This window comes from Pseudomonas uvaldensis, from assembly GCF_021271205.1.
Classification (GTDB): Bacteria; Pseudomonadota; Gammaproteobacteria; order Pseudomonadales; family Pseudomonadaceae; genus Aquipseudomonas; species Aquipseudomonas uvaldensis.
Genome location: NZ_JAIWKS010000012.1, coordinates 115,344 through 164,030, shown reverse-complemented (window position 1 = coordinate 164,030; position 48,687 = coordinate 115,344). Strand labels below are relative to the sequence as shown.

The 48,687-nt window shown below is 61.8% G+C and carries 42 protein-coding genes and 4 tRNA genes (1 of these 46 cut by a window edge); 22 read left to right on the top strand and 24 right to left on the bottom strand.

The window, feature by feature from the left end; translation table 11 throughout:
- Nucleotides 1-170: 170 nt before the first annotated feature.
- Nucleotides 171-572: a MerR family transcriptional regulator gene (locus tag LCU97_RS23340; protein WP_053154595.1), complete on the top strand. Its 402-nt coding sequence runs from the start codon at nt 171-173 to the stop codon at nt 570-572.
- Nucleotides 573-713: 141 nt separating this feature from the next.
- Nucleotides 714-1,613: a hydroxymethylglutaryl-CoA lyase gene (locus LCU97_RS23335; protein ID WP_053154598.1), complete on the top strand. Its 900-nt coding sequence runs from the start codon at nt 714-716 to the stop codon at nt 1,611-1,613.
- A gap of 560 nt (nt 1,614-2,173) precedes the next feature.
- On the opposite strand, the gene LCU97_RS23330 is transcribed toward LCU97_RS23335, so the two are convergent.
- The gene (locus tag LCU97_RS23330) at nt 2,174-3,871 is read right to left on the bottom strand and encodes an AMP-binding protein (protein WP_232777897.1); all 1,698 of its coding nucleotides are present in this window, start codon (nt 3,869-3,871) and stop codon (nt 2,174-2,176) included.
- Nucleotides 3,872-4,087: 216 nt separating this feature from the next.
- Here LCU97_RS23330 and LCU97_RS23325 point away from each other — a divergent pair, with 216 nt between their 5' ends.
- From LCU97_RS23325 to LCU97_RS23310, 4 genes are read left to right on the top strand one after another with little or no spacing between them, the layout of a single operon-like run.
- A complete protein-coding gene (locus LCU97_RS23325; protein WP_053154605.1) occupies nt 4,088-5,251 on the top strand; it encodes an isovaleryl-CoA dehydrogenase in 1,164 nt (387 codons plus the stop codon).
- Between the two features lie 11 nt (nt 5,252-5,262).
- Entirely contained in the window at nt 5,263-6,870 is a 1,608-nt protein-coding gene (locus tag LCU97_RS23320; protein ID WP_053154611.1) for a carboxyl transferase domain-containing protein, read from the top strand.
- A gap of 13 nt (nt 6,871-6,883) precedes the next feature.
- Complete coding sequence (locus LCU97_RS23315) at nt 6,884-7,714, top strand: gamma-carboxygeranoyl-CoA hydratase (protein ID WP_232777896.1); 831 nt, start codon at nt 6,884-6,886, stop codon at nt 7,712-7,714.
- The gene (locus LCU97_RS23310; protein ID WP_232777895.1) at nt 7,714-9,663 is read left to right on the top strand and encodes an acetyl/propionyl/methylcrotonyl-CoA carboxylase subunit alpha; all 1,950 of its coding nucleotides are present in this window, start codon (nt 7,714-7,716) and stop codon (nt 9,661-9,663) included. Before LCU97_RS23315 ends, LCU97_RS23310 begins: the two co-directional genes overlap by 1 nt.
- Nucleotides 9,664-9,692: 29 nt before the next feature.
- Here LCU97_RS23310 and LCU97_RS23305 read toward each other — a convergent pair whose 3' ends face one another.
- A complete protein-coding gene (locus tag LCU97_RS23305) occupies nt 9,693-10,340 on the bottom strand; it encodes a LexA family protein (protein WP_232777894.1) in 648 nt (215 codons plus the stop codon).
- A 128-nt stretch (nt 10,341-10,468) separates the two neighbouring features.
- On the opposite strand from LCU97_RS23305, the gene LCU97_RS23300 reads away from it, so the two are divergent.
- Nucleotides 10,469-10,813, top strand: a complete 345-nt coding sequence (locus LCU97_RS23300; protein ID WP_053154622.1) for a DUF6124 family protein — start codon at nt 10,469-10,471, stop codon at nt 10,811-10,813.
- 488 nt (nt 10,814-11,301) lie between these two features.
- Nucleotides 11,302-12,453 carry a M14 family metallopeptidase gene (locus LCU97_RS23295; protein ID WP_232777893.1) on the top strand — a complete coding sequence of 384 codons (1,152 nt, stop codon included), beginning with the start codon at nt 11,302-11,304 and terminating at the stop codon, nt 12,451-12,453.
- 85 nt (nt 12,454-12,538) lie between these two features.
- Here LCU97_RS23295 and LCU97_RS23290 read toward each other — a convergent pair whose 3' ends face one another.
- Together LCU97_RS23290 and LCU97_RS23285 are read right to left on the bottom strand one after the other, a co-directional pair.
- Nucleotides 12,539-13,081 carry a cytochrome b gene (locus tag LCU97_RS23290; protein WP_232777892.1) on the bottom strand — a complete coding sequence of 181 codons (543 nt, stop codon included), beginning with the start codon at nt 13,079-13,081 and terminating at the stop codon, nt 12,539-12,541.
- On the bottom strand, nt 13,078-14,160 hold the full coding sequence (locus LCU97_RS23285) for a catalase family peroxidase (RefSeq protein ID WP_053154637.1): 1,083 nt from the start codon (nt 14,158-14,160) through the stop codon (nt 13,078-13,080). The genes LCU97_RS23290 and LCU97_RS23285 overlap by 4 nt, the downstream gene beginning before the upstream one ends.
- Before the next feature lie 163 nt (nt 14,161-14,323).
- On the opposite strand from LCU97_RS23285, the gene LCU97_RS23280 reads away from it, so the two are divergent.
- Together LCU97_RS23280 and LCU97_RS23275 are read left to right on the top strand one after the other, a co-directional pair.
- Complete coding sequence (locus LCU97_RS23280; RefSeq protein WP_053154640.1) at nt 14,324-14,830, top strand: sigma-70 family RNA polymerase sigma factor; 507 nt, start codon at nt 14,324-14,326, stop codon at nt 14,828-14,830.
- Nucleotides 14,827-15,579 carry an anti-sigma factor family protein gene (locus LCU97_RS23275; protein WP_232777891.1) on the top strand — a complete coding sequence of 251 codons (753 nt, stop codon included), beginning with the start codon at nt 14,827-14,829 and terminating at the stop codon, nt 15,577-15,579. The genes LCU97_RS23280 and LCU97_RS23275 overlap by 4 nt, the downstream gene beginning before the upstream one ends.
- A gap of 41 nt (nt 15,580-15,620) precedes the next feature.
- Here the strand turns inward: LCU97_RS23275 and LCU97_RS23270 are convergent, their stop codons facing one another.
- Complete coding sequence (locus LCU97_RS23270) at nt 15,621-16,457, bottom strand: IclR family transcriptional regulator (protein WP_232777890.1); 837 nt, start codon at nt 16,455-16,457, stop codon at nt 15,621-15,623.
- Between the two features lie 245 nt (nt 16,458-16,702).
- On the opposite strand from LCU97_RS23270, the gene LCU97_RS23265 reads away from it, so the two are divergent.
- The 8 genes from LCU97_RS23265 to LCU97_RS23230 all read left to right on the top strand — a co-directional run bounded on the left by LCU97_RS23265 (nt 16,703) and on the right by LCU97_RS23230 (nt 24,635).
- Nucleotides 16,703-17,728 (top strand): ABC transporter ATP-binding protein, encoded by a 1,026-nt coding sequence (locus LCU97_RS23265; protein ID WP_053154647.1) that lies wholly within the window; start codon nt 16,703-16,705, stop codon nt 17,726-17,728.
- Nucleotides 17,725-18,594, top strand: a complete 870-nt coding sequence (locus LCU97_RS23260; RefSeq protein WP_053154650.1) for an ABC transporter permease — start codon at nt 17,725-17,727, stop codon at nt 18,592-18,594. The genes LCU97_RS23265 and LCU97_RS23260 overlap by 4 nt, the downstream gene beginning before the upstream one ends.
- Before the next feature lie 6 nt (nt 18,595-18,600).
- Nucleotides 18,601-19,395 carry an ABC transporter permease gene (locus tag LCU97_RS23255; protein ID WP_053154653.1) on the top strand — a complete coding sequence of 265 codons (795 nt, stop codon included), beginning with the start codon at nt 18,601-18,603 and terminating at the stop codon, nt 19,393-19,395.
- Nucleotides 19,396-19,402: 7 nt separating this feature from the next.
- Complete coding sequence (locus LCU97_RS23250) at nt 19,403-19,693, top strand: (2Fe-2S)-binding protein (protein ID WP_053154656.1); 291 nt, start codon at nt 19,403-19,405, stop codon at nt 19,691-19,693.
- Nucleotides 19,690-21,045 carry an FAD/NAD(P)-dependent oxidoreductase gene (locus tag LCU97_RS23245; protein WP_232777889.1) on the top strand — a complete coding sequence of 452 codons (1,356 nt, stop codon included), beginning with the start codon at nt 19,690-19,692 and terminating at the stop codon, nt 21,043-21,045. Before LCU97_RS23250 ends, LCU97_RS23245 begins: the two co-directional genes overlap by 4 nt.
- On the top strand, nt 21,042-22,157 hold the full coding sequence (locus tag LCU97_RS23240; protein WP_232777888.1) for an NAD(P)/FAD-dependent oxidoreductase: 1,116 nt from the start codon (nt 21,042-21,044) through the stop codon (nt 22,155-22,157). Before LCU97_RS23245 ends, LCU97_RS23240 begins: the two co-directional genes overlap by 4 nt.
- Nucleotides 22,158-22,175: 18 nt before the next feature.
- Nucleotides 22,176-23,222 (top strand): ABC transporter substrate-binding protein, encoded by a 1,047-nt coding sequence (locus LCU97_RS23235; protein ID WP_053154666.1) that lies wholly within the window; start codon nt 22,176-22,178, stop codon nt 23,220-23,222.
- A gap of 99 nt (nt 23,223-23,321) precedes the next feature.
- Entirely contained in the window at nt 23,322-24,635 is a 1,314-nt protein-coding gene (locus LCU97_RS23230) for a leucine-rich repeat-containing protein kinase family protein (protein WP_232777887.1), read from the top strand.
- A 39-nt stretch (nt 24,636-24,674) separates the two neighbouring features.
- On the opposite strand, the gene LCU97_RS23225 is transcribed toward LCU97_RS23230, so the two are convergent.
- Nucleotides 24,675-25,379 carry a YebC/PmpR family DNA-binding transcriptional regulator gene (locus tag LCU97_RS23225; protein ID WP_053154671.1) on the bottom strand — a complete coding sequence of 235 codons (705 nt, stop codon included), beginning with the start codon at nt 25,377-25,379 and terminating at the stop codon, nt 24,675-24,677.
- Between the two features lie 217 nt (nt 25,380-25,596).
- Between LCU97_RS23225 and LCU97_RS23220 the strand changes: the two genes are divergently transcribed.
- Nucleotides 25,597-27,003 (top strand): type VI secretion system Vgr family protein, encoded by a 1,407-nt coding sequence (locus tag LCU97_RS23220; RefSeq protein WP_232777886.1) that lies wholly within the window; start codon nt 25,597-25,599, stop codon nt 27,001-27,003.
- 149 nt (nt 27,004-27,152) lie between these two features.
- Nucleotides 27,153-27,701 carry a cytochrome b gene (locus tag LCU97_RS23215; RefSeq protein ID WP_232777885.1) on the top strand — a complete coding sequence of 183 codons (549 nt, stop codon included), beginning with the start codon at nt 27,153-27,155 and terminating at the stop codon, nt 27,699-27,701.
- Between the two features lie 7 nt (nt 27,702-27,708).
- Here the strand turns inward: LCU97_RS23215 and LCU97_RS23210 are convergent, their stop codons facing one another.
- The 3 genes from LCU97_RS23210 to LCU97_RS23200 form a co-directional block, all read right to left on the bottom strand.
- Nucleotides 27,709-28,617, bottom strand: coding sequence for a 1-aminocyclopropane-1-carboxylate deaminase/D-cysteine desulfhydrase (locus LCU97_RS23210; protein WP_232777884.1), 909 nt, complete (start codon nt 28,615-28,617; stop codon nt 27,709-27,711).
- Nucleotides 28,618-28,750: 133 nt separating this feature from the next.
- Complete coding sequence (locus LCU97_RS23205) at nt 28,751-30,790, bottom strand: oxidoreductase (RefSeq protein WP_232777883.1); 2,040 nt, start codon at nt 30,788-30,790, stop codon at nt 28,751-28,753.
- A gap of 329 nt (nt 30,791-31,119) precedes the next feature.
- Nucleotides 31,120-31,196: transfer RNA gene (locus LCU97_RS23200), tRNA-Val, on the bottom strand.
- 183 nt (nt 31,197-31,379) lie between these two features.
- Between LCU97_RS23200 and LCU97_RS23195 the strand changes: the two genes are divergently transcribed.
- On the top strand, nt 31,380-32,663 hold the full coding sequence (locus LCU97_RS23195) for an NAD(P)/FAD-dependent oxidoreductase (RefSeq protein WP_053154715.1): 1,284 nt from the start codon (nt 31,380-31,382) through the stop codon (nt 32,661-32,663).
- Nucleotides 32,664-32,906: 243 nt separating this feature from the next.
- On the opposite strand, the gene LCU97_RS23190 is transcribed toward LCU97_RS23195, so the two are convergent.
- Nucleotides 32,907-33,464 carry a LysE family translocator gene (locus LCU97_RS23190; protein ID WP_232777882.1) on the bottom strand — a complete coding sequence of 186 codons (558 nt, stop codon included), beginning with the start codon at nt 33,462-33,464 and terminating at the stop codon, nt 32,907-32,909.
- Between the two features lie 224 nt (nt 33,465-33,688).
- Here LCU97_RS23190 and LCU97_RS23185 point away from each other — a divergent pair, with 224 nt between their 5' ends.
- The gene (locus LCU97_RS23185) at nt 33,689-35,047 is read left to right on the top strand and encodes an aminotransferase-like domain-containing protein (protein WP_232777881.1); all 1,359 of its coding nucleotides are present in this window, start codon (nt 33,689-33,691) and stop codon (nt 35,045-35,047) included.
- A 256-nt stretch (nt 35,048-35,303) separates the two neighbouring features.
- Here LCU97_RS23185 and LCU97_RS23180 read toward each other — a convergent pair.
- The 14 genes from LCU97_RS23180 to LCU97_RS23115 all read right to left on the bottom strand — a co-directional run.
- Nucleotides 35,304-35,380, bottom strand: a tRNA-Asp gene (locus tag LCU97_RS23180).
- Between the two features lie 89 nt (nt 35,381-35,469).
- Nucleotides 35,470-35,546 (bottom strand) — tRNA-Asp (locus LCU97_RS23175).
- 58 nt (nt 35,547-35,604) lie between these two features.
- Nucleotides 35,605-35,680 (bottom strand) — tRNA-Val (locus LCU97_RS23170).
- Nucleotides 35,681-35,825: 145 nt separating this feature from the next.
- Nucleotides 35,826-36,581, bottom strand: a complete 756-nt coding sequence (locus LCU97_RS23165; RefSeq protein ID WP_053154722.1) for an SDR family oxidoreductase — start codon at nt 36,579-36,581, stop codon at nt 35,826-35,828.
- The gene (locus LCU97_RS23160; RefSeq protein WP_232777880.1) at nt 36,578-37,789 is read right to left on the bottom strand and encodes an O-succinylhomoserine sulfhydrylase; all 1,212 of its coding nucleotides are present in this window, start codon (nt 37,787-37,789) and stop codon (nt 36,578-36,580) included. The genes LCU97_RS23165 and LCU97_RS23160 overlap by 4 nt, the downstream gene beginning before the upstream one ends.
- Before the next feature lie 57 nt (nt 37,790-37,846).
- Nucleotides 37,847-39,352 (bottom strand): amidophosphoribosyltransferase, encoded by a 1,506-nt coding sequence (gene purF, locus LCU97_RS23155; RefSeq protein WP_232777879.1) that lies wholly within the window; start codon nt 39,350-39,352, stop codon nt 37,847-37,849.
- A 41-nt stretch (nt 39,353-39,393) separates the two neighbouring features.
- The gene (locus tag LCU97_RS23150; protein ID WP_053154729.1) at nt 39,394-39,954 is read right to left on the bottom strand and encodes a CvpA family protein; all 561 of its coding nucleotides are present in this window, start codon (nt 39,952-39,954) and stop codon (nt 39,394-39,396) included.
- A gap of 99 nt (nt 39,955-40,053) precedes the next feature.
- The gene (locus LCU97_RS23145) at nt 40,054-40,755 is read right to left on the bottom strand and encodes an SPOR domain-containing protein (protein ID WP_232777878.1); all 702 of its coding nucleotides are present in this window, start codon (nt 40,753-40,755) and stop codon (nt 40,054-40,056) included.
- A complete protein-coding gene (gene folC, locus LCU97_RS23140) occupies nt 40,739-42,046 on the bottom strand; it encodes a bifunctional tetrahydrofolate synthase/dihydrofolate synthase (RefSeq protein ID WP_232777877.1) in 1,308 nt (435 codons plus the stop codon). Before folC ends, LCU97_RS23145 begins: the two co-directional genes overlap by 17 nt.
- On the bottom strand, nt 42,043-42,963 hold the full coding sequence (gene accD, locus LCU97_RS23135; protein ID WP_053154736.1) for an acetyl-CoA carboxylase, carboxyltransferase subunit beta: 921 nt from the start codon (nt 42,961-42,963) through the stop codon (nt 42,043-42,045). Before accD ends, folC begins: the two co-directional genes overlap by 4 nt.
- A gap of 256 nt (nt 42,964-43,219) precedes the next feature.
- On the bottom strand, nt 43,220-43,852 hold the full coding sequence (locus LCU97_RS23130) for a phosphoribosylanthranilate isomerase (RefSeq protein WP_053154739.1): 633 nt from the start codon (nt 43,850-43,852) through the stop codon (nt 43,220-43,222).
- Between the two features lie 63 nt (nt 43,853-43,915).
- Nucleotides 43,916-44,740, bottom strand: a complete 825-nt coding sequence (truA, locus tag LCU97_RS23125) for a tRNA pseudouridine(38-40) synthase TruA (protein ID WP_232777899.1) — start codon at nt 44,738-44,740, stop codon at nt 43,916-43,918.
- 164 nt (nt 44,741-44,904) lie between these two features.
- Nucleotides 44,905-47,496: a FimV/HubP family polar landmark protein gene (locus LCU97_RS23120; RefSeq protein ID WP_232777876.1), complete on the bottom strand. Its 2,592-nt coding sequence runs from the start codon at nt 47,494-47,496 to the stop codon at nt 44,905-44,907.
- A gap of 211 nt (nt 47,497-47,707) precedes the next feature.
- A protein-coding gene (locus LCU97_RS23115; RefSeq protein ID WP_232777875.1) for an aspartate-semialdehyde dehydrogenase crosses the window boundary here: on the bottom strand, nt 47,708-48,687 show its 3' portion. It continues 31 nt past the right edge of the window; 980 of the gene's 1,011 nt are visible here — the last part of the coding sequence; its start codon lies beyond the right edge, outside the window; its stop codon occupies nt 47,708-47,710.

The window sequence follows — 48,687 nt, the reverse complement described above, 5'->3', positions numbered from 1 at the left end:
CTGCTCGCGATAGCGGTGGATCAGGTTGCTTTGATGTTGAAGGTGCCGCGTTATCGCGAGCAGGCTCGCTCCCACAGGTTTTGGGTCCCTGAGTTCCAGAGCGCTTTGCTTGACGTGAACGTCAACCTGCCATTAGCTTAGCCCCAGCCCCTTCCGTTTCGAGCGCTTCCATGAGCAGCCAGACCTACAGCATTTCCGACCTTGCCCGCGAATTGGACATCACCACCCGGGCCATTCGTTTCTATGAGGAACAAGGCTTGCTGAGCCCCGAACGACGTGGGCAGGAACGCATCTATTCGCCGCGGGACAAGGTCAGTCTGAAACTGATCCTGCGGGGCAAGCGTATTGGTTTTTCCCTGGCCGAATGCCGCGAACTGATCGAACTCTACGACCCTTCCAGCGGCAACCAGAAACAGCTGCACAGCATGCTGGCCAAGATCGCCGAGCGCCGGGAACAACTCGAACAGCAATTGCTCGACATCGAACAGATGAAGCTTGAACTCGACACCGCCGAAGAACGCTGCATCCAGGCGCTGGAGCAGACGCTCAAGGGTGAAAAAACCGTCCAGTAACGATACGGATCCATTGTGGGAGCGGGCTTGCTCGCGAACGCGGATTTATTTCGACTCATCTGTCGATTGACACACCGTTTTCGCGAGCAAGCCCGCTCCCACACTGGACCTGATGAGCCCCACCACTACAGGTCAATCTCCATGTCCCTCCCCTCCTTTGTACGCCTGATCGAAGTCGGCCCCCGCGACGGCCTGCAGAATGAAGCCCAACCCATCAGCGTCGCCGACAAAGTTCGCCTGGTGGATGCCTTGAGCGCCGCTGGCCTGGGTTACATCGAGGTCGGCAGCTTTGTCTCGCCCAAATGGGTGCCGCAAATGGCCGGCTCCGCCGACGTGTTTGCACAAATCCAGCGCAAGCCCGGCGTCACCTACGGCGCCCTGGCACCGAACCTGCGGGGGTTCGAGGATGCACTGGCGGCCGGCGTCACGGAGGTGGCGGTATTCGCCGCGGCGTCCGAAGCGTTTTCCCAGCGCAACATTAACTGCTCCATCAAGGAAAGCCTGAACCGCTTCGCACCGATCATGGAGGCTGCGAAGCAGAGCGGCGTCAGCGTGCGGGGTTATGTGTCCTGCGTACTGGGCTGCCCGTACGAAGGCGCGGTCAAGCCTGAGCAGGTCGCCTGGGTGGCCCGCGAGTTGTATGCGATGGGCTGCTATGAAGTGTCCCTGGGCGACACCATTGGCACAGGCACCGCAGGCGCCACCCGCCGGATGTTCGAGGTGGTCGGCGAACAAGTGCCGCGTAGCAAGCTCGCCGGGCATTTCCATGACACCTACGGTCAAGCCATGGCCAATGTGTACGCCAGCCTGCTGGAAGGCATCGCCGTGTTCGACAGCTCCATTGCCGGGCTCGGCGGCTGCCCCTACGCCAAGGGCGCCAGCGGTAACGTCGCCACCGAAGACGTACTGTATTTGCTCAACGGCTTGGGCATTGAAACCGGGGTTGACCTGGATGCATTGATTCACGCGGGCCGACAGATCTGTGACGTGCTGGGTCGCCCGACCGGTTCACGGGTGGCCAAGGCACGCAGCGCGTCGTGAGTGTTACCTGCCTCGTTTGTAACGACGGCGAAACGAGTAACACGGAAACAATTTGTCAGATCTGCCGTGCCTTCGACGGCGCCCAGAAAAATCAAACTATTGATTTTAAAGGACTTTTAAAAGTTGGCACGGCACCTGCTTTCTCTCTGGCATAACAAGAATAAAAAAGTAGCAAACCAATAAAAACAAGACGAAACGACTCTGACATAACAAAAACAACACGGCAGAGACGCAGCTAACAGATTTTTTTGGAGAAGATGTGCTTTTCAGGGTGCTTCCAGGAGCAACCCGCAACCGGGCAGAGAAGAATAAGACTACCGTCAGGTAGTACCCGAATCGGTTGGATCGCGAAGCGAAAAAGCAGATCAGCGCTCAAAAAAATACGTTTGCTCTTGATCCCGGATGGGGATCGCCCAAAACAGTGGTAAAGGGTCACGGCTGCCAAAAACAACAACAGGCCGCCCCTCAATAATAAAAAGAGCACGCGACGACAAAATTAAAGGGGAGCTTCGGCTCCCCTTTGTGCTGTCTGGTGTTTGGGTTTTTCCTTGTGGTCAGCCTCAGCCTTCCCTGTCGCAAATTTCTTCAATGCTGATTTCACGCATGCGGAATTTCTGGATCTTCCCAGTGACGGTCATCGGAAACGCCTCGACGAACTTGAAGTAACGCGGTGTTTTGAAGTGGGCAATGCGCTCCTTGCACCAGGCCTGCAGTTCCTGTTCGGTGGCACTGTGGCCGGGGTGGAACTTGATCCAGGCGACGATCTCTTCGCCATAACGCGAGCACGGGATGCCGATCACTTGTACGTCGGCCACCGCCGGATGGGTAAAGAAGAACTCTTCCAGTTCACGAGGATAAATATTCTCGCCACCGCGGATGATCATGTCCTTGTTGCGTCCGACGATGCAGACATAACCCTGTTCATCCATGGTCGCCAGGTCGCCGGTGTGCATCCAGCCATCTGGATCGATAGCCTCGGCAGTGCCCTTGGGATTGTTCCAGTAACCGAGCATCACGCTGTAGCCGCGGGTACACAGCTCGCCGATAGTCCCTCGAGGGACGACTTCGCCAGCCTCGTCGATAATCTTGCTTTCCAGGTGCGGCTGGGTACGGCCGACAGTGGTGACGCGCAATTCCAATTCGTCTGAAGGACCGGTCTGCAATGACACCGGGCTGGTTTCCGTCATGCCGTAGGCGATCTGCACTTCGGCCATGTGCATCTCGCTGATGACCCGCCGCATCACTTCGATCGGGCAAGTCGCGCCGGCCATGATTCCCGTGCGCAGGCTGGACAGATCCAGTTCGCGTCGCTCAGGGTGGTCCAGCATGGCAATGAACATGGTGGGCCCACCATAAAGCGCAGTGGCTTTTTCCTCGGCCACGGTGGTCAGGGTCAGCAACGGATCGAAAGCGTCGTTGGGATAGATCATGGTGCTGCCGTGGGTCATGCAGCCCAGGTTGCCCATCACCATGCCGAAGCAGTGGTACAGCGGGACCGGGATCACCAACCGATCGTTGGCCGTGAGGCCCAGGCTTTCACCCACCATGTAACCGTTGTTGAGAATGTTGTGGTGACTGAGGGTCGCGCCCTTGGGGAAGCCAGTGGTACCTGAGGTGTATTGAATGTTGACCGGTTGATCGATGTGCAGGCCGGCCTCGCGTTCAGCCAGTTGCGCGGGCGATACCGCCATGCCCAGCGCCGCCAGTTGCGACCAGGGCAAAAAGCCTGACGGCGGCTGTAGATCGAGGCTGATCACGCCTCGCAGGTCCGGCAAGCGCTCGCTGTCCAGATGGCCGATCGACTGCTGCTCCAGCTCCGGCGCAAGAGATTGCAACATGGCGTGATAATCGGAAGTTTTGAACGCCCCAGCGCACACCAGCCACTGGCACCCGGACTGCTTGAGCACATATTCCAGCTCGGAGGTGCGATAGGCCGGGTTGATGTTGACGAGGATGACGCCAATCTTTGCACTGGCGAACTGGCTGATGCACCACTGGGCGCAATTGGGTGCCCATACACCGAGGCGGTCGCCGGTTTGCAAACCCAGCGCCAGAAAGGCCCGAGCGTGCAGGTCGACAGCTTCGGCCAATTCTCGCCAGGTGTAACGCAACGATTGATGACGAACCACCAACGCCTCACCATCGGGATACCGCTGCACGGTCTGGTCGAAAGCCTCGCCGATGGTTTGCGCCAGCAGGTCCTTGGCCTGCAAACCTCGCGTATAGCTGAGCTGCGAATGCGAACCGGGTTGATCCATGATGCTCCCTCTTGTCTTTATTAGTGGGTGTATCGGTGAACCGTATGCACACAGGCTCCCTCGCCACAGGAAAGCTGATGCAGCGTCCTTACTCTCGCTCAAGTTGACGTTAACGTAAAGGGCGATTGACAGTCACCCATCGCAGGCTTACGTTAACGTAAAGGTGAGAGCCATCCCATCGCTCCTCCGCACCCACAAAAAAGCCAAAGGTGTCCCATGAGTTACCCATCCCTGAATTTTGCCCTCGGCGAAACCATCGACATGTTGCGTGACCAGGTGCAAGCCTTCGTCCAGGCCGAACTGGCCCCTCGCGCGGCTCAGATCGACAGTGACAACCTGTTCCCTGCCGACATGTGGCGCAAATTCGGCGATATGGGCCTGCTGGGCATTACCGTACCGGAAGAGTACGGCGGCGCCGGGCTGGGCTACCTCGCCCATGTGGTGGCGATGGAAGAAATCAGTCGCGGTTCGGCCTCGGTCGCTCTCTCCTATGGCGCTCACTCCAATCTTTGCGTCAACCAGATCAACCGCAACGGCAATCACGAACAGAAAGCCAAATACCTGCCAAAGCTGATCAGCGGCGAACATGTCGGCGCCCTGGCCATGAGCGAGCCCAACGCGGGCTCCGACGTGGTGTCCATGAAGTTGCGGGCCGACAAGCGCGGTGATCGTTACGTGCTCAATGGCAGCAAGACCTGGATCACCAACGGCCCCGACGCCAACACTTACGTAATCTACGCCAAGACCGACCTGGAAAAGGGTCCCCACGGCATCACCGCATTCATCGTCGAGCGCGACTGGAAAGGCTTCAGTCGCAGCAACAAGTTCGACAAGCTCGGCATGCGCGGCTCCAACACCTGCGAGCTGTTTTTCGATGACGTCGAAGTACCGCAAGAAAACATCCTCGGTGTGCTCAACGGTGGCGTAAAGGTCCTGATGAGCGGCCTCGACTACGAACGCGTGGTGCTGTCCGGCGGCCCCACCGGAATCATGCAGGCCTGCATGGACCTCATCGTCCCCTACATCCATGACCGCAAACAGTTCGGCCAGAGCATCGGCGAGTTCCAGCTGATCCAGGGCAAGGTGGCCGACATGTATACCCAACTCAATGCCAGCCGCGCCTACCTTTACGCGGTGGCCCAGGCCTGCGAGCGCGGCGAGACCACCCGCAAGGACGCCGCCGGGGTGATTCTCTACACCGCCGAACGCGCCACACAAATGGCCCTGGATGCCATCCAGATCCTGGGGGGCAACGGCTATATCAATGAGTTCCCCGCCGGACGTCTGCTGCGTGACGCCAAACTGTACGAAATCGGCGCTGGCACCAGTGAGATTCGTCGGATGCTGATCGGCCGCGAACTGTTCAACGAAACTCGCTAACGGAGCTGACCATGGCCACGCTGCACACTCAGCTCAACCCCCGCTCGCCGGAGTTCATCGTCAACCGCGATGCCATGCTCGGCCAGGTCGAGGCCCTGCGCACCTTGCTCGATCAAATCCGGCAAGGGGGTGGCGCCAAGGCTCAGGAACGCCATACCTCACGGGGCAAGCTGCTGCCTCGCGAACGCATCAACCGGCTGCTGGATCCGGGCTCGCCCTTTCTGGAGATCAGCCCGTTGGCCGCCCATCAGGTTTATGGCGAAGACGTCCCTGCCGCCGGCGTTATCGCCGGGATCGGTCGCGTGGAAGGTGTCGAATGCATGATTGTCGCCAACGATGCGACGGTCAAAGGCGGTTCCTACTACCCGCTGACGGTGAAGAAACACCTCCGGGCCCAGGCCATCGCCCAGCAGAATCGCCTACCCTGCATTTACCTGGTGGACTCCGGTGGCGCCAACCTGCCCCGTCAGGACGAAGTCTTTCCGGACCGCGAGCACTTCGGACGGATTTTCTTCAACCAGGCCAACATGAGCGCCCAGGGTATCGCGCAGCTTGCGGTGGTCATGGGCTCGTGCACCGCCGGTGGCGCATATGTACCGGCGATGGCCGACGAAGCGATCATGGTTCGCCAGCAGGCCACTATCTTCCTCGCCGGCCCGCCGTTGGTCAAAGCCGCCACCGGTGAGGTGGTCAGCGCCGAGGATCTGGGCGGTGCGGATGTGCATTGCAGGACTTCCGGCGTGGCCGACCATTACGCCGACAACGACGAGCATGCCCTGGCGTTGGCCCGCCGCAGCATCGCCAATCTCAACTGGCGCAAACTCGGTGACGTGCAGGCCCGCACGCCGATCGCCCCGCTGTACTCGAGCGAAGAACTGTACGGCGTGGTGCCGGCCGATGCCAAACAGCCTTTCGATGTGCGGGAGGTGATCGCACGCCTCGTGGACGGTTCGGTATTCGACGAGTTCAAGGCCTTGTTCGGAACCACGCTGGTGTGCGGCTTTGCCCACCTGCACGGCTACCCGGTGGCGATCCTCGCCAACAACGGCATCCTGTTTGCCGAGGCGGCGCAAAAAGGCGCGCACTTTATCGAACTGGCCTGCCAGCGGGGCATTCCACTGCTTTTTCTGCAAAACATCACCGGGTTCATGGTCGGGCAAAAATACGAAGCCGGTGGCATCGCCAAGCACGGCGCAAAACTGGTCACCGCGGTGGCGTGCGCCCGGGTGCCTAAATTCACCGTCATCATCGGTGGCAGTTTTGGTGCGGGTAACTACGGCATGTGCGGGAGGGCCTATGACCCACGTTTCCTGTGGATGTGGCCGAACGCACGCATCGGCGTGATGGGGGCCGAACAGGCCGCCGGGGTGCTGGTGCAGGTCAAGCGCGAACAGGCCGAACGCAGCGGTCACCCGTTCAGCGCCGAGCAGGAAGCCGAGATCAAGCAACCGATCCTCGACCAGTACGAAGAACAGGGTCACCCCTACTATTCCAGCGCCAGGTTGTGGGACGACGGCGTCATCGACCCGGCCCAGACCCGCGACGTACTGGGCCTGGCCCTGTCCGCGTCACTCAACGCCCCCATTGAACCGAGCCGCTTCGGCGTGTTCCGGATGTAACCGGGAAATGTCCATGGATAACTTCAACACCCTCGAACTGCTCACCGACCCACGCGGCGTCGCCACCCTATGGCTGAGTCGCGAGTCGAAAAACAACGCTTTCAACGCCGAAATGATCCGCGAGCTGATCCTTGCCCTCGACCATATCGGCACTGATCCGAACCTGCGTTTCCTGTTGATCCGCGGACGTGGCAAACATTTCAGCGCCGGCGCCGACCTGGCCTGGATGCAACAGTCGGCCGAACTCGACTACCACACCAATCTCGACGATGCCCGGGAATTGGCTGAGTTGATGTACAACCTGGCCAAGCTGAAAATTCCTACGCTGGCGGTCGTCCAGGGTGCGGCGTTCGGCGGCGCCCTGGGGTTGATCAGTGCCTGCGACATGGCTATCGGCGCCGATGATGCGCAATTCTGCCTGTCGGAAGTGCGCATTGGCCTGGCGCCGGCGGTCATCAGTCCGTTCGTGGTGCAGGCCATTGGTGAGCGAGCGGCCCGACGCTACGCCCTTACCGCAGAACGCTTCAGCGGCCAGCGTGCGAAAGAACTCGGTTTATTGTCGGAAAGCTACCCGCCCGAGACGCTGGATGCCCAAGTCGAACAATGGATCGGCAACCTGCTGCTCAACAGCCCGGCGGCCATGCGCGCCAGCAAGGAACTGCTGCGCGAAGTCGGCAGCGGTGCCCTTACCCCGGCGTTGCGGCGGTATACGGAAAATGCCATTGCTCGCATCCGTGTCAGTCCCGAGGGCCAGGAAGGCCTGCGGGCCTTCCTGCAAAAACGGGCGCCAAACTGGCAAGCCGATACGCCCCCTGCCGCGTCGAAACATAAGGAGTCGCGTTGATGACCGCCCCCGTCCTCACCACATTGCTGGTGGCCAATCGCGGTGAAATCGCCTGCCGCGTGATGCGCACCGCCAAGGCCATGGGGCTGACCACTGTGGCGGTGCACAGCGCCATCGACCGCGACGCTCGCCACAGCCGCGAAGCCGATATACGCGTCGACCTGGGCGGCAGCAAGGCCGCCGACAGCTACCTGCAGATCGACAAACTGATTGCCGCGGCCCACGCCAGCGGCGCCCAGGCCATTCATCCGGGCTACGGCTTTCTTTCAGAGAACGCCGGGTTTGCCAGGGCGATTGAAAATGCCGGGCTGATCTTTCTCGGCCCGCCGGCGTCGGCCATCGACGCCATGGGCAGTAAATCCGCGGCCAAGGCGCTGATGGAAACCGCCGGCGTCCCCCTGGTGCCTGGTTACCATGGCGAAGCCCAGGACCTGGATACCTTTCGCGACGCCGCCGGGCGCATCGGCTACCCGGTCCTGCTCAAGGCCACGGCCGGTGGTGGCGGCAAAGGCATGAAAGTCGTCGAAGACGTCAGCCAGTTGGCCGAAGCCCTGGCCTCGGCGCAACGTGAAGCGCAGTCGTCGTTCGGCGACTCACGGATGCTGGTGGAAAAGTACCTGCTCAAGCCGCGTCATGTGGAAATCCAGGTATTTGCCGATCAGCATGGCAACTGCCTGTACCTCAACGAACGGGACTGTTCAATCCAGCGCCGTCACCAGAAGGTGGTGGAAGAAGCGCCCGCCCCAGGCCTGACCCCGCAATTGCGCAAGGCGATGGGCGAAGCCGCCGTGCGTGCGGCCCAGGCGATCGGCTACGTCGGCGCGGGCACGGTAGAATTCCTGCTGGATTCGCGGGGCGAGTTCTTCTTCATGGAAATGAACACCCGGTTGCAGGTCGAGCACCCGGTCACCGAAGCCATCACCGGCCTGGACCTGGTCGCCTGGCAGATCCGCGTCGCCCAGGGTGAGCCGTTGCCCATCACCCAGGAGCAGGTCCCCCTGCGAGGCCACGCCATCGAAGTGCGACTGTACGCCGAAGATCCGGCCAATGACTTTCTGCCCGCTACGGGGCGGCTGGCCTTGTACCGTGAATCCCAGGCAGGACCCGGCCGTCGCGTCGACAGCGGAGTGGAGGAAGGCGACGAAATTTCACCTTTCTACGACCCGATGCTCGGCAAACTGATCGCCTGGGGTGAAGACCGTGAACAGGCACGGTTGCGGTTGTTGAGCATGCTCGACGAATTTGCCATCGGTGGCCTGAAAACCAATATCGGCTTCCTGCGGCGCATTCTGGCTCATTCGGCCTTCGCGGCGGCCGAACTGGACACCGGATTTATCCCACGTTACCAGACGCAATTGCTGCCGGAATCTGGTGAACTGGACGACGCATTCTGGTTCGCCGCAGCCCAAGGGTTCGCCTTGAGCCTGACGCCACGCCAGCGATCCGACGATGCCGGCTCGCCCTGGTCCCGTCCCACCGGACTGCGCCTGGGCTTGCCAGGGGAAACCACCTTGCATTTGAGCTGCGACGGCCAGGACCGGGCGGTGACGCTGGACCTCCAGGCTGCGGCCGCGGAGCTGCGTGGCGAGCAACTGATCATCGAGCATAACGGCCTGCGCCGTGGCCATCGCGTCATACGCCTGGGCGACAGCCTGTATCTGCAGTGGAACGGGGATCTGCACCGCATCGACCTGTACGATCCGCTGGCCGCCGCCGAAGCCAGCCACAGCCACCAGGGTGGCCTGACCGCGCCCATGAACGGCAGCATCGTCAGGGTGCTGGTGAGCCCCGGCCAGACAGTGGAAGCAGGTACTCAACTGGTGGTGCTGGAAGCCATGAAGATGGAACACAGCATCCGTGCGCCCAAGGCCGGCGTGATCAAAACGTTGTATTGCCAGGAAGGCGATATGGTCAGCGAAGGCAGCACGCTGGTGGCGTTCGAGGAGTAGATATCGGCCCGTCCCAGGGGCCGATACGATCAGAACCGGATAGTGGCTTGCACGACGACACCGATGATGTGGCACTGCTCGGTGTACAGGTTTTTCGGGTATGTCGGATTGAGCGGGACCAGGTAAAGCTGCCCGCTCTCTTCGATCAGTTTGCGAAAGGTCGCATCGCTGCAACCCGGTAACTGAGCGACCACCAGCTTGCCGGGCACCGCCTCGATGGCCGGGTCCACCAGGATCGACATCCCCTCGGGAATGCTCAACCCGGTCGGGGCAGTCATCGCATCCCCCACCACGACCAGCCAGAACGCGTCTCCTTGCGCGTGGTAGTCCGTCAGCTCAAAGCGTGCCTGGCTGTAATCGCCAGGAGCACCTTCGCGGACTGCGCCAACATCCTGCCAGTCGCTCACCGGGTAGCGGAAGTACGGGTTGTACTTTTGCGCCAGGGCCATCCCCTCTTCGGTCGATGTGTCCGGCTCGCGGATCACCATCGCCACTTCGAGGAACTCCATGCCCAATTCCTGCAGGACCCGGTTCATGTCTTCGACACTGGGTTGCCGGCGCTTGGTCAGCCAATGGCCGACGCCGCCCTGAGACATTCCCAAACGTTCTGCGAGCACCACTTGCGTGACGCGCAGCTCCTTCATCTTGGCCTTGACCAACTCTATCCATTTATCCATGAGCGGCACGATACGTGGATGATCTCCACCATCAAAACACATATTGTAGTATTTAAATCGCCGTCACAATTACGATTAGTACTATTCTGAATCGAGGATCCAAGCCCCTCACGGAGAACCTCGATACCATGGACACTGCCAACAAAGACGAGCCTATCAACCCTTTCGACAGCGCGTTCCCTTCGCTACAGGATTGCCCGGCCGCCCAGCGGGCCCTGGATTACTACTTGAAACCGGGTGTTTCAGAGACTCAAGAGCATCGTTTTTTCGACGTGAACCGCAACATCAGCGGAGAAGAAGCCCTGGTTCACGCGTGCGACCTGCTGCGCTGCGCAGCTGCCACCGCCCACGAGTCAGCCAATCGGTTGGAAGGTTCGAGCCGTGACCTGGCATTTTCAGTGGTGCATATGATTGATCTGGTCAAGGCAATGCTTGACCGCTCGCTGGATAGCTACCCTACCCGTCAGGCGTAACCATTGGGAATGGCGCGGCGGACGCGACCGGCAGGAAAATTTTTTCCAATGAATGCAATAAAATCATTTGACTTGCAAATGATAATGATTATTATTGCATCAGCTGGTCGCGAGATCAGTCGATAGACCAGAAGACCTTAGGTCGGACTTCTGGAATATCTCCTCATCAGGCTAATCACGGTTTTTGACCCGGCTTTTTGCCGGGTCTTTTTTTTGGCCGATTTTCGGCTTATGGCTTCAGGCTAATGAAGTCTTTTGGGTGTGGCTGATTTTGATGGCGGCGATGATAGCAAATGAAAACCCGTTGACAAACATCACCCGCCATCGCGGTGAAAACTATTGACAGGCAGCACTTGAGAATCAATTGCAGACTCTCTAAGCTGCTTTTGCGTCCAGGGAGGACGCCCCCTTCGCGCATGATGCAAATCGTCCCGATTTTTCTTTTCCAGCGTGTAAAGTAACGGCCATAAAAATCCTTTTCGGGAATCGTGACCGTGGCTAAATCCTCTTTTGATATCACTGCCAATTTCGACAGCGGCAACATCGAAGTCGTGGACATCAGCAACCCGTTGCAGTCGTTGCTGAAAATCAGACCCGACACCCGCAGCGCCCACTTCCAATGGTTCCACTTCAAAGCCAGCGGTCTTCACGTTGGTCAGGAATATTCCTTCAGACTGCTCAATGCCAGTCAATCGTCCTACAACAAGGCGTGGACGGGTTATCAGACCGTCGCATCCTACGATCACGTCAACTGGTTCCGCATCCCTACTCAGTTCGAAGGCGATGCCCTGCGTTTTCATCTTGAAGCCGAACAGTCTCATGCCTGGTTCGCCTATTTCGAACCCTACAGCCGTGGCCGACACGACTGGTTGATCGAGCAGGCACAACACAAGGCCGGAATCGAACAACTGGCCACCGGTAAAAGCGCCGAAGGGCGCGACATTCAATTGCTGCGCAAAGGCAGCGGTGCCGAAGGCCAACGCAAGATCTGGATCATCGCCCAGCAGCATCCTGGCGAGCACATGGCCGAATGGTTCATGGAAGGGGTGATCGAACGCCTCCAGGACAAGGACGATGCACAACTGAACCGGCTATTGACCAAGGCCGACCTGTACCTGGTACCGAACATGAACCCGGACGGTGCGTTCCATGGCCATCTGCGGACCAACGCCATGGGCCAGGATCTCAACCGCGCCTGGCAGAATGCCAGCCAGGAGATAAGCCCTGAGGTGTTTTTCGTACAGCAGCAAATGGAGAAATACGGCGTCGATCTGTTTCTGGACGTCCATGGCGACGAGGAAATTCCTCACGTATTCACGGCCGGCTGCGAAGGCAATCCAGGCTACACGCCACGCATTGCGAAACTCGAAGAACGCTTCCGCAGCCACCTCAAACACCAGACCAAAGACTTCCAGACCACCTATGGCTACACCCGGGACGAACCGGGCCAGGCCAACATGACGCTGGCCTGTAATGCAGTCGGTCAGAAATACGACTGCCTTTCCTTGACCCTGGAAATGCCTTTCAAAGACCACAACGACCACCCGAACCCGCACACAGGCTGGTCCGGCAAGCGCTCGATGCAACTGGGCAAGGATGTATTGAGTACCATGGCGGACATGGTCGACGAGTTGCGCTGAAGCAAGCACTCCTTGTGGCGAGGGGGTTGGGTTGCTATGCAACCCAGCGGGGATAAATCCCCTCGCCACAAAACCTTCATCCGTCTCAAGTCCGATCTCTACCCCGCAACATACTGTCCAATACCTCATCCCGTCTTACCCAACCGTGAAACAGCGCCGCCGCCAGATGCACCAGCACGGTCAGGAACAACAGATACGCCAGGTAACCGTGGGCCTTGCGCAGCAGCGCGAAGGTCGGTGCGTCCGCCGGTAGAATCGAAGGCAGTTGCAGCGTGTCGCTGAGCATCACCGGGTCCCCGGCCGCTGAAACCATTCCCCAACCCAACAACGGCAACACCAGCATCAAGGCGTACAGCAGGACATGCGACGCTTTGGCCGCCAACGCCTGCCAGCCCGGCAGATCGGCGGGAAGCGACGGCTGCCGAGTCGTGAACCGCACCACCAGACGCACGATCACCAACAGCAGGATCGCCACCCCCAACGGCTTGTGCAGTTGCAGCAGCCACTCATGACGCTCGGACACCGAAGCCACCATGCCCGCGCCTATGAACAGCATGGCAATGATCATCAGGGCCATCAGCCAGTGGAGCAACCGAGCCAGCGGCGCGAAGTGATGGGGGGCGTTCATGGGCGGGACTCCTGGTTGGCGGGCAATGGATTCACTTCACTGGCACGCCGCAAGTAGGACCTGGCATAGGCGGCGGACCGTGCGACCAGCAACGGGTCTTCGGAACCTTCGATACCGCTGGGCAGGATCAGCGGGTCGTAGTTAATGTCGCGGCATTCACCGTTGTCCTGCGCCTGGGTGCGCTCCAGTACCAGCGTGCCGGCATTGAGCACCTTGCGATCGGCGGGCCAGACCTTGCTGGCGTCGTTTACTGGATCCCCCGGGTTGGCCAAAGTGATGTTCAACCGCCAGCGCAACGGTCCGGCAGCGAGGCGCTTGGCCAGGTCCTGTTCGAGAAAGTCGGCCCCCTGGGGTGGCGTTGCGTCCGCCGTATCCTGGCTCAAGGGCACCACGCCCCAGCGCACCGCCTGACGTTGCCCTGCCTGATTGACCAGATAAAACGCGTTGATACCGTTATAGGTTTCAGTGGCATAACTGGCCGACGGCCTGGCCGTCTTGATCCATTGCAGAAACGGCATGGCTTCCGGATGCGCGGCAAAAAACGCCGGCACCGCCGCCGGATTGGGTTTGCCCGTGGCCGGGTCGGGCAATTGAGCCTGTTGGAACTGGTAAAACGCCTCAGGCGTACCCACCGGGAACACCGGCATGCTGTTCATGCCGGTACGCCATTGTTGGCCGTTGGCCTGGGTGAAACGCAGCGCAAGACTGCGGATCGGCACGCTGCCGTCCGGTGCGTAAGGATTCCCACTGGGCAAGGCGAAACGTCCGACTACCGGCGTGCGCGACTCCATGAACACCTGGGCTCGGGAATAGGCTCGTGCCTCGCCGCTGCTTTCGAAATAGCCGGCAACGCAGACACCTTTTGAATGGTTGCGTCGAAAGCCGGGGTGAACACCGTTATTTTTTTCTAGCACATTGACCAGCGCATCGGGCGTCAGTCGCTGTGGGTCAAGGGAGCCGTTGACGTAGGCAAACGCCCCGCCCAACGCGGCCACAATGACGGCGATGCCACTCAGGCGCAGCGCCAGGGCTGCGGGACTCAACGGCGGCCGGCTCGGTGAAGCGGAAGGGTCAACCATGACGAAGCTCCAAGGCCCAAGGCCATTTGAGGAAGGACCCGTCAGACGAAGGCACGGCAGGTTTATTCCCAGGCCTCGTATTTATTTTTCCTGCTCTGGAATAATCTTGTTCGCGGGTCGTCTTTCCAGCCTCGGTGCACTGACTGCCTCACAGAAGCCTCCCATGAACGAACTCGATGACCAGTTGCGCGTGCTCATCCCCAGGCTACGGCGCTTTGCCGTGTCACTGACGCATAACCCCAGCAACGCCGACGACCTGGTGCAGACTTGCCTGGAACGAGCGCTGTCGAAATGGCAGGACAAACGTCCCGAGGGTGACTTGCGCGCCTGGTTGTTTTCCATTCTTTATCGGCAGTTCCTCGACGCTCATCGCCGTTCCCGGCGTTATGCGCGCATGCTGGAATTTTTCACCGGTCGCGACGACACCCAGCCTTCGGCCGAGCGCAGCGTGATCGCCCAATCGTCGCTCCAGGCGTTCGATCAGCTCACCACCGAGCAACGCGCCCTGCTGCTGTGGGTATCGGTGGAAGGCTTGAGCTACCAGCAAGTCGCGGACATTCTCGACGTGCCGACCGGCACCGTGATGTCGCGCCTGTCCCGTGCCCGCCAGGCCCTGCGCCAACTCAGCGAAGGCGAAATCACCCGCCCTGCCCTGCGGATACTCAAATGATCAGCATGCCCCCCAGCGAAAACGACCTGCACGCCTACATTGATCGACAACTGAGCGAGGCCGACCAGCACCTGGTGGACACGTACCTCGCCAATCACCCCGACGTCGCCGCCAAGGTCCGGGCCTGGCAGCAGGATGCGCAGCACTTGCGCACAGCCTTGAGCGGAGCCCTGCAGCAACCGACGAATCCGGACCTCGATCCAGCCATGATTCGCCTGCGCCTGAAGCACCGTGCCCGCCGTTATCTGGCCAGCGCGGCTGTCCTGTTGCTGGCCGTCAGCGTGGGCGGGTTCGGTGGCTGGCATGCCCGGGAAATGACGCTTCTCAGCGCTGCGGCCCCCATGGCGGACGCCATGCAGGCATACCGTTTATTTGCCCAGCAAGGCATCCTGCCGGCCGACTACCAGAGCGGCGATGGCCACAGCATGCAGGATTGGCTCGACCGCTACTTCAACCAGATCAATCGGCTGCCGGATTTGTCGGGCGCGGGTTTCAAACCCGTCAGTGGACGGTTGCTCAGCACCGAGCAAGGGGCGGCGGCCATGGTGGTCTATCAGGACCCGAGCGGTCAGAAGATCAGCTTTTATGTACGACCTCCGGGCCCCAGGAATTTCCTGCTGCCCCGGGGCAGTCGTCGCGACGGCGAATTGCAGGCCGAGTACTGGTCCGGGCCAGGCTACAACTATGCGATGGTCATTCCCAGCGACCTGCCGGCGGCGCAGAAGCTCAGGCAGACACTTAACTTCTGACCACCACAGATGCCTGTGGGATCTGCGGATGTTTGATGTACTCACCCCTGCCCGAACACCTGCGATGGCCGGCGCAACACCGGATCGAACGGGTTGATTCGTGGCCCGATCAGGTTCGCCTCGCGCTTGAGCATTTCCACCACGGTCGGCAGGCGATCCGGCCCCAGCCGATCGCTGATCGTGGCCACGCTCAAGGCCGCTACGGCCCGGCCTTCGCGGTCGAGGATCGGCACGGCCACCCCCGCCATCCCCTGCAACACGCCCGTATTGCGTCCGGCGTAACCCAGGGTGCGCACGTTCTCGACTTCCGAGCGCAGGAAGACTTCGTCGTACAGATGAAAATCCTTGAGCCGCGGCAGGTTGTAGGTAATGACGGTGTCGCGCTCTTCTTCCGGCAGGAACGCCAGAATCGCCAAGCTGCCCTGACCTACCCCCAGCGCCACCCGACCACCGATGTCACCGGTGAAGGTGCGGATCGGGAAAGGCCCTTCGCTACGGTCCAGGCAGATCGCATCAAAACCACTGCGGGCCAGCAGGAACAACGAGTCCCCGAGTGAGGCCGACAGCCGCAACATGGCCGGCCGCGCCAGTTCGCGCAGGTTACCGGTGTTGCCGGCGCGGGCGGCCAGGGCGAAGAAGTCCAGGCTCAGGCGATAACGCTTGCTGCGTGCATCCTGCTCGACCATGCCCTCGTCCATCAAGCTGCGCAACATGCGATGGGTGGTCGGCTGGGAAAGGCCGATGCGCTGGGCCAGTTGCGTTACCCGCTCGCCGCCCTCGGCGGTGTCCCCAAGGGTGCGCAACACGGCAAACAGTCTGGATACCGCGCCGACGCCCACTTCGCCTTTTTCTTTATTCCGATCAATGGAATCGTTCATCAAATTTCTCGTAGGAAAATTTACTCATCGAATAAAACTGAAAATAATCATCGCTTCAGTGAAATAGTCCATTGAGCCCATCCTAGTCTTCGTCCTACTCTGCGTCCATACAGGGGCGATTCGAACAACAGCGGCAGCCGACCCAAGGTCGAGCGCCAACGCACCCCGCAATATCCCTTCGTATCTGCCCATACAAAAAAGCGCGCCGGCTGGCGACGCATAACAATCTCAGGTGGAGCGCGGTCATGGCTTTCGTGCAACTTCAAGACTTGAGCAAACGCTACGGCGACATCGACGCCGTGGTTGCCACCAACCTTTCGGTGGAAAAAGGCGAATTCGTCTCGCTGCTGGGCCCTTCCGGCTGCGGCAAAACCACCACCCTGCAAATGATCGCCGGCTTCGTCGAAGTCAGCAGCGGTCGCATCCTGCTGGATGGCCGGGACATCACCCACGCCAAACCTGCCAGTCGCGGCCTGGGCGTGGTGTTCCAGAGCTATGCGCTGTTTCCCCACATGACCGTCCGGGACAACGTGGCTTTCGGCCTGCGCATGCGCAAAGTGCCCAACGCCGAGCTGCAACCTCGGGTGGATCGGGTGTTGAAACTGGTGCGCCTGGACCGGCACGCCGAGCGTTACCCACGGGAACTCTCCGGCGGCCAGCGTCAACGTGTGGCACTGGCCCGGGCGTTGGTGATCGAGCCGCCGGTGTTGTTGCTCGACGAACCGCTGTCCAACCTGGACGCCAACCTGCGTGAAGAGATGCAATTCGAAATCCGTCGCATCCAGCGGGAGGTTGGCATTACCACGTTGATGGTCACCCACGACCAGTCCGAAGCGTTGTCCATCAGCGACCGGGTCGTGGTGATGCAGGCGGGGCGCATCACCCAGATCGACGCGCCATACACCCTCTACGAACATCCTCGCACGGAGTTCATCTCCGGCTTCGTCGGCAAAGCCAACCTGCTGCCGGGCGAACGTGACAGCGCGGGCGTCGTCCAGGCCTGCAGCCCAGGCACGGGCGACCTGACCCTGAGCCTGCGGCCGGAAAAAATCGACCTGTGCCCCGCCGGTACCGGGCGCCTGCAAGGCACCCTCGTCAGTCGTTTCTTTCTCGGCAGCCAGTGGCTGTACGGCGTGTCCACCGATCTGGGCGAGCTCTGCGTCGTACGCCGCAACGACGGCTCCGCCCCTCTGACCGAAGGCACGGTTGTAGGCCTGGACTGGGACCCGGCCTTGTTGCGGGTGCTGAGCGTGGACGAGGTGCCGGCATGAAGTGGCTGGATAGACTACGCCGGGGCCGCCCGGGCTACCTGATGTCCGCACCGGCCTTGGCGCTTTACCTGGGCTTGCTGGTCATCCCCCTGGGCCTGACGCTGGTGCTGTCGTTCAACGTCTTCGACTATGGCTCGGGCATCGACAGCGGCGCCTACACCTTCGATCACTACATCAGCCTGTTGGGCGATCCGTATTTCTACGAGATCTTTCTGCGCACCTTCTGGATCAGTGCCCTGACCACGTTGCTCTGCGTGCTGATCGGCGTGCCCGAGGCCTACATCCTCAGTCGCATGGGGGCACCGTGGCGCTCGATTTTCCTGATCCTGATCCTGACCCCGCTGCTGATTTCAGTGGTGGTGCGGGCCTTCGGCTGGAGCCTGTTACTGGGTGCAGACGGTCTGGTCAACCAAACCCTGCAGGCCTTTGGCGGCGCGCCGATGAAGCTGCTCTACACGCCGTTCGCGGTGGTTATCGCCCTGGTCCATGTGATGCTGCCGTTCATGATCATTCCGGTCTGGACCTCATTGCAAAAACTCGACCCGGCCGCCGAACAGGCCGCATTGTCCCTGGGCGCCAGCCAGTTCACGGTGATACGCAAGGTCGTGCTGCCGCAAATCATGCCCGGCGTGCTGTCCGGCACTCTGATCGTGTTCGGCCTGGCCGCCAGCTCCTTCGCCATCCCCGGCCTGCTGGGCGGACGTCGCCTGAAAATGGTCGCCACGCTGATCTACGACCAGTACCTGTCGGAACTCAACTGGCCCATGGGCGCGGCGATTGCCATCGCATTGTTGCTGCTCAATCTGCTGATCATGCTGTCGTGGAACCGCATGATCGAAGGCCGCTACAAGAAGTCACTGGGGTAATTCGTCATGTCCAGGAACGGTCCTTTCGCCCTGTTGTTCCATGCCTTGGTGGTGGTCTTCATGCTGGCGCCGCTGGTGGTGGTCTGTCTCGTCGCCTTCACACCGGAAAACACCCTGAGCCTGCCGACCACGGATTTCTCCCTGCGCTGGTTCCGTGCCGTGTTCGAGCGCGCGGATTTCGTCGATGCGTTCTACAACAGTCTGGCCCTAGCGTTCTGCGCGGCCTCGCTGGCGACGTTGATTGCGGTGCCGGCGGCGCTGGCAATTACCCGTCTCGAATTCCCGGGTCGGGATTTCTTCAACGGCCTGTTCCTGTCGCCGATCATCATCCCCCACCTGGTGCTGGGCGTGGCGCTGTTGCGGCTGTTCGCGCTGATGGGCGTCAACGGCAACTTCACCTGGCTGATCTTCGCCCATGTGCTGGTCATTACGCCCTACGTGCTGCGACTGGTGCTGGCTTCGGCCATCGGTCTGGACCGCAGCGCCGAACAGGCCGCGCAATCGCTGGGGGCGGGACGCTTCACGCTGTTCCGGCAGATCACCCTGCCGATGATCCTGCCGGGCGTAGCCGGAGGTTGGCTGCTGGCGTTCATCAACAGCTTCGATGAAGTCACGCTGTCGATCTTTGTCACGTCACCGGCCACACAAACCCTGCCGGTGCGCATGTACGTCTACGCCACCGAATCCATCGATCCGATGATGGCCGCGGTGTCGGCGCTGGTCATTGCCCTGACGGCGCTGACCATGATTCTGCTCGACCGGGTCTACGGCCTGGATCGGGTCTTGGTAGGCAAACAATGAGGGCGCCATGGCTCTGCTGAAACGACTGGCCGAAGGCGACCGCCCGGTGCTCGATTTTACCCTCGACGGCACACCGGCTACCGGCCTGCTGGGGGATACCTTGCTGACCGCGGTGCTGACCCGCGAGGAACACCTGCGCGGCAGCGATTTCAGCGCCGAACCCAGGGCTGGTTTCTGCCTGATGGGCGCGTGCCAGGATTGCTGGGTGCGCCTGGGCGACGGCCGCCGCGTACGCGCCTGCTCCACCTTCCTGGAAGCCGGGCAACAGATCACTCGCGAGCCGGGGCGGCAGGTATGAAACCGATCGCCATCATCGGCGCCGGCCCGGCCGGGATCCGTGCTGCCGAGACCCTGGTCGCCCACGGCGTATTTCCCGTGCTGCTGGATGAAGCCGCCCGCGCCGGTGGGCAGATCTATCGGCGCCAACCGGCCAACTTCAAACGCTCACCGACCCGCCTGTATGGCTTCGAAGCGCACAAGGCCACTGCCATCCACCAGACCGCCGACGTACTGCGCGGACAACTCGACTACCGTCCCGACACGCTGGTGTGGAATGCCGAGGCTGGCTTGCTGGATACCTTGCATCAGGGGCGTGCCGCCCGGCTCGAGTACGCCGCCGTCATCGTCGCGACGGGCGCCACCGACCGTATCCTGCCTGTGCCGGGCTGGACTTTGCCCGGGGTATACAGCCTGGGCGCGGCGCAGATTGCCCTGAAGTCCCAGGGCTGCGCCATCGGCGAACGAGTGGTGTTCGCCGGCAGCGGCCCCCTGCTGTATCTGGTGGCGTATCAATATGCCAAGGCCGGTGCCAATGTGGTCGCGGTGCTCGACAGTGCCCCGTTAAGCGCCCAGGCCCGCGCACTGCCCGGCCTGCTGGCGCAACCGGCCACGCTCGCCAAGGGCCTCTACTACCGAGGCTGGCTGGCCGCTCGCGGCATCGTCGTGCATCAAGGCGCGAATCTGTCGCGGATCGAAGGTGAGCGCCGGGTGCACGGGCTGAAATGGCGCAACGCAAAAGGCGAGCACTTTCTCGATTGCGATGCGGTGGCCTTCGCCCATGGCTTGCGCAGCGAAACCCAACTGGCCGACCTGCTGGGCTGCGAATTCACTTGGCAGCCGCTCAACCGGGCCTGGCTGCCCCAGCGGGACGCCGCCGGTCGCAGCAGTGTGCCCGGCGTCTACCTGGCGGGCGACGGGGCCGGGATCATGGGCGCCGATGCGGCGGAAAAAGCCGGCGAACGGGCCGCCCTGGCCTTGCTCGCAGACCTCGGATACCGCGTCGATCCCCAACGTTGCGCTCGGTTGGAGCGCTCACTGGAACGTATCGGTCGTTTCCGCCAGGGCCTGGAACAGGCTTTCATCTTTCCGGAACATTGGGCCGGCGACGCCACCGACGACCTGGTGATCTGCCGCTGCGAAGAAGTCAGCGCCGGCGACATCCGCCGGGTGGTGAACGAAGGCCATTGGGAAATCAACCGGGTCAAGGCCCATTGCCGGGTCGGCATGGGGCGTTGTCAGGGCAGGATGTGCGGCGCAGCGGCTGCGGAAATCATTGCCCGCGAAAGCGCACGCCCGGTCTGCGGGGTCGGTCGCTTGCGGGCCCAGGCGCCGGTCAAGCCCCTGCCCTTCGGCCTGGAGGTCGAACCATGATCGAAGTGGACGTGGTGATCATCGGCGGCGGCATTGTCGGTGCTTCGGCGGCATTATTCCTGAGCAAGGCCGGGCGCCGGGTGGCGCTATTGGAACGGGATTTCTGCGGCTCTCACTCCAGCGGCGTGAACTACGGCGGCGTGCGGCGCCAGGGACGGCCCTTGTCTCAACTGCCACTGTCGCAGCGGGCCCATGAAATCTGGAGCCAGTTGCCACAACTGATCGGCATCGACGGCGAATACCAGCGCAGCGGTCATCTGAAACTGGCCCGTAGCACCGATGACCTGCGAGCGCTGCAGGATTATGCCGCCAGCAGTCAGGGCTTCGGCCTCGACTTGCAACTACTGGATCATGACGAGCTGCACAGCCGCTTCCCCTGGGTGGGCGCCGTCGCGGTGGGAGCGTCCCTGTGCCCGGATGACGGCCACGCCAACCCACGACTGGTGTCCCCGGCATTCGCCCAGGCCGCTCGCAGGCACGGTGCCCAGGTCCACGAACAATGCCCCGTGAACACCGTTGAACATGATGGCCAGCGCTTTGTCGTGCGTACCGAAACCGGCCTGACGTTTCGCGCACCCTGGCTGCTGAATTGCGCCGGCGCCTGGGCCAGCCATTTTGCCGCGCTATTCGGCGAAGCCGTGCCGATGTACGCCGGACACCCGGCCATGCTGGTCACCGAACCGTTGCCATGGGTGATGGATGCCAGTACCGGCGTGGAAGGCGGCGGAATCTATGCCCGCCAGGTTGCTCGCGGCAATTGCGTGCTGGGGGGTGGTCAGGGTTTCGCGCTGGACGAAGCACGCGCCCGTCCCGGCCAGAACGCCGTGCTCGAGATTCTGCGCCAGGCGGTCGAGCTCTACCCGTTTCTGGAGGGCGCCCAGGCGATTCGTACCTGGAGCGGCACCGAAGGTTACCTGCCCGATCGCCAGCCGGTAATCGGCCACAGCGGTACCCAACCCGGTCTGTTGCACGCGTTCGGCTTCGCCGGCGCAGGCTTCCAGATCGGCCCTGCGGTGGGCCAGGCACTCACCGAAATCATCTGTTGCGGCGCCTCGAACACGCCGCTGGATGCGTTTTCCATCACCCGGTTTCACTCCATCTCCGTTGCTTGATAGAGGAAGGTCGCGCCAATGAATAACGTCAAACGCACTGCACTTCTGGGCTTTTCCTGCTTGAGCGTCTTGCTCGGCATTGGCCAGGCACACGCCGAGCCGACGCTTTACCTGGGCATGAACGGTGGGACCATGGAGCGGCTCTACGCCGACAAGGTTTTGCCAGCCTTCGAGAAAGCCAACAACGTAAAAGTGGTGATCGTACCCGGCACCTCCGCCGACATCCTGGCCAAAGTCCAGGCCAGCAAGGACAACCCGCAGATGCACGTCATGTTCCTGGATGACGGCATCATGTATCGCGCCATCGCCATGGGGCTGTGCGACAAGCTTCAGGACAACCCGACCCTGGCGCAAATTCCGGCCAAGGGTCGCATCAAGGACGAAGCCGTCGCGGTCAGCCTCGGCGTGACCGGACTGGCCTACAACACGCGGCTGTTCAAGGAAAAAGGCTGGAGCGCGCCCACTTCGTGGATGGACATGGCCGACCCGCGCTTCAAGGACAAGCTGGTGTTCCAGTCGGTGGCCTCATCGACCTTCGGCCTGCACGGCTTCCTGATGTTCAACCGCATCCAGGGCGGCAACGAGACCAACGTCGAACCGGGCTTCAAGGCCTGGCCGGACACCGTCGGGCGTAACGTGCTGGAATACATCCCCAGCTCGGCGAAGATCTCGGAAATGCTGCAGACCGACGAAGCGGCGTTGTTTCCGCTGACACCTACCCAGGTCACCGCGCTGAAACTCAAGGGCATGCCAGTGGAGTACGCGCAACCGAAGGAAGGCGCCGTGGTCCTCAACGTTGCCGAATGCGCCATCGCACGCAACACCGAGCCTGAACTGGCGCAGAAACTCGCCGCGTTCCTGTTGACCCCAGAGGCCCAGGCCATCGCCCTGGAAGAAGGCGACCAGATCCCGTCCAACCCCAACACCCCGACCACCGACAAGACCCGTGGCCAGGTCGAAGCGATGAAGCAATACCTCACAACAGCGATTGCCGTGGACTGGGACCAGGTCAATGAACAGCGCCCGGCATGGAATGCTCGGTGGAACCGCAGCATCGAGCGCTAACCGGCATAGCGCGTGTGGCGAGAGGATTTACTCCCTCGCCACAGTTTTTTATAACAAACTAGCTGGCATCAGATTCCCCTTGATCACAGCGACCGTACCATGGACACCCTTGACCAACTTCGCGCCGGCCAACTGTCGGGCATCACCCGCCTCAGCCTGGCCTGCGGCCTGACGCAGTTCCCTGGTGAAATTTTTGACCTGGCGGACTCCCTTGAAATCCTCGACCTCAGTGGCAATCAGCTCGATACGCTACCCGACGACCTGCATCGGTTGAGTCGGCTGCGCATCCTGTTCTGCTCGAACAACCGCTTCACCGAACTGCCCGAATGCCTGGGCCGCTGCGCCGCCTTGACCATGGTCGGCTTCAAGGCCAATCGCATCGAACGGGTGACGGGCGCGGCCCTGCCGCCGCTGCTGCGCTGGCTGATCCTGACGGACAATTGCATCAGTCAGCTACCGGACGAACTGGGTCATCGCCCTTATCTGCAAAAACTGATGCTGGCCGGCAACCGTCTGCAGCAATTGCCGGAGAGCCTGGCGCAGTGCCGCCAACTCGAGCTACTGCGCGTCGCCGCCAATCGACTGACCGAACTGCCGCAATGGCTGCTTGAACTGCCCAGCCTCAGTTGGCTGGCTTACGCCGGGAATCCGCTGGAGACCCAGGCCGAAGCCGCCGCACCGAACAGCACGACGCCCATCGATTGGTCGCAGTTGACTGTGCGGCAACGGCTGGGCGAAGGCGCCTCGGGGGTGATTCATCAGGCGCAATGGCAGCCCCCTGGTCAGGCGGCCCGGAACGTTGCGGTGAAGCTGTACAAGGGCGAGATGACCAGTGATGGCTCACCGCTGCACGAAATGCATGCCTGCATCACGGCGGGCCGGCATCCGAACCTGATCGAGGTGTTGGGCCAGATCGTCGGGCATCCCGAGGAACAGGCCGGGCTGGTCATGGCGCTGGTCGAACCCCGTTATCGCAACCTGGCCGGACTGCCGAGCCTGGAATCCTGCACCCGTGACGTGTATGCCGATAAACTGCGCTTGGGTCTGCCCGTAGCGTTGCGTATCGCCCACGGCATCGCCTCGGTGGCGGCGCATCTGCATCGCCAAGGCATCACCCATGGTGATCTGTACGGACACAACATTCTGTTCAATGAGCAGGGCGATTGCCTCTTGGGGGATTTCGGCGCAGCGTCATTCCATGCCACCACAGACAGCCTGCAGACCAGGGCATTGCAGCGCATCGAAGTACGGGCGTTTGGAATTCTGCTGGGGGAACTGCTGGAGAGAGTCGAACCCGACGGCGTGGAGCTTGGAACACTGCAAGAGCTGCAGGCACGCTGCTGTCAGCCAGTTGTGCTGGCCCGGCCCGGGTTTGATGAGATCGAACAGTGCCTGGGGAAACTCAAACACTGACCGCGACGAGGGAGCAAACTCCCTCGCCACAGGCTTTGTTTAACCGGCCAACCCGACGAACATATCCTGCACGTCATCGTGGTTGTCAAGACCTTCCAGGAACGCTTCGACTTCAGCCATCTGCTCGTCGGACAGGCCGCTGACCGGGTTCTTCGGTTGGTAGCCCAGCTTGGCGGACAGCACCGTGAAGCCCTGCTCCGGCAGCGCCTTCTGCACGGCGTCGAGGTCGGTAGGATCGGTAATGAACAGGGTCGCGCCCTCTTCGCCCGGCTCGAAATCCTGGGCGCCAGCTTCGATGGCGGCCATTTCCGGATCGGCGTCCGGGCTGTCCGGCGTGGCCTCGATCATGCCCACATGGTTGAAGTCCCACGACACCGAACCCGAAGCGCCCAACTGGCCCTTGCGGAACGCAACGCGGATCTCGGCCACGGTGCGGTTGATGTTGTCGGTCACGCACTCGACGATCAGCGGCACCTGGTGAGGCGCGAAGCCTTCGTAGGTGACGCGGTGGTATTGCACGGTTTCACCGAGCTGTCCGGAGCCTTTCTTGATGGCACGCTCCAGGGTCTCGCGGGGCATGGAAGCCTTCTTGGCCTGCTCGACTACCAGCCGCAGGTGCGCGTTAGTCGCAACATCGGCGCCGTTTCGTGCAGCAATACTGATTTCTTTCACCAGTTTGCCGAAGATCTTACCCTTGGCGTTGGCAGCCGCTTCTTTGTGTTTAACCTTCCACTGTGCGCCCATTACTCACTCTCTTGTCTGACGCGCCGAGACATCTGCTGGCCGACGCTGTGGCGCAAGTTTATACGGCCTAAACCGACTGATCGACCAAAAAATGCACCCTGGAAAATCGACATTTTCGCAACGCGTTGTAGGGGTTTTCTGAAATAGCGACTCGCCTCACCCGTTTTGCCCAATGGTTTCGTACCCTCGTGGCTTTCATTCTCAAGTAAGCACTGCAATGCGCAATGACACGGAAAGCCCCTTCAGCCTGACGCTCACGCAAAGCGACTTGCGCCTGCAAGTGCTGCGGTTCAGCGGTCGGGAAGCGCTCAACCAGCCGTATCGCTTCGACCTCGAACTGATCGGCCTGGCCCCTCCCATCAGCCCCGACGCATTACTGGGGCAACCGGCCTTCCTGTACATGGACCGCACAACGGGTGTGCACGGAATCGTGTACGACGTCAGCCTCAGCGCCCATGCCCCGCACCGTATCGGCTATCGCCTGACACTGGTTCCTTTTCTGCAGATGCTGGAACAAGGCCCGAAACGACGGGTTTTCCAGAGACTCAGCGTCGTCCAGATCCTCCAATGCCTGCTGGAGGACCACGCTCTGCCCACCCACAGTTACCGTTTCGAATTGCCCCATGGGCAGTACCCGTGTCGTCCGTTCTGCATCCAGTACGAGGAAAGCGACCTGGAGTTGCTGCAACGGCTGTGCGAGGAAGAAGGCATCCATTACCACTTCGAACATACGCCCTACGGTCATGTCGTGGTATTCGCAGAAGATCCGAAAAGCTTTCCCACGCGACCGGGCGAACTTTTCCTGCGTGCCGACGCCAATTGCCAACCGCCGATCGAGCGGCTCTACCAGCATTACCAGCACTCGACGCCCTCCCTGCCTCCCCGCTTCAGCGACCGTGCAACGACCCGCGCCACCGCCAACGCCGCGAATCATGCCTTCAACGATGCCGATCGCGAGCCAGTGCGGGGCAATCCAGCCCTGGCTCATGCCCACCAGGTCGGGCGTCGGAACCTGGAACGGTTGCGCTGTCGACAACGGCAAGTCTGCGGTCAAACTACCCTGCCCGTGCTGCGCAGCGGTCAGGTCATGCAAATCGCAGGGCACCCGATTTCCACCTTCAACGACCAATGGCTTGTCACCGAGGTCGAGCATAGCGGGCAGCAAGCGTCCATTCTCGAAGCGAATCCATCCCTCTCGCCGCCGGTCCGGGACTACCGAAGCCGTTTCTCGGCCATTCCCTGGTCTACGGTGTTCAGGCCAGCCCTCGACCACCCCAAGCCCTGCGTTCCCGGTTATCACATTGCCTACGTACTCGGCCCACCGAACCAGCCAGCCACACCCGACGAGCGTGGGCGGATCCAGGTCAGCCTGTGGACCCCGGACCAGGAAGGCGTCGCGCTGCCCGTGTCGCGACGGATGTCCAATGGCAACAGCCCCCTGATAGCCGGCAGTGAAGTGCTGGTGAGCTTCCTCGATGGCGACCCCGACCGGCCAGTGCTATGTCCTGGCGCCATCGACACCGGCAGCGGACAAGTCGCCGCGCCACGTAAACCCGCATCAGGCAACCGGGACGCAAGGCTACTGTTCGACTGGCTCTTGAACCCTCCCGACACCACAGCCTGACACGACGAAGGGGGGCTGGCTCGCGCAGAATCCCACCTGCGCCGAGCCGGCAAAACCTGATCTGGCACAAGCAAACCCAGCGAAACGGGCTTACAGTAAACACAACGCCGCTCAAGACGGTGCTCACCCTGACAGTTGGAGATATTGCAATGCCCTGGAAAAGCTCCGAGAGCCGATACAGTACCGTCACGGTCGCCCTGCACTGGCTGATGCTGGTGCTGCTGGCGGTGGTCTATGCCTGCATCGAATTACGCGGGATCTTTCCCAAGGGCAGTGGCGGTCGAACGCTGATCAAGGAAGCGCATTTCATGCTTGGTCTGACGGTGTTCCTGCTGGTCTGGCTGCGCCTGTTCGCCCGCAGCATAGGCAAGGCACCGGCGATATTTCCGGCATCGCCTGCCTGGCAGACCGTTCTGGCGCGCCTGATGCATTGGGCGCTGTACGTGTTCATGATCGCCATGCCACTGCTGGGCTGGCTTATCACCAGCGCCGAAGGGCATCAAGTGATGTTCTATGGGTTCGACCTGCCATTGCTCGTCGATCAGGACAAGGATTTCGCCAAGCAGCTCGAGAGCTGGCACGTACTGGGTGGCACCATCGGCTATTGGCTGATCGGCCTGCATGCCCTGGCCGGGCTGTATCACCACTACGTGGTGCGCGATAACACACTGCTGCGCATGATGCCCAAACGCGGCTGACAGCCCGTCACTCGAATCCACGGCGGCCTTGCATGCCGCCGGTATGGACGAAGATCAGGCGGGTGCCGGGTGCGAACTGCCCGGTTTCCACCCGTGCCTTAAGCATCATCAGCGCCTTGCCGGTGTACAGCGGCTCCAACTCGAGGGTATCGGTCGCCCTGATGAAAGCGCTGAGCTCGGCGTCGACCCGGGCGAACCCGTCACGGCTGCCGTCGAGCAGCTCATAACGCGGATTAGCAAGGCCGGCTTCTCGCAGGATGCTTGCGACCTGCGACGCCACACCGTGATCCTCGGGCACCGCGAGCACGCCATGGACCGGTCGCTCCCCCGCTTCCGCCAGCACCAACCCCGCCAACGACGTTCCCGTGCCGCAGGCCAACCACCAGCCGTGATAATCCGCCCACTCCAAGGCCGCCAGCTGCGCACGGGCGCTGGCCACCCAGGCCATGCAGCCTTGCGCGCCGGGCAACCCCGAACCACCCTCGGGCACTGGATGCAAATGCGGATAACGCACCTGCCAGGGTCGCCAGAAATCCGCAGCGTGTCGCTCTCGGTATCCACCGTAACCCAACCAGTGCAGGGTCATGCCGAACGCTTGCAGATCGAACACGGTCGGCGTCTCCCGAGGATGTCCTCGCAACAGCCCGACCGTTGGGAACCCGAAACGCTTACCGGCCGCAGCCAGGGCATGCAGATGATTGGAGTAGGCACCGCCCAGGCTCATGAGGCCGCTGGCTCCAGCCTCATGCGCGATACGCAGATGATGGCGCAACTTGAACCATTTGTTGCCGCTGATCAGCGGATCGATCCGGTCCAGGCGCAACACCGCCACCTCGACACCGGCACGGCTAAGCCAGTCCAGAGAAAGCCGTTCGAGTTTGGGTTGCGGGTGCCAGTCGAGGGCGGGAAGGAGCATTGCGGCAAGCCTTGCAGGAAGAGGCCGCATCTTATCAGTTTGGTCGCGGATGACCGCAGTAACCAGGCTCACCCCACTGCATTTGTAGGAGCGGGATCGCCCGCTCCTACAAGAATCGGTGAGAAGTCAGACCTTACAACTGCGCCGCCAATCGCGAACCCTGGTTGATCGCCCGCTTGGCATCCAGCTCCGCCGCCACGTCGGCGCCGCCGATGAGGTGGACGGTCTGACCCGCCGCTTCCAGACCTTCCTGGAGTTCGCGCAGCGGATCCTGGCCGGCGCAGATCACAATGTTGTCCACCGCCAACACCTGCGGCTCGCCGGTTTCGCCGATGCGGACATGCAGACCTTCGTCGTCGATCTTCAGGTACTGAACGCTGTTGAGCATCTGCACCTGTTTGTTCTTCAGCCCCGTGCGGTGAATCCAGCCAGTGGTCTTGCCCAGACCATCACCGACCTTGGAAGTCTTGCGCTGCAACAGGAATACCTGACGCGCCGGCGCATGGGGCTCGGCCTTGATCCCGGCCACGCCGCCACGCGCCTCCAGTCGGGTGTCGATACCCCATTCCTTCCAGAAGGCTTCGCGATCCTGGCTGGTGGCGACGCCCTGGTGAACCAGGAACTCCGACACGTCAAAGCCGATACCGCCCGCCCCGATCACCGCAACACGGCGGCCTACCGGCTTGCGCTCCAGGATCACGTCCAGATAGCTCAGGACTTTGGCATGCTCCACACCAGGAATCGCCGGAACCCGTGGCGCGATACCGGTGGCGAGAATGATCTCGTCGTAACCCCCTGCCACCAGTTGCGCCACATCCACGCGGGTGTTGAGGCACACTTCGACATTGGAGGTCTGCAGTTTGCGGTTGAAGTAGCGCAAGGTCTCGTAGAACTCTTCCTTGCCCGGCACCCGCTTGGCGATATTGAACTGCCCACCGATCTCACTGGCCGAATCGAACAGCGTCACCTGATGACCGCGCTCGGCCGCCACGGTCGCGGCAGACAGCCCGGCCGGGCCGGCACCGACCACGGCGATTTTCTTCACCTGGGTCACCGGCAGGTAGTTGAGCTCGGTTTCATGACACGCCCGTGGGTTCACCAGGCAACTGGTCAGCTTGCCGCCGAAGGTATGGTCGAGGCAGGCCTGGTTGCAGCCGATACAGGTATTGATCTCATCCGCCCGGCCGGCGGCTGCCTTGTTGACGAACTCCGGGTCCGCCAGGAACGGCCGAGCCATGGACACCATGTCGGCGTCACCTTCGGCCAGGATCCGCTCGGCGACTTCCGGCGTGTTGATGCGGTTGGTGGTGATCAGCGGAATGCTCACCGAGCCGCGCAGCTTGGCCGTGACCTTGCTGAACGCTGCACGCGGAACCTTGGTGGCGATGGTCGGGATCCGTGCTTCATGCCAGCCGATACCGGTGTTGATGATCGTCGCCCCGGCCTGTTCGATGGCTTTGGCCAACTGAACGATCTCTTCCCAGGTACTGCCGCCCTCCACCAGATCCAGCATCGACAAGCGAAAGATAATGATGAAATCCGGGCCAACCGCCTCGCGTACCCGACGAACGATCTCCACGGGCAGGCGCATGCGGTTTTCATAGCTGCCGCCCCAACGGTCGGTGCGATGGTTGGTGTGGGCCGCGAGGAACTGGTTAATGAAATAACCCTCCGAGCCCATGATCTCGACACCGTCGTATTCCGCCTGGCGGGCCAATACCGAACAGCTGACGAAGTCACTGATCTGTTTTTCGATGCCCGCTTCGTCCAGCTCCTTGGGCTTGAACGGGTTGATCGGCGCCTGGATCGCGCTTGGCGCCACCTGCTTGGGGCTGTAGGCATAACGTCCGGCATGGAGGATCTGCATGCAGATCTTGCCTCCGGCCTCGTGCACGGCCCGGGTCACAATATTGTGCTTGAGCGCCTCTTCTTCCGTGGTCAGCTTGGCTGCGCCGGAATAGACCCCACCCTCGTCGTTCGGCGCAATCCCGCCGGTGACCATCAGCCCCACGCCGCCCCGGGCACGCTCGGCAAAATACGCCGCCATGCGCTCGAAGCCACCAGGCTTCTCCTCAAGGCCCGTGTGCATCGACCCCATCAGGGTACGGTTGCGCAGCGTGGTGAAACCCAGATCCAACGGGGCCAGCAGGTGCGGGTAATGAGAGGCGGTCATTGGTCACTCCACAACGGGCAAATCACGGAAAAAATGCGAAAGCTCTGCGGCCTCCGTCAGTCATGCCCAACAGCCTAAAAGGCCGGGGGCGACCGCTCAATGACCATAACTGACAAGTTAATGATCCAAATGTGCAGGGCTTTTCTACCGGTCTCGCGGTGGGAGCGGGCCGGTCCGCGATAACGGTGGGTCAGTCACTGCTGTGATAAATGCCGGAGCGAGGGGACGTACGCAGGGACGAGTGTGAATGTTTGCAAATCGCAGAAAGCAAAAAGGGGCCACCGTTTCCGGTGCCCCCTTCTAGACCGCCCAGCAGAGCGGATTTTGTTTGGTAGGCGCGATTGGACTCGAACCAACGACCCCCACCATGTCAAGGTGGTGCTCTAACCAACTGAGCTACGTGCCTGCTGTGAGGCGGCATTCTACGGAATTCCAAAGGGGTGTCAACACCTTTTTTTCACCTAACCCTATGAATATGCAAAATATTTAATTTCGCCGCCGCGACGAAGTTTTTGCGGTGGCTGGCGGCCGATTTTTATCTCGGGTAGGATCGGCGCACTCGTAAAAAATATAAAACAGAGGTTGCAGAATGGCGAACACTCCTTATCCAGCATCCTATTACGCCGCGTCGGCCAACCCGACGCCGTCGCGCCCGGTCCTGCAGGATGACGTCGAAACCGACGTGTGTGTCATCGGCGCGGGTTACACCGGCCTGTCCTCTGCCCTGTTTTTGCTGGAGAACGGTTTCAAGGTCACGATTGTCGAGGCGGCGAAGGTGGGGTTTGGTGCTTCGGGTCGCAACGGCGGGCAAATCGTTAACAGCTACAGCCGCGATATTGATGTGATCGAACGCAGTGTCGGGCCTGCGCAGGCGCAGTTGCTGGGCAATATGGCGTTCGAGGGCGGTCGGATCATTCGCGAGCGGGTGGCGAAGTATCAGATCCAGTGCGATTTGAAGGACGGCGGTGTGTTCGCGGCCCTTACCGCCAAACAGATGGGTCATCTGGAGTCCCAGAAACGCTTATGGGAGCGCTTCGGTCATACCCAGCTGGAACTGATGGATCAGCGTCGCATTCGCGAGGTGGTGGCTTGCGATGAGTATGTCGGCGGTATGCTGGACATGAGCGGCGGCCATATTCATCCGCTCAACCTGGCACTGGGTGAAGCGGCGGCCGTGGAGTCCCTTGGCGGTGTCATCTACGAACAATCACCGGCCGTTCGAATTGAGCGTGGCGCCAGCCCGGTGGTGCATACGCCACAAGGCAAGGTCAGGGCCAGGTTCATTATCGTGGCCGGCAACGCGTATCTGGGGAATCTGGTACCGGAGCTGGCGGCCAAGTCCATGCCGTGCGGCACGCAGGTCATCACCACCGAGCCGCTGGGGGACGAGTTGGCCCATAGCCTGCTGCCCCAGGACTATTGCGTCGAAGACTGCAACTACCTGTTGGACTATTACCGGCTGACGAGTGACAAGCGCCTGATCTTCGGGGGCGGCGTGGTCTATGGCGCCAGGGATCCGGCTAACATCGAAGCGATCATTCGACCGAAGATGCTCAAGGCCTTCCCTCAGCTCAAGCATGTAAAGATCGATTACGCCTGGACGGGCAATTTCCTGCTGACGCTGTCGCGTCTTCCTCAGGTCGGGCGCCTGGGGGACAACATCTATTATTCCCAGGGTTGCAGCGGTCATGGCGTGACGTATACGCATCTGGCGGGCAAGGTTCTGGCGGAAGCGTTGCGCGGCCAGGCCGAGCGCTTCGATGCGTTTGCCGACCTGCCCCATTACCCGTTCCCTGGCGGCCAGTTGTTGCGCACGCCGTTTGCGGCGCTGGGGGCTTGGTATTACGGGTTGCGGGACAAGCTTGGGGTGTAACCCCACGCTCGGCAGCCCCGCGTGACAAGTGAGGGCTGCCTGTGACCAGGTCTTCGACGATAGTGCGCTGGTGGTTGCCATTCATGGGCTGGCGACCGATCGAGGCATCCGCCTTCGTTTTTCCTCGCGACTTCACAACACCGGAACATCAGTGAGACGACACGAGGAGCTTCAATCCCGCGACCGCAAACAGCGCAGAGAACAGCCCTTGAACCCAGCGCCGCAGCCGGGTGTAGCCGGCAATCATCCTGGCCGTCGAAAACACGATGGCGTAGCCGCCGAAAACACGATGGCGTAGCCGCCGAAGATGATGATGCCGAGCAAGGCGCAACCGCCGATGATCACAGGCAAAGTACCGACTGGCGCGTCTTCACGGAGCCCGAGCGACATGATCGCTATCCAGGACATGACGGCCTTGGGGTTGCCGATGTGCATGAGCACGCCCTGGCGGTACAGAGGTAGATAACGCCGAGCCTCCCGTCCGGCAACCGCACCGGCGCTCTCGTGTGTCGATGCCATGGCAGCCTTGCCCGCACGCATCGCCAGGTAAAGCAAATAGACCCCACCCGCCACCTTGATGACGAAGAGTGCCTGAGCACAAGCCGTCAACAAGGCGGAGATGCCCGTTGCCGCCAGGAATGCCCAGAAGAGCGAACCTGTCATGACGCCGGACGCCAGGACCAGGGCGTGGGAGCGCCCGTCACGCATCGCCACACCCTTGATCGCCATATTGCTGGGGCCTGGGCTGGCGGCGGCAAGGATGTAGCTGCCAAAGGCGAGCATGATCGGATGGTCGATCATAAGGACGCTCCCGGGAATGGAGGTCGAACCCCGTGAATAGGCTTATTCAGGAAATGGCCGGCCCGCTCAAAGTCCTGCGCCCCCACGGTGACATGGCTGAACATCTGGCGCTCCCTGCTGCTGTCGCGGTTTAACGAATGATTTGGAAACACCATAATGCGCGTGACACTTCATGACTATTTAAATAGTGTCACGCGACACTATTCATTCACCGGATACTCACCATGCGCCTTCAATCGCCCTGGATACCCCGCCTTGCGGACATCGAAGCGAACGCATCAGAACGCCTGGTGTGCGCCCTGGCTGACGACATCGTTGAAGGACGATTGAAAAGTGGCGACCGCCTCCCCGCCCATCGACAGCTCGCATGGCAGCTGGGGGTCGGGTTGGGTACGGTGACGAAAGCGTATGCCGCCCTGGAACGGCGAGGTCTGGTACGCAGCGTCAAGGGTCGGGCAACGTTCGTGGCCATCCTGCAGGCACACGGGCAGCAACTGATCGATCTTTCATCCAATGTGCCCCCCGCCATGTTGACGAGCCGTCTCCTGGCGCAAACCTTGACCGGTATCGCTCGCAAGATCGACGCCGATCATCTCAATCTCTACTCACCCCCCGCCGGACACCTGGAACATCGGCGCCTGCTGGCCCGTTGGCTCGAAACCCTCGGCATCGCGGTTGAACCGTCCCACTTGGTGCTGACGGGCAATGCCCGCCAGGCCATTTCCCTGGCTTTCGACCTCGCCTGCGGCCCCCACGGGGTGATCCTGACGGAACGCCTCACGTATCCCGGCGCGATTGCGCTGGCCCGGCGCAAAGGCTATCGGATGCAGGGGATCGAGATCGATGGGCAAGGCATGCTGCCGGAGGCGCTTGCGCACGCCCTCGACCGTCTCGCAACGACCGCCGGCAAAGTGGTCTATCTCACTCCCACCCTTCACAACCCCACCACGGCGACGATGAGTGCGGCGCGACGGCAGGCTATCGTCGAGGTCTGTCGACAAGCGGGTGCCTGGATCATCGAGGATGGTGTCCACGCGCTGGGATCTGCGCCAGTGCCTGCCCTTGCGACGCTGGCGCCCGAAAGGGTGTTGCACGTCAATGGCCTGTCCAAGTCCCTCGGCCCCGGGTTGAGAATCGGCATGCTCACGCTGCCCGCTGAAATGCATGACGCTGCGCAGGAACATCTGCAGGACATTCCCCTGGGCCCGTCGCCGTTGTCCTGCGCCGTGGTGGAAGACTGGCTGTCCAACGGCGTCATCGCCTCCATCCAGCAGGACTTGCGTCATGAAGCTCGGCGCAGGACCAGCCTCGCCGCCGAATGGCTCGGCGACACCGAATGCGTCTCGCACCCGGACGCTTATCACATCTGGCTACCAATGCCTCGTGACGCCGCTGAGCGCTTGACGAAAGCGGCAGCCCAGGCGGGCATCAGGGTGACGACACCACAATCGCTGATGGTGGATCGCGATGAACAGATGACCGGTATTCGCCTGTGTCTGGGTGGCCCGTCTTTCGAGGCGTTGACCCAGGGGCTGACCCGCCTGTCGGACCTGCTGAAGCACGAGCCGGATGGGCCCGTTTGAACCAGGCACAACCTCCAAAACTCATCAGAAGTCCAGCATCAACGTCTCACTCCCCTGCGCAGGTGAGCGCTCATACTTCCCTGTGATGGAATGCGCACAAACCACAACTCACGCTTTCAAAAACAGAACGGGTCAGGTTTGGACAGGCAGAAACAAAAAACCCCGGTCTTTCGACCAGGGTCTTTGCTATCGATTGGAAGAAACCTTGCGGTTCTCTTCTTAGCTTCAAGGCGTTCAGTGGGCCTCGAAGCAGATATGGCGCAGCGGACGGGACTCGAACCCGCGACCCCCGGCGTGACAGGCCGGTATTCTAACCGACTGAACTACCGCTGCGTATCGCTATGGACTTGCGTCCAGTTAACTCATCTGATCGGAACCCTTGGGTTTCGATCTCGAATCAGGCGAACCTGCTTCGGAAAATATGGCGCAGCGGACGGGACTCGAACCCGCGACCCCCGGCGTGACAGGCCGGTATTCTAACCGACTGAACTACCGCTGCGCGTCGGTGGAGGCTTCTGACAGCTTCCATCTTGCTCTCGCAAGACTCTCATGGAACATGGTGGGTGATGACGGGATCGAACCGCCGACATTCTGCTTGTAAGGCAGACGCTCTCCCGGCTGAGCTAATCACCCTTTGCTTCGCTGAGGCCGCGAAATTTACGCAGGTGCCGAAGCTAAGTCAATAGCAGGATTGAGTTTTTTTCAAAAACAGCTTCGAGCGACAAGCTGCAAGCAGAAACGCCAACACCGCGAAATCGCTCGCAGCTCGCCGCTGTTCTTATTCGTAAATCATTTTCTTGGTCATGCCACCGTCCACCACGAACTCCTGGCCCGTGACGAAACCGGCATTGCGCGACAACAACCACGCCACCATGGCCGCTACGTCTTCTACCGTACCCACCCTGCCCGCCGGATGCTGCGCATGATCGGCATCGGTCAGCGGCTCTGCACGGCGCTGCGAAGGGTCCCGCGCGTCGATCCAGCCGGGGCTCACGGCGTTGACGCGGATCTCTGGCCCCAGGCTGATCGCCAAGGCATGGGTCAGGGCCAGGAGCCCGCCCTTGCTGGCTGCATAGGCCTCGGTGTCAGGCTCGGACTGCGCGGCACGGGTCGATGCCAGATTGACGATGGCGCCGTTGTGGGCACGCAGGTATGGCGCACAGTGCTTGGCCAGCAGCATCGGTCCGCTCAGGTTGACCGCCAGGACTCGATTCCAGTAAGCCAGGTCGAGGCTTTCCAGGGTGATGTTGTGGGGATCGGCAATGGCGGCATTGCATACCAGCGCGTCAAGGCGACCGAACTGACCGAGCACTTCGGCGATGCCCGTTGCGACCTGTGCTTCGTCCGCCACGTCCATGCCAACGAACCATGCGTTATCTCCGAGGGCCTTGGCGACCCGGGAACCGCGCTCGCGATCCCGGTCGGTCAGGACCACCTGCCAGCCTTCACAGATCAGCCAGGCCGCGATGCCGAGACCAATGCCCCGGGCGGCCCCCGTTACGAGCGCAACCCGGCCATGAATGCCGTCAATCACAAGGCCGCCAACCCACGAGCCAGATCGGCCTGCAGGTCCGTTACATCCTCCAGGCCGACCGCAACGCGGATCAGGCTGTCACGGATGCCTGCCGACTCACGTTCCTGGGGCGACAAACGACCATGGGAGGTGGTGCTCGGATGGGTAATGGTGGTTTTGCTGTCGCCCAGGTTCGCCGTAATGGAGACCAGACGGGTCGCGTCGATGAAACGCCAGGCGCCCTCCTTGCCACCCTTGACCTCGAAGCTCACCACTGCACCGAAACCACGCTGCTGACGCACGGCCAGTTCGTGCTGCGGATGGCTCTTGAGACCGGCGTAATGCACCTTCTCGATGCCGTCCTGCTGCTCCAGCCACTCGGCCAGCGCCTGGGCATTGGCGCAGTGGGCCTTCATGCGCAATCCCAGGGTTTCCAGCCCCTTGAGGAAAACCCAGGCGTTGAACGGGCTGAGGGTCGGACCGGCAGTGCGAAGGAAGCCCACCACTTCTTTCATCTGCTCGCCACGGCCGGCCACCACACCGCCCATGCAACGCCCCTGGCCGTCAATGAACTTGGTCGCCGAGTGCACCACCACGTCCGCCCCCAGCTTCAACGGCTGTTGCAGCACCGGAGTGCAGAAGCAGTTGTCCACCACCAGCATGGCGCCCTTGGCATGGGCGATTTCCGCCAGGGCGGCGATGTCCACCAGCTCGGCCAGCGGATTGGAAGGCGATTCGACGAACAACAGCTTGGTATTGGTCTTGATTGCCGCATCCCAAGCGGACAGGTCAGCCAAGGGCACGTAATCGACTTCCACGCCGAAGCGCTTGAAGTATTTCTCGAACAGGCTGATGGTCGAGCCGAAGACGCTGCGCGACACCAGTACGTGGTCACCGGCGCTGCACAAGCTCATCACCACCGCCATGATCGCGGCCATGCCGGTGGCGGTGGCAACCGCTTGCTCGGCGCCTTCGAGCGCGGCGATACGCTCTTCGAACGCTCGCACGGTGGGGTTGGTATAGCGCGAGTAGACGTTGCCCGGCACTTCACCGGCAAACCGGGCCGCCGCATCGGCAGCGGTACGGAACACATAGCTGGAAGTGAAGAACATCGGATCGCCATGTTCGGCTTCTGGCGTACGATGCTGGCCGGCGCGTACCGCCAGGGTGTCGAACGCTACGCCTTCAAGGTCGCTGTCCAGCCGACCGGCATCCCAATCCTGACTCATGCTGCCACTCCTTCAATCGGTTTAACGCAAACCGGCCCCTCAGGGCCGGTTTGTCACTCAGTTGTTGTACAGATCGATGATCGCACTGACCGCCTGGGTCTTGGCCTTGGACGCATCGTTACGAGCGCTTTCGATCTTGTTCAGGTAAGCCTCGTCGATGTCGCCGGTGACGTACTTGCCGTCGAACACCGCGCAGTCGAACTGCTCGATCTTGATCTTGCCGCCACCGACCGCCTCGATCAGGTCCGGCAGGTCCTGGTAGATCAGCCAGTCGGCGCCGATCAGGTCGGCCACTTCCTGGGTGGTACGGTTATGAGCGATCAGCTCATGAGCACTCGGCATGTCGATGCCGTAGACGTTCGGGTAGCGCACGGCCGGGGCCGCCGAGCAGAAGTACACGTTCTTGGCGCCGGCTTCGCGGGCCATCTGGATGATCTGCTTGCAGGTGGTGCCGCGTACGATGGAGTCGTCTACCAGCATCACGTTCTTGCCACGGAATTCCAGCTCGATGGCGTTGAGCTTCTGGCGCACGGATTTTTTCCGCGCAGCCTGACCCGGCATGATGAAGGTACGACCGATGTAGCGGTTCTTCACGAAGCCTTCACGGAACTTGACGCCCAGGTGGTTCGCCAACTCCAGGGCCGCGGTGCGGCTGGTGTCCGGGATCGGGATAACGACATCGATGTCGTGGTCCGGACGCTCGCGCAGGATCTTCTCGGCCAGCTTCTCGCCCATGCGCAGGCGCGCCTTGTAGACCGAGACACCGTCCATGATCGAGTCAGGGCGCGCCAGATACACGTGTTCGAAGATGCAGGGCGTCAGCGACGGGTTGGTCGCGCATTGGCGGGTAAACAGCTTGCCGTCTTCAGTGATGTAGACCGCTTCGCCCGGGGCCAGGTCGCGAATCAGCGTGAAGCCCAGCACGTCCAGGGACACGCTTTCGGAGGCGATCATGTACTCGACGCCTTCGTCGGTGTGACGCTGGCCGAACACGATCGGGCGGATGCCATGGGGATCACGGAAACCGACGATACCGTAGCCAGTGATCATCGCCACCACCGAGTAGCCGCCAACGCAACGGTTATGCACTTCCGACACGGCGGCGAACACGTCCTCTTCGGTAGGCTGAAGCTTGCCGCGCTGGGCCAGCTCGTGGGCGAACACGTTGAGCATCACTTCCGAGTCGGAGCTGGTGTTGACGTGACGCAGGTCCGATTCGTAGATTTCCTTGGCGAGCTGTTCGACGTTGGTCAGGTTGCCGTTGTGTGCCAGGGTGATGCCGTACGGCGAGTTGACGTAGAACGGCTGAGCTTCAGCCGAGGTCGAGCTGCCCGCGGTCGGATAACGCACATGGCCGATGCCCATGTGGCCGACCAGGCGCTGCATGTGGCGCTGTTGGAACACGTCACGCACCAGGCCGTTATCCTTGCGCAGGAACAACCGGCCATCATGGCTGGTCACGATACCGGCAGCGTCCTGGCCGCGGTGCTGGAGCACGGTTAGCGCGTCATACAGCGCCTGATTGACGTTCGACTTACCGACGATACCGACGATGCCACACATGCGACGCAACCCCTACTTAATGGATCTGAACTGAACAACCCTTACTGAGGCGTTTTGGCCATCGGCAAGAGCTGTTCCTTGAACGGTATTTCAGCGGGTACGCTGATACCGCTGGCAAGCCACTGACTGCTCCAACCCAGGATCAGGTTCTTGGACCAGTCTGCGACCAATAAAAATTGTGGCACGAGCCGGGACTCCTGCCACCACTTATCCTGTTGTACCGGCCCCAGGCTCAGCAGCCCGACGGCCACGACCACCAGCAACGCGCCACGCGCGGCGCCGAAAGCCATGCCCAGGAACCGGTCCGTCCCGGAAAGCCCGGTGACGCGGATCAGTTCGCCGATCAGATAGTTGATCATTGCGCCGACCAGCAAGGTGGCGATAAACAGAATGGCACAGCCCGCGATGACGCGAGCCGACGGCGTTTCGATGTATCCGGCGAGGTACTGGGACAGCGAGCCACCAAACATCCAGGCTACGACTCCCGCGATGATCCAGGTCAGCAGCGAGAGGGCTTCCTTGACGAAGCCGCGGCTCAGACTGATCAATGCGGAGATAGCGACGATCGCAACGATCGCCCAGTCAACCCAGGTAAATGGCACGGTGCAGCCTACAGACGGATAAGGCGGCGCATTTTAGCAGAGCGCAGAGCTGTCGGTAAGCTGCGATTGTCAGTGTGATTCAAATCAGGCGAACCGCAATCAACCGCGCTCCGGCTGGAAGCGCACCACAAAGCCCTTGAGGTTCTGCTGGCGACCGAGCAAGTCCCGCAGGCGATCGGCCTCGGCACGCTCGATCAACGGCCCGACAAACACCCGGTTCTTGCCATCGGCGGAACGAATGTAGGCGTTGTACCCCTGGCTGCGCAGGGATTTCTGCAGGTTCTCGGCGCTTTCGCGACTGGTCAGGCTGGCCAGTTGCACGGACCAACTGACCGACAGGCCATTGGCGTCCACACGACTCTGGGTGGTGTCCGGCTTGGTCGGCGCAGCGGTGATCGGCTGGCTCGGTGCCGGCTTGGCTGCCGGAGCAGCAGGCGCGGCTGGCGCAGGAGCCGCTGCAACAGGCGGCTTGCTCGATGTAGTCGGTGCAGCCGGTGCAGCGGTCGGCGCCGCAGGAGCCGCTGGAGCGGGCGTGATCGGCATGGCAGGCGCGGGTTGCGCGGCCAGTTCTTCATCGCTTGGAACTGGCTCCTGGGGCAGCGCCTGGGGCTCAGGCACCGTCACCGGCTCGACCTGCACCGGTGGCATCGCCGGCGCCTGGGGCGCGGCCGGTGCATCGACCGTGACCTGACGCTGCTCGTCCTGACGGGAAAACAGCATCGGCAGGAAAATCACCGCCAGGGCCACCAATACCAGGGCCCCTACCATGCGCTGCTTGTATGCCTTATCCAGCAATGCCATCTGCAGCTTCCTCCGTGGAGCGCCGGCTCAGCCATTGAAGGGCCTCGGCGACACAAAAAAATGATCCGAACACCAGGATTTCGTCGTCGGCGGTCGCCAGGGCGCACTGCCCTTCCAGCGCGGCGACCACACTTGCATAAGCATCTACCGAAGCGCCACGCGCCTGCAAGGCCGCCTGCAATTGTGTCGCCGGACGCGAGCGCGGCGAGTCCAGCGGCGCGACTGCCCAATGCTGGACACTAGCACTCAACGCCTCGACCACGCCATCCAGATCCTTGTCGGACAGCAACCCGAATACCGCCAGTCGCCGCCCCGCCACAGGCCGACGAGCCAGGCGCTCGGCCAGGTAGTGCGCCGCATGGGGGTTGTGGCCGACATCCAGCAGCAGGCTCAGGCGCTTGCCCTGCCAATCGAACGTGCGGCGATCGAGCCGGCCGACGACACGGGTCGCTTGCAAGGCCTTGACGATCTGGCCGGCATCCCAGGGCAGCCCCAGCAACCGGTAGGCCTGGAGTGCCAGCGCGGCATTCTCCATTGGCAGGTCCAGCAGCGGCAGGTCATGCAACTCCACCGGATTACCCTGGGCATCGCTGCCACGCCATTGCCAATGCTGCTCGGTCATGGCCAGATCGAAATCGCGCCCACGCAGGAAAAACGGACAGGCCAGTTCCCGAGCCTTGTCCAGCAATGGCTGTGGTGGATCGAGGTCGCCGCAGAGCGCAGGCGCGCCCTGACGGAAGATCCCGGCCTTTTCGAAAGCCACGGATTCGCGGGTGTCGCCCAGGTAATCGGCATGGTCCACGCCGATACTGGTCACCAGCGCGACGTCTGGATCCACCAGGTTGACGGCGTCCAGGCGACCTCCCAGGCCCACTTCCAGCACAACGGCATCGAGACCGGCACGCGCGAACAACCAGAACGCCGCAAGAGTGCCCATCTCGAAATAGGTCAGGGATATCTCGCCTCGCCCGGCTTCCACCGCGACGAAGGCCTCGCACAGCTCGGCGTCGCCAGCCTCGACGCCGTTGATCTGCACCCGCTCGTTATAACGCAGCAGGTGCGGCGAGCTGTACACACCGACACTCAGCCCCTGGGCCCGCAACAGCGAGGCCATGAAGGCGCAGGTCGACCCCTTGCCATTGGTGCCGGTGACAGTGATGACCCTGGGGGCCGGCTTGCCCAGCCCCATGCGGGACATGACGACCTGAGAGCGCTCCAGCCCCATGTCGATAGCCGACGGGTGCAGCTGCTCGAGATAGGCCAGCCATTCGCTCAGGGTACGTTGGATCATAGGCCCGCAGGCGCCGGTGGAACGACCATCGGCTCGATGGGCGTGGCGACATACTTAGGCGTCGGCAGGCCCATCAGTTGCGCCAGCAGGTTACCCAGGCGCGGACGCAGCTCCTGGCGATGGATGATCATGTCGATGGCGCCGTGCTCCAGCAGGAATTCGCTGCGCTGGAAGCCTTCCGGCAGTTTTTCGCGAACGGTCTGCTCGATCACGCGCGGACCGGCGAAGCCGATCAGGGCCTTCGGCTCGCCGACGATCACGTCGCCAAGCATCGCCAGGCTAGCCGATACGCCGCCATAGACCGGATCGGTCAGTACCGAGATGAATGGAATGCCTTCCTCTCGCAGACGCGCCAGCACCGCGGAGGTCTTGGCCATCTGCATCAGGGAGATCAGCGCTTCCTGCATCCGCGCACCGCCGGAAGCGGAGAAGCAGACCATCGGGCAACGGTTTTCCAGGGCATGGTTGGCGGCACGAACAAAGCGCTCGCCGACGATGGCGCCCATGGACCCGCCCATGAACGAGAATTCAAAGGCCGAAACCACTACCGGCATGCCCAGCAGCGTACCGCTCATGGACACCAGGGCGTCCTTTTCACCGGTCTGCTTCTGGGCCGCGGTCAGGCGGTCCTTGTATTTTTTGCCGTCGCGGAATTTCAGGCGATCCACGGGCTCCAGGTCGGCACCCAGCTCAACACGGCCTTCGGCGTCCAGGAAGATGTCGATACGGGCACGTGCGCCGATGCGCATGTGGTGGTTGCACTTGGGGCAAACATCCAGGGTCTTTTCCAGCTCGGGGCGATACAGCACCGCTTCGCAGGATGGACATTTGTGCCACAGACCTTCGGGCACCGAGCTTTTCTTCACCTCGGAACGCATGATCGAAGGGATCAGTTTGTCTACCAACCAGTTGCTCATGCTTTCTTTCTCCAGTACCGGCGGCCCGAACGCTCTGGTTCGCGGCCCCGCGTATGCCCTTGAGCTAAATTCATTGTGTGACGGGGTTCGGGGAGCCACCACGGTCAGCGCGAAACATGACCTGCGAGCAGCTCGACCTTCCCTGCCATTCCGACAACTGCTTCACCGCGGTTGCCACTACGCTATCGGCCCGCCCTGAGGCGGCGCCTGCCTGCTTTGTACAGTGCAGGTATGGACGGCGGCAGTCTGCCAGCCGTCACATTGGCGACTGACTGCTGCGCACAGCAGCCATGAACGCACGAATCTTTTCTGGATCCTTGATGCCCTTGCCCTGCTCTACCCCCCCGCTCACATCCACTGCGTACGGACGGACCTGGCGAATGGCTTCGGCCACGTTGTCGGCCGTCAACCCTCCGGCCAGGATGATGGGTTTGCTCAGACCCTGGGGCACCAGCGACCAGTCGAATGCCTCGCCGGTCCCTCCGGGAATGCCTTCGACATACGTGTCCAGCAGAATGCCACTGGCACTGGCAAAAGCTTCGCAACCGGCGGCGATATCATCACCGGCCTTGACCCGCAGCGCCTTGATGTACGGGCGATGCCAGCCTTCGCAATCGGCCGGCGTCTCGTCACCGTGGAACTGCAACAGCGCCAGCGGCACCGCGTCGAGTATTTCGCCCAGCTCGCAACGGCTGGCATTGACGAACAGGCCCACGGGGGTCACGAACGGCGGTAATGCACGGATGATCGCCCTTGCCTGCTGCACCGTCACCGCCCGAGGACTCTTGGCGTAAAACACCAGTCCGATGGCATCGGCCCCGGCCTCGACTGCCGCCAACGCGTCCTCGACGCGGGTGATCCCGCAAATCTTGCTGCGAACGGCTGGCATATCGTGAAAAACCTCAGGCAGATCCGTGAAAGTCCCGGATGGTAGCAAATGCAGCGGAGGGCGTCAGCCGTCGAGTTCCGAGAAGCCCGTGAGGAAATGTGGCCCGATGTAACGCTCCGGCAGCTCGAATTCCTTGTGATATTCAACTTGCACCAGATACAGGCCAAACGGATGCGCCGTCACGCCACCGGAGCGGCGGATGCGACTGTCGAGCACTTCCTTGGCCCATTCCACCGGCCGCTCGCCGGCGCCGATGGTCATCAATACCCCGGCAATGTTGCGCACCATGTGATGCAGGAATGCGCTGGCGCGGATGTCGAGTACGATCATCTTGCCGTGACGGGTCACACGCAGGTGATGCAGCTCCTTGATCGGCGATTTGGCCTGACACTGGCCGGCGCGGAAGGCGCTGAAATCGTGGACGCCGACCAGGCACTGCGCGGCCTCGGCCATGCGCTCGACGTCCAGCGGACGATGGTTCCAGGTAATTTCTTCGTTCAGGTGCGCCGGACGGATCTGGTCGTTGTAGATCACATAGCGATAGCGACGGGCAATGGCCTTGAAACGCGCATGGAAATGCGCGGGCATCACCTTGGCCCAACTGACACTGACATCGTGTGGCAGGTTGATGTTGGCGCCCATGACCCAGGCCTTCATCGACCGCTCGGCCTGGGTATCGAAATGCACCACTTGCCCGCAAGCGTGCACGCCGGCATCGGTGCGACCGGCGCAATGCAGCGACACGGGTGAATCGGCGACCTTGGACAGCGCCTCTTCAAGGGTCTGCTGCACCGTCGCCACACCGGAGGCCTGGCGCTGCCAGCCGCGATAGCGCGAGCCTTTGTATTCAACGCCCAGGGCGATCCGGAAAAAGCCGTCGGCCGCCATTTCGGCGGCCGGATTGTCTATGTTTGCCAAAGAATTACAGCCTGCTGAGGTACGCAAAGGCGGGCATTATAAGGCTGATGGGGTGGGATGCCAGCGCAGACGCCACCTCCCCTCAAACAAAAACGGCAGCCTCACCGGCTGCCGCTCTGAATACCCCTATGACCTCAGGCCAGGCGCGACAACATCTCCTGAGCTTCGCTCTTCTGGGTCGCATCGCCTTCATTGAGGACTTCACCCAGGATATCCCGGGCGCCGTCGTTGTCACCCATGTCGATGTAAGCCTGGGCCAGGTCGAGTTTGGTCGCCACTTCGTCGGTGCCGCTGAGGAAATCGAAGTCCGGCTCGTCTTCCGCACTGGCGAGAGCATCCTCAGCGGTGAAAGACGGCTGGCCCAGACCCTCGGACAGACGCTCCAGTTCTGCGTTGACATCGTCCAGTTCGGACTCGAAAGGATCCTTCGGCGCCTCGGGAACATCCATTTCATCGGCCAGGGACAGGTCGAAATCCGCCGGCAGCTCAAGGTCATCGGCCGGGGTATCGTCCAGAGCCGGCGTCTCGGCTGGCGACACGTCCAGCCCCTTGAGGTCGTCGTCCAGATCCAGCAGAAAATCTTCGTCGGCCAGGGCCGGCGCTGGCGCATCGGCTCCCAGGTCCAGGTCGAACTCCGACAAGTCGTCCAGGCTTTCGGCGGCTTCGGTCTGCTGCTTGAGCACCGACTCGAAACTCAGGTCATCGTCGGCCGGGAATGCGTCCAGCTCGGGAACCGGTTCGGGCACCGGCGTGGTCGGTGCGGTCTCCAGGTCGTCCAGGCTCAGATCGAAAGCATTGTCGAGCTCTTCATTGGTCGGCGGCGTGTCTTCCAGCAGTTCCTTGACGTACTGCGCGTCCAGCTCAGCGGCCACTGCTGCGGCGGCCAGGCCGGCACCGGCGGCGACTGCCATGGCCGGGAAGCGGCTTTTGAGTTGTTCGACCTGGGCGTAATTATCGCCATTGGCCACCAGCTGGCGCTCCTGGGCGACGAACGCGTCACGATCGCCCTGCTGACCGTAGACCTCCATCAGTTTAAGGCGCAGATCACTGCGTTGTGGTGCGGCCTTGATGCCTTGCTCGAGCAGGTCAGCCGCCTGGTTCAGGCGACCACGATCGATATGGGCCTGAGCCTGGGGCAGCACGTCGTCGGACCGATCGGCGGCCGGCGCTACCAGTGGCGCAGCGATAGGCGGCGTAACTACAACGGGAGCCACGACCGGAGCCGGCTTGGGCGCTGGCGCCGGCGCTGGCTTGGGTTCGAGTTTTACGCTTGGCGGTGGGACTTCAATGCCCTCGAAGCTGCTCGGGGGCAGATCGAGCTCCGGGGAGAAGTCGGCCTCCTCCTCGAGGGCTCGGGCCATGCGCAGATGTTTCTCGGCTTCCTGTTGCGCCTTGCGACGACGAGCGAGTAACAACAGCAGCAACAGCAGGATCACCACCCCACCACCGATCAATCCCAGCAGGATCGGATTGGTCAGCAGGTCGTTGTACTTCTGCTCGGCAGGAGCAGCCGGCGGCGTCGCTTCAGGGGCGGCCTCGGACGTGGCTTGCGGCGTAGTCTGGGCGGCCGGTGCGGGCGCAGTTGTCGGAGCTTGTGCCGAGGATGGCGGCGGCGTCAGTTGCGCCGACATCGCCGGGGTCGATCCGGGAGCCGGTGGTACAGCGGCGCCTTCGGCCTGCATCTTGGCCAGTTGATCGTTCTTGAGCTCGATCAGGCGCTGCAATTTGTCCAATTGGCTCTGCAGGTCCGCCATGCGGCTTTTCAGTTCTTCGTTATCGCGGCGAGCCGAGTCGAGGCTCTCCTGGGTGATCGCAAGCTTGTTGCTCAGAGCCTGGGCATCGCCGGCGGGGCCCTTGCCACCTTTCTTCGCAGATTCGGCCGATACCAGGCTCAGGTTATCGCGACCGACGGCCTGCGCCGGTGCGCTTTCGCCACGGCCACGCTTGGTCGCGTCCAGTTGCTGCTGGCCGCTACGTGCCACGCCCTGGCGTCCCTGACGCCCTCGCCAGGCCGCGTTCTGCGCCGCCACTTCGGCAATGGCCTGGGCCTGCGGCAACGCGGTGCTCTGCACCGGATCCGGCAGGCGCAGCACCTGGCCAGTCTTGAGCAGGTTAATGTTGCCATCGATGAATGCGTTCGGGTTCAGCGCCTGGATCGCCAGCATGGTTTGCTGGACCGAGCCACCGTTGCGCGCCTTGGCGGCGATTTCCCACAGGGTGTCGCGCGGCGTGGTGGTGTATTGGGACGGCTTGGTAGCACCGGTCACCGGCGTCGAGATGACCTGGGGCGGTTTCGGTCGAGCCGCCTCGGCCGCCTGGGGCGAAAACTTGGAAGGGTCGAGCAGCACGCTGTAGTCGCGCAGCAGGCGACCGTTGGGCCACAGGACCTGCACCAGGAACTTGACCATCGGCTCGGACAGCGGCCGGCTGGAGGTCACGCGCAGGACGCTCTTGCCGCTGGCGTTGATCACTGGGGTGAAGGTCAGGTCATTGAGAAAGGCCTGGCGGTCGATGCCGGCCTTGGCGAATTCTTCGGGCGAGGCCAGGCTCGGTACGACTTCGGCAGCGGTCAGCTGTTGCACATCGAGCAACTCGATCTCGGCGACCAGAGGCTGGTTCGGCGGCGACTTGAGGGTCAATTCCCCAAGCCCGAGCGCTTGCGCCATACCGGAGGACAGCGCCGAGGCGGCCGCTATTGCTAACACCAGTTTGCGAACTTGAACCATAGCCTCTTCCTTTGTTTGAACATTCCTCGGCCAGCGAGAAGATAGTGTTGTCGCCGCCGCGAGGCATTGCGCACTGCCCCCAGTAAACAACGGTGCGCGCGATCGTTTCACACATGCCCGGAAATACTCCGGGAGCATGGTTCGCCTTCATTACTCTCGCCAAGCATAGCGCCCAGCTAGAATCATTCGACAAATTGTTGCCAAGTATCTTTTACAGCAGGTCTTTTATCAACAACTCCGCCACCTGCACCGCGTTGAGGGCCGCGCCCTTGCGCACGTTATCCGTGGTCAGCCACAAATTGAGCTCCATCGGATCATCGATACCGGCGCGTACGCGTCCCACATAAACCACGTCCTGCCCCACTGCGTCGCCCACGGGCGTCGGATAATCACCCGCCTCCACCAGCTCGATGCCGGGCGCGGCTTCCAGGACGGCACTGACTTTCGCCAGATCGACGGGCGTTGCAGACTGCACGGTCACGCTAAAGCTATCGCCGAAAAACACCGGGGCTTGAATGCAAGTAACGGAAATCTTTAATAAAGCTTGATCCAGCACCTGCCGCAACTCGCGCATAAGACGTTTTTCCAGCGGTGTATGGCCCTGCTCGTCCGGCGTCCCCACCTGGGCCAGCAGATTGAACGCCATCTGCCGGTCGAAAAACTTCGGCTCCAGCGGGCGGGCATTGAGCAGCTCGGCCGTCTGGCGCGCCAACTCGCTGACCGCGACACGCCCCTGGGCGGAAACGGCGAGATTGGCGGTCAGGCTGATACGCTGCAGATCCAGGCAGTCCCGCAACGGCGCCAACGCGACCGCCAGCGTCGTGGCCGATGCGCTGGGGCTGCTCACCTGAAAGGGCTTGCCCAGCCCCGCCAGCACGTGGGCGTTGGCTTCAGGCACGATCTGCGGCGCCTGCTCCGGTGGCAAAGCGCCCGACAAATCGATCAAGGCGCAACCGGCGGCGGTGGCACGGGGAGCGAAGCTCAGGGTCACTGCCGGTCCGGCGGCGAAAAACGCCAGTTGGACTTTGCTGAAATCGAACTCATCGACTTCCCGCACCCGCACGTTTTTACCTCGAAACGCCACCGAACTGCCCGCCGACTCACTGCTGGCCAGCAGGTGCAGGTTGGCGACGGGAAAGTCGCGTTCTTCGAGAATCTGGACAACGGTTTCGCCGACAGTACCGGTGGCGC

What these genes read in the sequence shown, in the direction of transcription:
- LCU97_RS23190 (WP_232777882.1), bottom strand. Translation starts at nt 33,464, where the DNA reads ATGATCGACCATCCGATCATGCTCGCCTTTGGCAGCTACATCCTTGCC.
- LCU97_RS23245 (WP_232777889.1), top strand. Translation starts at nt 19,690, where the DNA reads ATGAAACCGATCGCCATCATCGGCGCCGGCCCGGCCGGGATCCGTGCT.
- LCU97_RS23250 (WP_053154656.1), top strand. Translation starts at nt 19,403, where the DNA reads ATGGCTCTGCTGAAACGACTGGCCGAAGGCGACCGCCCGGTGCTCGAT.
- LCU97_RS23320 (WP_053154611.1), top strand. Translation starts at nt 5,263, where the DNA reads ATGGCCACGCTGCACACTCAGCTCAACCCCCGCTCGCCGGAGTTCATC.
- LCU97_RS23300 (WP_053154622.1), top strand. Translation starts at nt 10,469, where the DNA reads ATGGACACTGCCAACAAAGACGAGCCTATCAACCCTTTCGACAGCGCG.
- LCU97_RS23130 (WP_053154739.1), bottom strand. Translation starts at nt 43,852, where the DNA reads ATGCCAGCCGTTCGCAGCAAGATTTGCGGGATCACCCGCGTCGAGGAC.
- LCU97_RS23340 (WP_053154595.1), top strand. Translation starts at nt 171, where the DNA reads ATGAGCAGCCAGACCTACAGCATTTCCGACCTTGCCCGCGAATTGGAC.
- folC (WP_232777877.1), bottom strand. Translation starts at nt 42,046, where the DNA reads ATGATCCAACGTACCCTGAGCGAATGGCTGGCCTATCTCGAGCAGCTG.
- LCU97_RS23205 (WP_232777883.1), bottom strand. Translation starts at nt 30,790, where the DNA reads ATGACCGCCTCTCATTACCCGCACCTGCTGGCCCCGTTGGATCTGGGT.
- LCU97_RS23145 (WP_232777878.1), bottom strand. Translation starts at nt 40,755, where the DNA reads ATGGCATTGCTGGATAAGGCATACAAGCAGCGCATGGTAGGGGCCCTG.
- LCU97_RS23160 (WP_232777880.1), bottom strand. Translation starts at nt 37,789, where the DNA reads ATGAGTCAGGATTGGGATGCCGGTCGGCTGGACAGCGACCTTGAAGGC.
- LCU97_RS23220 (WP_232777886.1), top strand. Translation starts at nt 25,597, where the DNA reads ATGCGCAATGACACGGAAAGCCCCTTCAGCCTGACGCTCACGCAAAGC.
- LCU97_RS23275 (WP_232777891.1), top strand. Translation starts at nt 14,827, where the DNA reads ATGATCAGCATGCCCCCCAGCGAAAACGACCTGCACGCCTACATTGAT.
- LCU97_RS23290 (WP_232777892.1), bottom strand. Translation starts at nt 13,081, where the DNA reads ATGAACGCCCCCCATCACTTCGCGCCGCTGGCTCGGTTGCTCCACTGG.
- LCU97_RS23225 (WP_053154671.1), bottom strand. Translation starts at nt 25,379, where the DNA reads ATGGGCGCACAGTGGAAGGTTAAACACAAAGAAGCGGCTGCCAACGCC.
- LCU97_RS23335 (WP_053154598.1), top strand. Translation starts at nt 714, where the DNA reads ATGTCCCTCCCCTCCTTTGTACGCCTGATCGAAGTCGGCCCCCGCGAC.
- LCU97_RS23280 (WP_053154640.1), top strand. Translation starts at nt 14,324, where the DNA reads ATGAACGAACTCGATGACCAGTTGCGCGTGCTCATCCCCAGGCTACGG.
- LCU97_RS23210 (WP_232777884.1), bottom strand. Translation starts at nt 28,617, where the DNA reads ATGCTCCTTCCCGCCCTCGACTGGCACCCGCAACCCAAACTCGAACGG.
- LCU97_RS23240 (WP_232777888.1), top strand. Translation starts at nt 21,042, where the DNA reads ATGATCGAAGTGGACGTGGTGATCATCGGCGGCGGCATTGTCGGTGCT.
- LCU97_RS23255 (WP_053154653.1), top strand. Translation starts at nt 18,601, where the DNA reads ATGTCCAGGAACGGTCCTTTCGCCCTGTTGTTCCATGCCTTGGTGGTG.
- LCU97_RS23315 (WP_232777896.1), top strand. Translation starts at nt 6,884, where the DNA reads ATGGATAACTTCAACACCCTCGAACTGCTCACCGACCCACGCGGCGTC.
- LCU97_RS23235 (WP_053154666.1), top strand. Translation starts at nt 22,176, where the DNA reads ATGAATAACGTCAAACGCACTGCACTTCTGGGCTTTTCCTGCTTGAGC.
- LCU97_RS23265 (WP_053154647.1), top strand. Translation starts at nt 16,703, where the DNA reads ATGGCTTTCGTGCAACTTCAAGACTTGAGCAAACGCTACGGCGACATC.
- LCU97_RS23230 (WP_232777887.1), top strand. Translation starts at nt 23,322, where the DNA reads ATGGACACCCTTGACCAACTTCGCGCCGGCCAACTGTCGGGCATCACC.
- LCU97_RS23215 (WP_232777885.1), top strand. Translation starts at nt 27,153, where the DNA reads ATGCCCTGGAAAAGCTCCGAGAGCCGATACAGTACCGTCACGGTCGCC.
- LCU97_RS23120 (WP_232777876.1), bottom strand. Translation starts at nt 47,496, where the DNA reads ATGGTTCAAGTTCGCAAACTGGTGTTAGCAATAGCGGCCGCCTCGGCG.
- LCU97_RS23185 (WP_232777881.1), top strand. Translation starts at nt 33,689, where the DNA reads ATGCGCCTTCAATCGCCCTGGATACCCCGCCTTGCGGACATCGAAGCG.
- LCU97_RS23305 (WP_232777894.1), bottom strand. Translation starts at nt 10,340, where the DNA reads ATGGATAAATGGATAGAGTTGGTCAAGGCCAAGATGAAGGAGCTGCGC.
- accD (WP_053154736.1), bottom strand. Translation starts at nt 42,963, where the DNA reads ATGAGCAACTGGTTGGTAGACAAACTGATCCCTTCGATCATGCGTTCC.
- LCU97_RS23325 (WP_053154605.1), top strand. Translation starts at nt 4,088, where the DNA reads ATGAGTTACCCATCCCTGAATTTTGCCCTCGGCGAAACCATCGACATG.
- truA (WP_232777899.1), bottom strand. Translation starts at nt 44,740, where the DNA reads ATGGCGGCCGACGGCTTTTTCCGGATCGCCCTGGGCGTTGAATACAAA.
- LCU97_RS23330 (WP_232777897.1), bottom strand. Translation starts at nt 3,871, where the DNA reads ATGGATCAACCCGGTTCGCATTCGCAGCTCAGCTATACGCGAGGTTTG.
- LCU97_RS23310 (WP_232777895.1), top strand. Translation starts at nt 7,714, where the DNA reads ATGACCGCCCCCGTCCTCACCACATTGCTGGTGGCCAATCGCGGTGAA.
- LCU97_RS23270 (WP_232777890.1), bottom strand. Translation starts at nt 16,457, where the DNA reads ATGAACGATTCCATTGATCGGAATAAAGAAAAAGGCGAAGTGGGCGTC.
- purF (WP_232777879.1), bottom strand. Translation starts at nt 39,352, where the DNA reads ATGTGTGGCATCGTCGGTATCGTCGGTAAGTCGAACGTCAATCAGGCG.
- LCU97_RS23260 (WP_053154650.1), top strand. Translation starts at nt 17,725, where the DNA reads ATGAAGTGGCTGGATAGACTACGCCGGGGCCGCCCGGGCTACCTGATG.
- LCU97_RS23285 (WP_053154637.1), bottom strand. Translation starts at nt 14,160, where the DNA reads ATGGTTGACCCTTCCGCTTCACCGAGCCGGCCGCCGTTGAGTCCCGCA.
- LCU97_RS23195 (WP_053154715.1), top strand. Translation starts at nt 31,380, where the DNA reads ATGGCGAACACTCCTTATCCAGCATCCTATTACGCCGCGTCGGCCAAC.